Annotated in this window: 47 protein-coding genes and 1 rRNA gene (1 of these 48 only partly in view); 11 read left to right on the top strand and 37 right to left on the bottom strand. The window is 74.5% G+C overall.

The window, feature by feature from the left end; translation table 11 throughout:
• The 3 genes from ACFTWP_RS33405 to ACFTWP_RS33395 form a co-directional block, all read right to left on the bottom strand.
• Positions 1–70, bottom strand: the 5' portion of a protein-coding gene (locus tag ACFTWP_RS33405) for a WXG100 family type VII secretion target (protein WP_380268733.1). It extends 224 nt beyond the left edge of the window; only the first 70 of its 294 coding nucleotides appear in the window; it begins with the start codon at positions 68–70; the stop codon falls past the left edge of the window.
• 78 nt (positions 71–148) lie between these two features.
• Positions 149–457 (bottom strand): WXG100 family type VII secretion target, encoded by a 309-nt coding sequence (locus ACFTWP_RS33400; RefSeq protein WP_380268732.1) that lies wholly within the window; start codon positions 455–457, stop codon positions 149–151.
• A 181-nt stretch (positions 458–638) separates the two neighbouring features.
• Positions 639–2,291, bottom strand: coding sequence for a type VII secretion protein EccB (locus ACFTWP_RS33395; RefSeq protein ID WP_380268731.1), 1,653 nt, complete (start codon positions 2,289–2,291; stop codon positions 639–641).
• A gap of 376 nt (positions 2,292–2,667) precedes the next feature.
• On the opposite strand from ACFTWP_RS33395, the gene eccE reads away from it, so the two are divergent.
• The 3 genes from eccE (at position 2,668) to ACFTWP_RS33380 (ending at position 7,077) form a co-directional block, all read left to right on the top strand.
• Entirely contained in the window at positions 2,668–3,888 is a 1,221-nt protein-coding gene (gene eccE / locus ACFTWP_RS33390; protein ID WP_380268730.1) for a type VII secretion protein EccE, read from the top strand.
• Positions 3,888–4,658, top strand: coding sequence for a hypothetical protein (locus tag ACFTWP_RS33385; RefSeq protein WP_380268729.1), 771 nt, complete (start codon positions 3,888–3,890; stop codon positions 4,656–4,658). Before eccE ends, ACFTWP_RS33385 begins: the two co-directional genes overlap by 1 nt.
• A 163-nt stretch (positions 4,659–4,821) precedes the next feature.
• Complete coding sequence (locus ACFTWP_RS33380) at positions 4,822–7,077, top strand: MinD/ParA family protein (RefSeq protein ID WP_380268728.1); 2,256 nt, start codon at positions 4,822–4,824, stop codon at positions 7,075–7,077.
• Between the two features lie 121 nt (positions 7,078–7,198).
• On the opposite strand, the gene ACFTWP_RS33375 is transcribed toward ACFTWP_RS33380, so the two are convergent.
• The 10 genes from ACFTWP_RS33375 to rimP form a co-directional block, all read right to left on the bottom strand.
• On the bottom strand, positions 7,199–8,155 hold the full coding sequence (locus tag ACFTWP_RS33375; protein ID WP_380268727.1) for a bifunctional riboflavin kinase/FAD synthetase: 957 nt from the start codon (positions 8,153–8,155) through the stop codon (positions 7,199–7,201).
• 65 nt (positions 8,156–8,220) lie between these two features.
• Positions 8,221–11,883 carry a trypsin-like peptidase domain-containing protein gene (locus ACFTWP_RS33370; protein ID WP_380268726.1) on the bottom strand — a complete coding sequence of 1,221 codons (3,663 nt, stop codon included), beginning with the start codon at positions 11,881–11,883 and terminating at the stop codon, positions 8,221–8,223.
• A 318-nt stretch (positions 11,884–12,201) separates the two neighbouring features.
• Positions 12,202–13,107 carry a tRNA pseudouridine(55) synthase TruB gene (truB, locus tag ACFTWP_RS33365; protein ID WP_380268725.1) on the bottom strand — a complete coding sequence of 302 codons (906 nt, stop codon included), beginning with the start codon at positions 13,105–13,107 and terminating at the stop codon, positions 12,202–12,204.
• Between the two features lie 103 nt (positions 13,108–13,210).
• The gene (locus tag ACFTWP_RS33360) at positions 13,211–14,359 is read right to left on the bottom strand and encodes a bifunctional oligoribonuclease/PAP phosphatase NrnA (protein ID WP_380268724.1); all 1,149 of its coding nucleotides are present in this window, start codon (positions 14,357–14,359) and stop codon (positions 13,211–13,213) included.
• A gap of 2 nt (positions 14,360–14,361) precedes the next feature.
• Positions 14,362–14,805, bottom strand: coding sequence for a 30S ribosome-binding factor RbfA (rbfA, locus tag ACFTWP_RS33355; RefSeq protein ID WP_380268723.1), 444 nt, complete (start codon positions 14,803–14,805; stop codon positions 14,362–14,364).
• A 154-nt stretch (positions 14,806–14,959) separates the two neighbouring features.
• Positions 14,960–15,256: a DUF503 domain-containing protein gene (locus ACFTWP_RS33350; RefSeq protein WP_380268722.1), complete on the bottom strand. Its 297-nt coding sequence runs from the start codon at positions 15,254–15,256 to the stop codon at positions 14,960–14,962.
• A gap of 135 nt (positions 15,257–15,391) precedes the next feature.
• Positions 15,392–18,559, bottom strand: coding sequence for a translation initiation factor IF-2 (gene infB / locus ACFTWP_RS33345; RefSeq protein WP_380268721.1), 3,168 nt, complete (start codon positions 18,557–18,559; stop codon positions 15,392–15,394).
• A 255-nt stretch (positions 18,560–18,814) separates the two neighbouring features.
• Entirely contained in the window at positions 18,815–19,114 is a 300-nt protein-coding gene (locus ACFTWP_RS33340; protein WP_380268720.1) for a YlxR family protein, read from the bottom strand.
• Between the two features lie 78 nt (positions 19,115–19,192).
• Positions 19,193–20,218 carry a transcription termination factor NusA gene (gene nusA, locus ACFTWP_RS33335; RefSeq protein ID WP_380268719.1) on the bottom strand — a complete coding sequence of 342 codons (1,026 nt, stop codon included), beginning with the start codon at positions 20,216–20,218 and terminating at the stop codon, positions 19,193–19,195.
• Positions 20,219–20,304: 86 nt separating this feature from the next.
• Entirely contained in the window at positions 20,305–20,922 is a 618-nt protein-coding gene (gene rimP, locus ACFTWP_RS33330) for a ribosome maturation factor RimP (RefSeq protein WP_380268718.1), read from the bottom strand.
• 286 nt (positions 20,923–21,208) lie between these two features.
• Between rimP and ACFTWP_RS33325 the strand changes: the two genes are divergently transcribed.
• Both ACFTWP_RS33325 and ACFTWP_RS33320 read left to right on the top strand, forming a co-directional pair.
• Positions 21,209–22,402 (top strand): DUF4439 domain-containing protein, encoded by a 1,194-nt coding sequence (locus ACFTWP_RS33325; protein ID WP_380268717.1) that lies wholly within the window; start codon positions 21,209–21,211, stop codon positions 22,400–22,402.
• Between the two features lie 96 nt (positions 22,403–22,498).
• Positions 22,499–23,422 carry an aminoglycoside phosphotransferase family protein gene (locus ACFTWP_RS33320; RefSeq protein ID WP_380268715.1) on the top strand — a complete coding sequence of 308 codons (924 nt, stop codon included), beginning with the start codon at positions 22,499–22,501 and terminating at the stop codon, positions 23,420–23,422.
• On the opposite strand, the gene ACFTWP_RS33315 is transcribed toward ACFTWP_RS33320, so the two are convergent.
• The 8 genes from ACFTWP_RS33315 to ACFTWP_RS33280 all read right to left on the bottom strand — a co-directional run bounded on the left by ACFTWP_RS33315 (position 23,395) and on the right by ACFTWP_RS33280 (position 31,801).
• Positions 23,395–23,970: a GNAT family N-acetyltransferase gene (locus tag ACFTWP_RS33315; RefSeq protein WP_380268714.1), complete on the bottom strand. Its 576-nt coding sequence runs from the start codon at positions 23,968–23,970 to the stop codon at positions 23,395–23,397. The genes ACFTWP_RS33320 and ACFTWP_RS33315 overlap by 28 nt on opposite strands.
• 97 nt (positions 23,971–24,067) lie before the next feature.
• A complete protein-coding gene (locus ACFTWP_RS33310; protein ID WP_380268750.1) occupies positions 24,068–24,943 on the bottom strand; it encodes a GNAT family N-acetyltransferase in 876 nt (291 codons plus the stop codon).
• 125 nt (positions 24,944–25,068) lie between these two features.
• A complete protein-coding gene (gene ispG, locus ACFTWP_RS33305; protein ID WP_073926564.1) occupies positions 25,069–26,229 on the bottom strand; it encodes a flavodoxin-dependent (E)-4-hydroxy-3-methylbut-2-enyl-diphosphate synthase in 1,161 nt (386 codons plus the stop codon).
• A gap of 139 nt (positions 26,230–26,368) precedes the next feature.
• Positions 26,369–27,673, bottom strand: a complete 1,305-nt coding sequence (locus ACFTWP_RS33300; RefSeq protein WP_380268713.1) for a M50 family metallopeptidase — start codon at positions 27,671–27,673, stop codon at positions 26,369–26,371.
• A 69-nt stretch (positions 27,674–27,742) separates the two neighbouring features.
• Positions 27,743–28,972 (bottom strand): 1-deoxy-D-xylulose-5-phosphate reductoisomerase, encoded by a 1,230-nt coding sequence (gene dxr, locus ACFTWP_RS33295; RefSeq protein WP_380268712.1) that lies wholly within the window; start codon positions 28,970–28,972, stop codon positions 27,743–27,745.
• Between the two features lie 148 nt (positions 28,973–29,120).
• The gene (locus ACFTWP_RS33290; RefSeq protein WP_380268711.1) at positions 29,121–30,431 is read right to left on the bottom strand and encodes an aldehyde dehydrogenase family protein; all 1,311 of its coding nucleotides are present in this window, start codon (positions 30,429–30,431) and stop codon (positions 29,121–29,123) included.
• Positions 30,428–30,841 (bottom strand): putative quinol monooxygenase, encoded by a 414-nt coding sequence (locus ACFTWP_RS33285; RefSeq protein WP_380268710.1) that lies wholly within the window; start codon positions 30,839–30,841, stop codon positions 30,428–30,430. Before ACFTWP_RS33285 ends, ACFTWP_RS33290 begins: the two co-directional genes overlap by 4 nt.
• A gap of 33 nt (positions 30,842–30,874) precedes the next feature.
• Positions 30,875–31,801: an NADP-dependent oxidoreductase gene (locus tag ACFTWP_RS33280; RefSeq protein ID WP_380268708.1), complete on the bottom strand. Its 927-nt coding sequence runs from the start codon at positions 31,799–31,801 to the stop codon at positions 30,875–30,877.
• Between the two features lie 117 nt (positions 31,802–31,918).
• Here ACFTWP_RS33280 and ACFTWP_RS33275 point away from each other — a divergent pair, with 117 nt between their 5' ends.
• Both ACFTWP_RS33275 and ACFTWP_RS33270 read left to right on the top strand, forming a co-directional pair.
• Positions 31,919–32,428, top strand: a complete 510-nt coding sequence (locus tag ACFTWP_RS33275; RefSeq protein WP_380268707.1) for a MarR family winged helix-turn-helix transcriptional regulator — start codon at positions 31,919–31,921, stop codon at positions 32,426–32,428.
• Positions 32,429–32,469: 41 nt separating this feature from the next.
• Entirely contained in the window at positions 32,470–33,126 is a 657-nt protein-coding gene (locus ACFTWP_RS33270) for an NAD(P)-binding oxidoreductase (RefSeq protein WP_380268706.1), read from the top strand.
• A 91-nt stretch (positions 33,127–33,217) separates the two neighbouring features.
• On the opposite strand, the gene ACFTWP_RS33265 is transcribed toward ACFTWP_RS33270, so the two are convergent.
• The 3 genes from ACFTWP_RS33265 to ACFTWP_RS33255 all read right to left on the bottom strand — a co-directional run bounded on the left by ACFTWP_RS33265 (position 33,218) and on the right by ACFTWP_RS33255 (position 38,748).
• Complete coding sequence (locus ACFTWP_RS33265) at positions 33,218–34,660, bottom strand: aldehyde dehydrogenase family protein (RefSeq protein ID WP_380268705.1); 1,443 nt, start codon at positions 34,658–34,660, stop codon at positions 33,218–33,220.
• 234 nt (positions 34,661–34,894) lie between these two features.
• Positions 34,895–36,460 carry a PucR family transcriptional regulator gene (locus tag ACFTWP_RS33260; protein ID WP_380268704.1) on the bottom strand — a complete coding sequence of 522 codons (1,566 nt, stop codon included), beginning with the start codon at positions 36,458–36,460 and terminating at the stop codon, positions 34,895–34,897.
• 233 nt (positions 36,461–36,693) lie between these two features.
• On the bottom strand, positions 36,694–38,748 hold the full coding sequence (locus tag ACFTWP_RS33255; protein WP_380268703.1) for an ATP-binding protein: 2,055 nt from the start codon (positions 38,746–38,748) through the stop codon (positions 36,694–36,696).
• A gap of 295 nt (positions 38,749–39,043) precedes the next feature.
• On the opposite strand from ACFTWP_RS33255, the gene gabT reads away from it, so the two are divergent.
• Complete coding sequence (gene gabT / locus ACFTWP_RS33250; protein ID WP_380268702.1) at positions 39,044–40,399, top strand: 4-aminobutyrate--2-oxoglutarate transaminase; 1,356 nt, start codon at positions 39,044–39,046, stop codon at positions 40,397–40,399.
• Positions 40,400–40,893: 494 nt separating this feature from the next.
• The gene (locus ACFTWP_RS33245; protein WP_380268701.1) at positions 40,894–41,577 is read left to right on the top strand and encodes a phosphatase PAP2 family protein; all 684 of its coding nucleotides are present in this window, start codon (positions 40,894–40,896) and stop codon (positions 41,575–41,577) included.
• Positions 41,578–41,646: 69 nt separating this feature from the next.
• On the opposite strand, the gene ACFTWP_RS33240 is transcribed toward ACFTWP_RS33245, so the two are convergent.
• On the bottom strand, positions 41,647–42,033 hold the full coding sequence (locus ACFTWP_RS33240; RefSeq protein ID WP_380268700.1) for a DUF2218 domain-containing protein: 387 nt from the start codon (positions 42,031–42,033) through the stop codon (positions 41,647–41,649).
• 148 nt (positions 42,034–42,181) lie between these two features.
• Between ACFTWP_RS33240 and ACFTWP_RS33235 the strand changes: the two genes are divergently transcribed.
• Positions 42,182–42,679, top strand: a complete 498-nt coding sequence (locus tag ACFTWP_RS33235) for a MarR family winged helix-turn-helix transcriptional regulator (RefSeq protein WP_380268699.1) — start codon at positions 42,182–42,184, stop codon at positions 42,677–42,679.
• Here ACFTWP_RS33235 and ACFTWP_RS33230 read toward each other — a convergent pair.
• The gene (locus tag ACFTWP_RS33230; protein WP_380268749.1) at positions 42,573–43,511 is read right to left on the bottom strand and encodes an EamA family transporter; all 939 of its coding nucleotides are present in this window, start codon (positions 43,509–43,511) and stop codon (positions 42,573–42,575) included. The genes ACFTWP_RS33235 and ACFTWP_RS33230 overlap by 107 nt on opposite strands.
• Positions 43,512–43,605: 94 nt before the next feature.
• On the opposite strand from ACFTWP_RS33230, the gene ACFTWP_RS33225 reads away from it, so the two are divergent.
• A complete protein-coding gene (locus tag ACFTWP_RS33225; RefSeq protein ID WP_380268698.1) occupies positions 43,606–44,511 on the top strand; it encodes a LysR family transcriptional regulator in 906 nt (301 codons plus the stop codon).
• 48 nt (positions 44,512–44,559) lie between these two features.
• On the opposite strand, the gene ACFTWP_RS33220 is transcribed toward ACFTWP_RS33225, so the two are convergent.
• The 11 genes from ACFTWP_RS33220 to rrf all read right to left on the bottom strand — a co-directional run.
• On the bottom strand, positions 44,560–45,321 hold the full coding sequence (locus ACFTWP_RS33220) for a ZIP family metal transporter (protein WP_380268697.1): 762 nt from the start codon (positions 45,319–45,321) through the stop codon (positions 44,560–44,562).
• A gap of 190 nt (positions 45,322–45,511) precedes the next feature.
• Complete coding sequence (locus ACFTWP_RS33215; RefSeq protein ID WP_380268696.1) at positions 45,512–45,940, bottom strand: DUF6278 family protein; 429 nt, start codon at positions 45,938–45,940, stop codon at positions 45,512–45,514.
• A gap of 155 nt (positions 45,941–46,095) precedes the next feature.
• Entirely contained in the window at positions 46,096–47,763 is a 1,668-nt protein-coding gene (locus ACFTWP_RS33210; RefSeq protein ID WP_380268695.1) for a restriction endonuclease, read from the bottom strand.
• Positions 47,764–47,876: 113 nt separating this feature from the next.
• On the bottom strand, positions 47,877–49,715 hold the full coding sequence (locus ACFTWP_RS33205) for a hypothetical protein (RefSeq protein WP_380268694.1): 1,839 nt from the start codon (positions 49,713–49,715) through the stop codon (positions 47,877–47,879).
• A gap of 239 nt (positions 49,716–49,954) precedes the next feature.
• Positions 49,955–50,245 (bottom strand): cupin domain-containing protein, encoded by a 291-nt coding sequence (locus ACFTWP_RS33200; protein ID WP_380268693.1) that lies wholly within the window; start codon positions 50,243–50,245, stop codon positions 49,955–49,957.
• A gap of 284 nt (positions 50,246–50,529) precedes the next feature.
• Positions 50,530–51,177 (bottom strand): YigZ family protein, encoded by a 648-nt coding sequence (locus ACFTWP_RS33195; RefSeq protein ID WP_380268692.1) that lies wholly within the window; start codon positions 51,175–51,177, stop codon positions 50,530–50,532.
• A gap of 129 nt (positions 51,178–51,306) precedes the next feature.
• Positions 51,307–52,596 (bottom strand): DUF6986 family protein, encoded by a 1,290-nt coding sequence (locus tag ACFTWP_RS33190; protein ID WP_380268691.1) that lies wholly within the window; start codon positions 52,594–52,596, stop codon positions 51,307–51,309.
• A 104-nt stretch (positions 52,597–52,700) separates the two neighbouring features.
• Positions 52,701–54,212, bottom strand: coding sequence for a DUF2637 domain-containing protein (locus ACFTWP_RS33185; RefSeq protein WP_380268690.1), 1,512 nt, complete (start codon positions 54,210–54,212; stop codon positions 52,701–52,703).
• Between the two features lie 157 nt (positions 54,213–54,369).
• The gene (locus ACFTWP_RS33180) at positions 54,370–55,032 is read right to left on the bottom strand and encodes a LuxR C-terminal-related transcriptional regulator (RefSeq protein WP_380268689.1); all 663 of its coding nucleotides are present in this window, start codon (positions 55,030–55,032) and stop codon (positions 54,370–54,372) included.
• The gene (locus ACFTWP_RS33175; protein WP_380268688.1) at positions 54,984–56,408 is read right to left on the bottom strand and encodes a sensor histidine kinase; all 1,425 of its coding nucleotides are present in this window, start codon (positions 56,406–56,408) and stop codon (positions 54,984–54,986) included. Before ACFTWP_RS33175 ends, ACFTWP_RS33180 begins: the two co-directional genes overlap by 49 nt.
• A 231-nt stretch (positions 56,409–56,639) precedes the next feature.
• Positions 56,640–56,727, bottom strand: a 5S ribosomal RNA gene (gene rrf, locus ACFTWP_RS33170); the annotation flags it as partial.

Raw genomic sequence — 56,727 nt, 5'->3', positions numbered from 1 at the left:
CGGTGGCGCGGACCTCGGATCCGGCGCCCGAGATGGTGGCGAAGTTAACGAGAATGTGGCTCGCGGACATGCTGTCTCCCTGTCGAAGATCGGTTGCGGTCCGTACGAGGACCTGCGAACGAGTGACGCGGTCGCTTCAGCGACCAGGTCAGATCTGGCCTGCGACGCTGCCGAGCGCGGACTGCTGCGCGGCCTCGGTCGTGGCGTAGGCCTTGGTGGTGAGCTCGATCGCGTTCTGGATCGCGCGCAGCGCCTCGTTCAGCCCCTTCGCGTCCTCGTTGAAGCGGTTCTGAAGGTTCTGGTAGGCCGTCGCGGCCTGGCCCTGCCAGCCCGAGGCGATCGACGACACAAGCGCGTCGAGCTTCTTCAGCTCGCCCTGCACCTGCTCGCTGACCTCGCCCATGTGCTTGGCGAAAGCCACCATCTCTTCAGCGGTCGTCCTGAACTGACCAGCCATGATCTACCGTCCCCCATGAGACAGACAATGTTCCCGCAGATGTCCTGACACGGCCCACCCGCCGACACCACCCGTGCGGTGCTCCAAGCACTTTAGTAGGCGTCGGCGCGTCACCCAACACCGGGAGCCCGCCAGTTACCAGACCATGACAGTGGTGCCGGGCCCCCCACCTGATCCGATGTCAGGCGTCCTGCTCCTGAACTGCCGCTTCCTCGCTGAGCACCGGGCCGTTGGGCACCAGGTCGGACCACTCCCGGGGCACCAGCGCGGGCTGGAGCTCGTTGTAGCCGAGCCTGGCCTGCGCGTTGCCCGGCTCCTTCTGCCCCTGCTGGGCGGGCTGTTCGGCGGCCGGCGGGGTGGACTGGCCGGGCTGCGGGGTCGCCGCCTTCTTGCGGCCGCCGTCGCCGTTGGCCTGCACCGCGTAGCGCAGTCCGGTCTCGGTGATCAGGTAGCTGCTGCCGGAGCCGCCCGCCTCGTTGTCCAGCGCCCGGTAGAACAGGCCGTGGCCGGGCGTCACCCGGGCCGAGGCGGTGATGCCGCTGTAGTTGCCGGGGTACGAGGAGCTGACCCAGACGCTGCGCCGGGGCGTCTTGCCGTCCGCCTCCACCCCCTCGAAGGTGCTGCACAGGACGGTCTTGGCGTCCTTGGCCGCCGTCCAGTTGTTCACCGGGGCGCCCGCCCGGGCCGGCCAGTCCTCCGGCAGCTTCAGCTTGTTGTCCGTCAACGTCCCCTGGCCGAAGGTGGACTGCTCGGCCGGGGTCAGCTCGTCGACCCGGGGGTGCGGGTCCTTGTCCTGGCCGTAGAGGCCCTGGAGGTCGGGGTTGCGCAGCATCAGCATGCTCTGGAACTGGGTGATCGGGTACAGCTGGTCCGCGCCGACCGTGTAGTACTTCTCGCCGTACTTGACCAGCCGGCCGATCTTGCGGTCCTCGGCGTTCTGCAGCTCGACCTTGGAGTTCGCCCCCTTGACCGCGGGGTTCATCCCGGGAACCTGCGGGAAGCTGATCGCGATACCGCGCTGAAGCGTGTTCAGCCACTCCTTCTTCACCCGCTGCGGGACGGCGCTCTCCCCGAACACCGCGGTGACCAGCGCGTTCTTCTCCCGGTCGGAGGCCTGGGTGCCGCCGATGGCGTGCTTGCGGCCCTGCGCGTCGACCAGGTAGAGGTCGAGCCTGCTCTGCGTCGTGGGAGCACCCTGCTGGCCATTGACCTGCGCGTCGTCGACCTCCTGGACCAGCACCGCCTGGTCGATGTCGAGGACCTTGTCCTTCGCGGCCAGGTCCTTGGCGTCCGCGCCGCCGGCGACGAACACCGCCTGGTTGACGGTCTCGTGCTTCTCGTCCGACCCGGGCTTGTTGCAGACCGACCACATCATCGCCTGACCGGCCACCGCCTTGCTCGGCAACTTGTCCGGCGCGTACGGGATGCCGATGGTCGCGCCGTGGTTGGGGTAGGCGTCCAGCACCTTGTCCGCGACCACCACCACCTTGGCGTCGGCCGGCACCACCAGCCGGGCCGAGGACATGTTCAGCACCTGGTGCAGCCGCTTGGTCCGGCCGTCCGGGTCCAGCAGGACCACGTACCGGGTGTAGGAGGTCTTGCCCTGGATGATGTTCTTGGTGTTGTCCCAGTTCACCGGTGCGCTGGGCTTGAACGCCCCCCAGAGGCCGAAGCCGCCGACGATGAGCGTCCCGACGATGACGCTGGGCAGCACCGCCTTCAGCGGCCGCGGCGCGTCCTCGTCGCTGCCGCCACCACCGGGCAGCAGGAAGGCTCCCACGGTGCGCTTGCGGGCGAAGGTGTAGGCGTTCAGCTCGTCCCGGCGTGATGCCATTGCTCGTCGTCTCCCCTGTATGACCGACATCTGCTGTGTGACCTGCAGTCATGGCGCGGTGTCCGACGGCCGGACGGCCCGCGAGCCTGCCACCCGCCGGGCGAGGGCCACAGCAAACCCTCTACGATGCGGCAGCAGACGGTGAGTACGGTACGGGTACGGTTCGCGAACCAGCCAACCGGGCCGCGATATCTGATCAGAGAGGGTCATTCGGGGGATGCCAAGCCAGACCGCTCCAGAGCGCCGCAGTACATCGCAGAGGCGGGGCGCGAGTCGCGGAAGCCGGCGGGACCAGCCCGCGCAGGCTGCGCCGAGCGCTCCGACCGCCGCGGTGCCGGTCAGGATCCACCCCCGGCCCGGGCTGCTGGGAGGCCGGTTGAGGCTGCAGCAGATCGTCCTGGTCGAGGTCGCCGTGGCGCTGGTCGCGGTCGGCTGGACGATCGGCAAGGCCGCCGCCGGCGCGTTCGCGGTGCTCTCCGCGGCCCTGGTCGTGGTCGCCCTGATCCCGCTGCGCGGGCGCAGCATCCCCGAGGCGCTGCGCGTGCGTTCCGCGCTCAAGGGCCGCCGCAGGAAGGCCGCGGACAACATCCCGCCGGCCGGCACCGACCCGGCACTGGCCCCGGCGCTGGAGCTCGAACCCGCCCTGCGCACCTGCACCCACGCCACCGAGACCGACTTCGGCGGCCGGCCGGTGCGCCGCGAGACCGGCATGGTCGGCGACGGCACCTTCCTGAGCTCGATCCTGCTCGTCCAGGCGAAGGACCAGCCGCTGCGCCCGGTGCGCACCGCCCTCCCGCTGCCGCTGGACGTCATCTGCTCGGCCCTCCAGGTGGACGACATCGCCCTGGAGTCCGTGCAGTTGGTCCAGCACACCCAGCCCGCACCGGCGCCGCACCTGCCCGACCAGTCGCTGGCGGCCCGCGCCTACCAGCAGCTTCCGGACGGCACCGCCACCCCCGGCCTGCGGCTCACCTGGGTCGCCCTCAAGCTCAACCCGGAGCAGGCCTCCACCGCCGTGCTCGCCCGCGGCGGCGGCGAGGACGGCGCCCGCAAGGCCCTCCAGCGCGTCACCGACCAGCTGGCGGGGCGGCTCAACGGGGCCGGCTTCAGCGCCACCGTGCTGGACGAGCGCGAGCTGATCGCCGCGCTGGCCATCTCCACCTGCGCCAACCCGATCGCGGTGGCGGGACGTCAGGGCACCGGCGGTGGCGGTGCCAACGCCCGCCGCACCCAGGAGAGCGCCAAGTTCTGGCGGATCGACGACCGCTGGCACAGCACGTACTGGATCTCCAGGTGGCCGCAGCTGAGCCGCCCGGGCGGAACCCCGGGACGGATCGCGGCACCCGACCTCGTCAACCTGGTCACCGGCACCCCCGCGCTGGCCAGCACCTTCAGCCTGACGGCCAGCCGGGGCACCGGCGGCTCGGTGGCGATCAGCGGGCACGTGCGGGTCACCGGACGCAGCGAGAGCGAGGTCGCCCAGGTCGGGCGGCTGGTGGAGGCGCGTGCGCAGAGCGCCGGCCTCGGCCTCGCCCGGCTCGACCTGGAGCAGGCGCCCGGCCTGCTCGCCACGCTGCCCCTGGGAGGGACTTCCTGATGGCGTACCAGACCTACCCCACCGCCGCGGCCCCCGCCCCGGGCGCCGAGCAGGCCCGGCCCCGGCCGCGGATCCTGCCCGGGTTCGGCCTGCGCGGGCCCAGGCGCGAGAAGCACGTCCTCAACCCCGAGGACCTCGGCGCGATGGCCTTCCCGGTCGGCGACGACGGCGTCGTGATCGGCGTCGACCCGCAGCAACAGCCGGCCGTCCTCGGCCTGTTCCGGCCCACCGCCTACGACCTGGTGCTGGTCGGCGGGGTCTGGACCGCGCAGATCATCGCGCTGCGGGCGGCCGCCACCGGCGCCCGGATCGCGGTCGAGACCGCCCGTCCGCAGCTGTGGGCCCCGATGGCGCAGGCCGCGGGCGGCGGCCAGCCGTGCGTGACCGTGCACCAGGTGGGCCGGCTCGGGCCGCAGGGCGCCTCGGTGGCCTCGCCGGTCCTGGTGGTCCGCGACCTCGGCGCCCGTCCGCCGCGCAGCCGGCTGTCGGCCGCGCCCTGGCAGACCACCCTGACCCTGCTGCCGTACCTCGGGCCGAACGCCGCGCGGGTGCTGAACGCGGCCGACCTGGTCGGGCTGCAGCGGATCTCCCCCCAGGAGGCGGAGCTGGTCGGCCGGCTGCTCTCGCTGGGAGACCAGGACGTGCTCTCGCTGCCCACCCTCGGGGAGGACCTGACGCTCTGGGCGACCCGGATGCGGCGTCAGTACGTGCGGACCGTGGCCGGTCAGGCCGAGACCCAGGTCCTGGGCGCCCCCCGCCGGATGGACTGAGGCCGGGCCACCGGTGCCGCGTCGGGCCGGAGCCCGCGCGTCACTCCGAAGAGGGCGTTGCCCGGACAAGATGAGACACCGCCTTCAGCGCGGGCCGATTCACGTCCTAATCTTGAGGTGCAACGGCACCGCGACCAGCGGCGGCGAACACGAGGGAGCCCAAGTGAGCAGCGATCGGGACGGCGTCTACGTCGGCGACAACGCGGCGGAGGACGACGACGACTGGTCCGACGCGCCCGACTACACTCCCCCGTCCTGGTACACCCAGAGCGAGCCGGCCGCGCCGGCGGCCACCCAGGCGCCACCTGCGCCTCAGCCGTCGCAGGCGCCTCAGGCTCCTCAGCCGCCCGCCGTCCCGGCCCAGCCGGTGCCCGCCGAGGCGACCGGGCCGACGCCCGCACCGCTGCCGGTCGGCGCGCCCGCTCCGGTGCCGCCGGTCGCCGCCGGCACGCCCGAACCCGTCGTCGCGGCGCCGGAACCGGCTCCGGTACCGGCCCACCCGCAGGCCGCCGAGCAGCAGCCGGCTGCCCCGGCCCCCGTCGTCCCCGCCCCCGCCGTCCCCGCTCCGGCGGAGGCCACCGCGCCGCCGGTGCAGCAGGCCGCCGCTCCCGTAGCGACCCCCGCACCGGCGCCGGTGCAGCAGGCCGCCGCACCCGGGCCCGCTCCCGCTCCCGCTCCCGCTCCCGAGCAGCCGCAGCAGCCGTGGGCCCCCGCTCCGGAGCAGCAGGCATGGGCGCCGGCACCCGAGGCGCAGCAGTACCAGGCCCCGTACGCCCAGCAGCAGGGACAGCAGCAGGGTCAGGGGCAGCAGCCCTACCCGCCGCAGGCCCCGCAGCAGCAGTACCAGCAGCCGCAGCAGCCGTTCCCGCCGCAGGTCCAGCAGCAGGCGCCCCAGCCGCAGTTCCCCGGCCAGGAGCAGCAGCAGGCCCCGTGGGCGCAGCAGCAGGCACCCCAGCAACAGCAGCCTCAGCAGCAACCCCCGCAGCCCCCGCAGCAGGGGCAGCAGCCGGGTCCGCCGGTCGACCCGCGCCAGGGCGGCTGGCCGCAGCCGAACGCCTACCAGCCGCCGGCGCAGCCCCAGCAGGGCGGCCAGCCGGGCTGGCCGCAGCAGGGCGGTGTCCCGCAGGCGCCGGCCGCGTTCCAGCAGGCCGGGCCGCCGCAGCAGACCGCGCACGGCGCTCCGCTCGGCTACACCGCCGCCGTGGAGCTCTCCTCGGACCGGCTGCTGCGCAGCCAGCCGAAGCAGCAGCGCCAGCAGTCGCGCTTCCAGTTCGGCGGGAAGGCCGCGGCGGCGGACCGGGCCCGCAAGCTGGAGATCATCCGGACGCCGGTGATGAGCTGCTACCGGATCGCGGTGATCAGCCTCAAGGGCGGCGTCGGCAAGACCACGACCACCACCTCGCTCGGGGCCACGCTGGCCAGCGAGCGCCAGGACAAGGTGATCGCGATCGACGCCAACCCGGACGCGGGCACGCTCGGCCGCCGGGTGAAGCGGCAGACCGGCGCGACCATCCGCGACCTGGTGACGGCCATCCCGCACCTGCGCAGCTACATGGACATCCGCCAGTTCACCTCGCAGGACCTGCACTCGGGCCTGGAGATCCTGGCGAACGACGTGGACCCGGCCGTCTCGACCACCTTCAACGACTCGGACTACCGCCAGGTCATCGACGTGCTGGGCCGGCAGTACCCGATCATCCTGACCGACTCGGGCACCGGGCTGCTGTACAGCGCGATGCGCGGGGTGCTGGACCTCGCCGACCAGCTGATCATCGTCTCCACCCCCAGCGTGGACGGTGCCAGCAGCGCCTCCACCACCCTGGACTGGCTCTCCGCGCACGGGTACGCGGACCTGGTGCAGCGCTCCATCACGGTGGTGTCCGGGGTCCGCGAGACCAGCAAGATGATCAAGGTCGAGGACATCGTCGCGCACTTCCAGACCCGCTGCCGCGGCGTCGTGGTGGTGCCCTTCGACGAGAGCCTGGCGGCCGGCGCCGAGGTCAACCTCGACATGATGCGCCCCAAGGTCCGGGAGTCCTACTTCGAGCTGGCCACCCTGGTCGGCGAGGACATCATGCGGGCCCAGCACGCCGCCGGTCAGCAGGCCGGCGGCTGGCAGCAGCAGGCCGCCGCCCCCTACCCCGGCCAGCCCTACCCGCAGCAGGGGCAGCCGGGCGAGTGGAGCCAGCAGCAGCAGTACCCCCAGCAGGGCCAGGGCGGCTACCCCCCGCAGCAGCAGCCGGGCCAGCCCGCACCGGGCGCCCCCTGGGCTCCCCAGCCCGGCCAGGCGCCGCCGCCCCCGCCGGGGTACGGCTACCCGCCCCAGCCGGGCGCGCCCCAGCAGCAGCCCCCGCAGGAGTGGGCGCAGCAGCAGCCCCCGCAGGGCGGTTACGGCTACCCGCCGCCACCGCAGCAGTAGCCCCGGGCAGCGCCCGGTCGCCATCGGGAAGGGCCCGCCGACCTCGTCGTTCCGAGGTCGGCGGGCCCTTCCGTCGTTCCGCTAGTCGTTCCGCTCGCCGGCGCACGTCAGCCGACGCCTGTCAGCCGGTGGCGGTGCCCGCCCCGGTGAGCTCGCGGGCCCGCTCGACGTCGTCGGCCATCCGCACCAGCAGCGCGTCGATCGAGTCGAACTTCTCCATGCCGCGCAGGTACACCAGGAAGTCCACCGCGACGTGCATCCCGTACAGGTCCAGGCCGACCCGGTCGATGGCGTACGCCTCGACGGTGCGGGCGGTGCCGTCGAAGGTCGGGTTGGTGCCGACCGAGATGGCGGCCGGCATCGCCTCGCCGCCGGCGGTCAGCCAACCCGCGTAGACGCCGTCGGCGGGGATCGCGCTGTGCGGCACCGTCTCCACGTTGGCGGTCGGGTAGCCGAGCTCGCGACCGCGCTGCGCCCCGCGCACCACCACGCCCTCCACCCGGTGCGGGCGGCCGAGCACCTCGGCGGCGCCGGCCAGGTCGCCGGACGCGACCAGCCGGCGGGTGAGGGTCGAGGAGAACGGCTCGCCGCCGCCGGCCGATCCGCACACCTGCAGGTCGACCACCTCGACGTCGAAGTCCGCCCCCCGGCCGAGCTTGGCGAGCAGGTCGACGTTGCCCGCGGCCTTGTGCCCGAAGCGGAAGTTGGGCCCCTCGATCACGGTCCGCGCGTGCAGCGCGTCCACCAGCACCTGCTGGACGAACGCCTCCGGGGACTCCTGCGAGAGCTCGAAGGTGAACGGGAGCACCAGCACCGCGTCCACGCCCAGCGCCGCGATCAGTTCCGCCCGACGCGGCTGCGGGGCGAGCAGCGCCGGGTGGCTGCCCGGCCGGACGACCTCGCTGGGGTGCGGGTCGAAGGTCACCACGACCGCCTTGGCGCCCAGCTCACGGGCCCGCTCGACGGCCCGGTTGATGATCAGCTGATGCCCGCGGTGCACCCCGTCGAACGAGCCGATGGTGACGACGCTGCGTCCCCAGTCGCCGGGGATCTCCTCCAGGCCACGCCAGCGCTGCACCCTGACCGCTCCTTGTTCCGTACGACGCGTACCTTCTGCACGCTCAAACGCTCACATCCGAACCCCTATAGCGTCCCATGCGCCCGCCCCTGCTTCGGCACCGGAAGGCCGGTTCGCCGCTGCGACGCCCGGACGAGCGGCTGCGGCGCCGCCGGCCGACCCCCCGCGCCCGGCTCCCGCTCCGCCTCCGCGGCGGCGTACTGGGGATCGCGGCCGGCCGCCACCAGAGCCCGCATCCGGGCCAGCCCCGGCCCGTCGGGCGCGGCCGGAACGCAGTCCGGCGGCCACTGCGCCAGCAGCAGGGCGAACACCGCCGACCGGCCCGCGCAGCGCACCAGCACCTCGTCGGCCTCCAGCAGCGCGGCGCAGGCACCCGCCACCACCTGCCGGACCCGCGCCTGGTCGTGTCCCGCGCAGTGCTCGGCCAGCCGCTCCAGCGCGGCCGTCAGCACCGCCGGATCGCTCTCGGCCGCCAGCAGGCCGGCCAGCAGCTCGCCCCGGGCCGGGGCTCCCCCGACGGCCAGCACCTCGACGAACGCCCGCCGGACGGCCGGGCGCGTCGTCAGCACACCCTCCACCAGCGCCCGCAGGTCCGCCGGCGCCCCCGACCGGACGGGCAGCCGCCGCAGCCGCCCGTCCAGGTACTCGACGGCGACCAGCGCGGCCCGCTCCGGACGCTCCCTCAGCAGTGCCCCGGCCAGCTCGGCACCGCGCCGCGCCACCTCCGGCCCGCCCGCCGCGGCCAGCACCCGCAGTGCCTCGGCCGGCGCCGCCCCCGGGGCCGCGAGCCGCCGTGCCAGGGCGGCGAGCACCGCCTCCGGGTGGCTCTCCAGGGCCGGGGCCAGCACCTCGGCCGTGACGAAGGGATCGTCCTCGCCGTACGCGGCCAGGGCCCGCTCCAGGTACCCGTCTCGGGTCTGCGGCGCCCGTACCAGCAGGGCCAGCGCGGCGCCGTGCAGGGCCGGTTCGTCCTCCCGGGCGAGCAGTGCGAGCGCGCTGTGGCCCAGCAGTTCGGCCCCGGGGCCGTGGGCGTGGGGGGCGGTCCGCAGGGCGTGCACGGCCGCCGCGACGTGGCGTTCGGGGCGGGGGTCGTGGCTCCAGCGGTCGACGGCCCGGCAGAGCGCGGAGGGCTCCTCGGCGGCCAGCAGCAGCAGGAGCGCGTCGGCGCGGGGGTGGGCGGCGTCGGCCAGCCGGTCCGTCAGATCGTCCAGGGCGAGCCTGCGGTGGGTGTACAGCAGCTCGTGGGCGAGGTCGGCCACGGTGGCGCCGGGCCGGTGCGGCAGCGCCCCCGGGTCGTCGAACCAGGCGCAGAGCAGCGGGATCACCGCGGCCGGGTCGGCGCGCAGCCGCCGGGCGGTGGCGGCGAGGAAGGACTGCTCGGGGCCGTCGGCGCGGACCAGGCGGCGGAGCAGGTCGAGTTCGGCCTCCGGCGGGAGGCCCAGCCCCAGCCAGAAGTCCGGCCCGAAGCGGCCGTACCCGCGCGCCACCGGCCCGCCGCCACCGGCCGCCCCGGCCCGCGCGGCCTCTGCGGCCCCATCGGCCCCTGCAACCACAGCGCCGTCCGCGTGCCGGTCCGCGAGGGCGTCCGCCAGGGCGTTCAGCAGCGCGCGGTGCGCGACCGGCTCCGGGCCGGCGGTCAGGCCCGCCGCCAGCAGCCGGCCCGCCCACCAGGCCGCCTCCCCGTCGGACGGCCGGCGGTCGAGGGCCTGCCGGAGCCGGTGCAGCCACGGGTCGAGCGCCACCGGCCCACGCTGCTCGCCGAGGGCGCGCAGGGCGGCCGTCACCGGCCCGGCGCGGTGCCGGGCCACCACCCCCAGGACGGGCCCGCCGCCGTCCGGCCGTTGAGGGCCGCCCCCGGCCGGCGCGTCCGGCCCATCCAGCTCGTCCGGCTCGGCTGGCTCGTCCGGCCCGTCCGGCTCGGCGAGCAGCAGCCGCAGGGCCGCGTCCAGGTCCAGGTGCAGCCCCTGCAGCCAGTCGGCGAACTCCTCGTGGGCCGGCCGGTACCCGGAGCCGGCCGGCACGAACAGCCGCTCCGCCAGCACCGCCGCGGCCCAGCCGCCGGCCACCGGGAACAGCTCCTCGAAGGCGTCGCGGCCGAGGGCGCCGTGCCCCGGGCCGAGCATCCGCCGGGCGGCCTCGTGCACCCGGCCGGCCACCGCCGTGGCGAGCCGCCGCAGTCGCCCGCACTCCTCGGCCGCCGGCGGCGGCCCGCCCCGGCGGTGCGCGCCCGCCCGCCGGGGCGCCGCGGCGCCGGCGATCCGCCGGGCCACGGCCAGACAGCGCAGGTCGAGGTAGCCGGCGAAGAGGTCCCCGCGCGAGGCGGGCTCGCCCTCGACGCCCGCCGCCCGGAGCTCCCCGGCCAGTCGCAGGGCCAAGGGGTGGCGCGCGTCGGCGGCGGCCAGCCGGCCGGCGGGCAGGCCGTAGCGGCGGCGGGCCCGGTCGGCGGCCTCGGCCGGCAGCGGGCCGAGCCGGTGCACGCGGGGCGGCTCCGCGGGTTCCCCGGCGGGCGGGTCGGCCGGGGCGGGCCGCAGCTGCTCCCAGGCGTCCGGGCCGCAGGCCGTCAGCAGCCGGGCCCCGCACTCCTCCAACCAGCCGGTGGCGGCCCGCAACCAGGCCGCGTCGAGCGGCGCGGGAGCCTCCTCGGGGGCGTCCAGGATCACCAGCAGCGGCCGGTGCGCGGCCGAGCAGAGCCGGGCCACCGCGGCCGGGTCCGGGGCGGGCCCCGCACCGGGCAGCTCGGCGGCGAGCAACCGGGCGGCGTGCCCCAGCGCCCGCCCGACCGGCTCGGCGAGCGAGCGGTCGGCGGCGCGCAGGTCGGCGCCGCGCAGCCAGAGCGTCGGCAACGGCCGGGCAGCGCCGGCGCGCCGGAGGGCCAGCGCGGCGAGCTCGGTCGTGCGGCCGCTGCCCGGGGCGCCGAGCAGGGCGGTGACGGTGGCCCGCGGTTCCTCCCCGACCAGTCCGTCCGGCCGGTCGACCCGGTCGGCCGCGAGGTCGGCGGCGGCGCCCGGGCCGGCGCCGGCCGCGGCCAGCTGGGCGGCGGCCAGGCGCAGGACGCCGCCCAGGTTGAGCGCCCGCCCGAGGCCCGGCACGCCGGCCGCGTTGCGGGCGAGCAGCCGGGCCAGGTCCGGGTCGGCGGCGTCCGGTACGGCGGCCAGGGCGGTGACGGGGGGCTCCGCGACCGGGTGCGGGCTGCGCAGGGCGGGGCAGAGCACGCCGAGCACGGCGCCGCTGCCGGCGTCCAGGACGGGCGCGCCCGCCGGTGGCGGCCCGGCCGGCTGCGGCAGGTCGAGCAGCAGCACTCCCCCGATCACCTGGAAGCCCTCACCCGGGGCGTACATCGCGGCGGTGGTGCCCAGCACACCGCCGCGCAGCAGGCCGGGTCGCTCGCGCCCGCCGGGCAGCCACGGCACCGCGACCGGCCGACCCGCCTCGGCGGCGGCCAGCGGCAGCGGCGGGAGCGGCAGGCCGCCGACGCGGTCGGTCCTCAGCAGGGCGAGCCCGGCACCGGGCAGCAGCAGCACGCTGTCCGCTCCGAGCACCCGGGTCTGGCCGCCGGGGGTGTGCAGGACCACCCGGTCGAGGCCCGCCACCACCTCGTGCGCGGTCAGGACGGTGCCCTGCGGGTCGGCGACGAAGCCGATGCCCCGCAGGCGGCCCGCCAGGTCGTGGATCCGGACCAGGGACCGCCCCGGATCCGCCGGCGCAGCACCGCCCAGGCCACCCGTCATCGGCGCCGCCCTTCCCGAAGGGCCGTGCGGGCCCTGGGCGGGCCCGCCACGGCCGTCGTGCCCGGCCGCCCGGGAGTCTGCCCGCCCCGGTGCCCGCACGACCCCGCGCGCGCCGTTCACCACCCCGGTTCACCTCGCGCGCTCGCCCGTCCGGGTGAGCCCCGTCCCGGGTGGGGGTGCGGGCCGACCGGAACGGGCGGGGGTGCAGGGCCGGGCCCGCAGACGGCGCGAGCCCGTACGCGACGTGCGCGTACGGGCTCGCGAAGGCGGCCGAAGGTGCCGAGCACCGGCCCGCGGTGCGGCGGGCGGGCCGCAGGCTCAGCCGACGAAGACGGCGACCGGGCGGGCGTGGCCGCCCTTCTCCTCCACCAGCGCCAGGAACCGCTCCTCCGGGCCGAAGACGGCGATCGGGCCGTCCACCCCCAGCCCGGGGGCCTTCAGCTTCATGCCGTTGGCGAGCAGTCTGGCCTGGTCGGCGTCGATGTCCCAGCGGGGGAAGGCCGCCGCGGCGGCCTCGCCGATCGGCAGCACCTCCAGCTTCTCCTCCAGCTGCTCCAGCGTGCGGGCCGACTCCACCGAGTACGGGCCGACCCTGGTGCGGCGCAGGGCGGTCAGGTGGCCGCCGACCCCGAGGTCGGCCCCGAGGTCGCGCGCCAGCGCCCGGATGTACGACCCGGAGGAGCACTCCACGGTGACGTCCAGGTCGACCACCGGCGTCCCGTCCTCGGCCACGGCCTCGCGCAGCTCGTGCACGGTGAAGGAGTGGATGGTGGTCGCCCGGGCGGGGATCTCGAAGTCCTCGCCCTCGCGCACCCGGGTGTAGGACCGCTTGCCGTCGATCTTGATGGCGCTGACCTTGGACGGCACCTGCATGATCTCGCCGGTCAGCTTCGCCACCCCGGCGTCCACGGCCTGCCTGGTCACCCCGGTGGCGGGGGTCGAGGAGGTGACCTCGCCCTCGCGGTCGTCGGTGACGGTGTCCTGGCCGAGCCGCACCGTGGCCTCGTAGGTCTTGGCGGTGAGCATCAGGTGCCCGAGCAGCCTGGTGGCCCGCTCGACGCCGATGACCAGCACTCCGGTGGCCATCGGGTCCAGCGTGCCGGCGTGGCCGACCTTGCGGGTGCCGGCCAGCCACCGCATCTTGGCCACTACCCCGTGCGAGGTGATGCCCTCCGGCTTGTCGACGATGACCAGGCCGTCGGGGCCGGTTCCCTTGCGCTTCATCGGTTCATTTCTCCAGGACGTGCAACAGCGGACGGGCGGTGGAGGACGTGCGGAAGGAGGCGGACGCCACGGGTGCGGAGCCGGACGGGCGGGCCGCCGTCGGTCACCCGGCGGCCGGGCCGCCGGCCGCGTCCAGCGCCGCCCGGAAGCGCGCCACCACGGTCGCGACGTCCTCCCGGGTGGAGAACCCGGCCGCGAAGGTGTGCCCGCCGCCGCCCAGCTCGGCGCAGACGCGGGCGACGTCCACCGCGCCCTTGGAACGGGAGGAGCCGCGCAGGGTGCCGTCCGGGTCCTGCTTGAGGACGAGCGCGACCTCGGCCTCGGCCGGGCGGCGCAGGATGTCGATCAGGCCCTCGATCTCCTCCACGGTGACGCTGAACAGGGCCAGGTCCTCGTACGGGACCCAGCTCCAGACCAGCCCGAGGCCGCCGGCCGCGTCCGGCTCGAAGACCGCCCGCTCCAGCGCGCCGGCGAGGACCTTGAGGTAGCCGAAGGAGGAGGTGTCCCAGAGCTGCCGCGAGATCAGGTCGTGCCGGATGCCGGTGGCCAGCAGCCGACCGGCGAGTTCGTGGGTGGCCGGGGTGGTGGCGGCGTACTTGAACGAGCCGGTGTCGGTGGCCACGCCGGTGTAGAGGCAGGTCGCCAGGTCCTGGTCGAGCGGTACGCCCAGGCGCCGCAGCAGCTCGTCCACCAGCACGGCGGTCGCCGGCGCGGTCGGATCGATCAGCTGGTGGGTACCGAAGCCGGGGTTGGAGGCGTGGTGGTCGACGACCACCAGCACCGGCGCGGCGAAGGCCTTCCCGTGGAGCAGCCCGAGCCGCCCCTCGGAGGCCACGTCGAAGCAGAGCACCAGGTCGGGGACGTCGGGGACGTCGGCGGCCGGGACGATCAGCTCCTGCCCGGGCAGGAAGGCCAGCGACTCGGGGACGATCTGCGGGTCGTCCCCGAAGGAGACCCGCACCTCGTGGCCGAGCGAGCGCAGCGCGAGGCCGGCCGCGAGGGCCGAGCCGAGCGCGTCACCGTCGGGGCAGATGTGGCAGATCAGGTCGATGGAGCGGGCGCGCCCGATCTCGGCCACGACCTGCTGCCAGACCAGCTCGAAGCCCGGGACCTCGGCGCGCGGGCCCGGAAGCACCGCGAGGGCACCCTCCACCGAGTTGGTGGAGGACGCCCCCGAAGTCCCGCCGGCCGCCGCCGCGCCGTCTGCCGCTGCACTCACCACGGAGTCGGCCACCGCCGGCTCGCCGGCCATGACTACTCGTCCTCGTCGTCACGCTCGGAGGCCGGGACCTTGTACGGGTCCGCCTCTCCGGCGTACGACTTCCCGGTCGCCGTGGTGCGCACCTCGGCGTCGATCTGCCGGGCCCGGTCGAGCAGGTCGTCGATGTTGCGGGCGTTGTCCGGCAGGGCGTCCGCGACGAAGGTCAGGGACGGGGTGTGGCGCACACCGGTCTCCTTGCCGACGGTGCTGCGGAGAATGCCCTTGGCGCTCTCCAGCCCGGCGGCCGCGGCCTGGCGCTCGGTCTCGTCGCCGTAGACCGTGTAGAAGATGGTGGCCTCCCGCAGGTCACCGGTGACCCGGGTGTCGGTGATGGTCACGAAGCCCAGTCGCGGGTCCTTGACCCGCCGCTGCAGGGTCTCGGCGACCACCACCTGGATGCGGTCGGCGAGCTTGCGCGCCCTTGCCTTGTCGGTCACGTTGCCTCCTCGTGCAGTGGGCCCGGTACTCGGGGGTCGAAAGCTCACCCTCAGGGGCCCATGCCCCAACGTACCGGCCCGCGCCCAGCCTTGTGGGCGCTCTCGGTCCTGATCTGTGTGAGAGTGGCGACTCCCGCCGCTCCCACTGCGGATCTCAGTCGTCGTCGTCCCCGTGGTAGCGCCTCCTCACGGAGAGCAGCTCCACCTCGGGGCGGCCGGCGACCAACCGCTCACAGCTGTCCAGGATCTCGGTGACGAACCCGGCCTCGCCGGACACCACCGCGACGCCGATCTCGGCCCTGCGGTGCAGATCCTGGTTCCCTACTTCCGCCGCGCACACGCTGTACTTGCGCTGCAGCTCGGCCACGATGGGCCGCACGATCGAGCGCTTCTCCTTCAGCGAGTGGACGTCGCCGAGCAGGAGGTCGAACGTGAGTGTTCCTACGAACATGTGTGACAGGTCAAGCCGACCTGGAGGCCTCGGGGGGAGCCCGGTGACCGGGCTGATGTACGAGGACCCTACACAGTGGACCGGGGCCGGTCGACGGGAAATTCCCCGCCGACCGGCCCCGGACCGACCACTCGCCTACGCGCGCGGCTTCTCGCGCATCTCGTAGGTCTCGATGACGTCCTCGACCTTGATGTCGTTGAACGACCCGAGGGTCACACCGGCCTCGAAGCCCTCGCGGACCTCGGTCGCGTCGTCCTTGAAACGACGCAGGCCCTCGATGGTGAGGTTCTCCGTGATGACCTTGCCGTCGCGGATGAGGCGTGCCTTGGCGTTGCGGCGCAGCAGGCCCTCGCGGACGATGACACCCGCGATGTTGCCGAACTTGGAGGAGCGGAACACCTCGCGGATCTCCGCGGAACCGAGGCGCACCTCCTCGTACTCCGGCTTGAGCATGCCCTTGAGGGCCGACTCGATCTCCTCGATCGCCTGGTAGATGACCGAGTAGTACCGGACGTCCACGCCTTCCTTGTCGGCCGCGGTACGGGCACGGCCTTCGGCGCGCACGTTGAAGCCGATGATGATGGCGTCGGAGCCCATCGCCAGGTTGACGTCGGACTCGGTGATCGCACCCACACCGCGGTGCAGGATGCGGAGCTCGACCTCCTCGCCCACGTCGAGCTTGACGAGGGCGTCCTCCAGGGCCTCCACGGAACCGGAGACGTCACCCTTGATGATGAGGTTGAGCTGCTCGATCTCGCCGGCCGCGATGGCCTTGTCGAGGTCCTCCAGCGACACCCGGACCCGGCGCTGCGCGAACGCGGCGTTGCGGTCACGGGCCGAGCGCTTCTCGGCGATCTGACGCGCGGTGCGGTCCTCGTCGACGACGATGAAGCTGTCGCCGGCGCGGGGCACCGAGGTGAGACCGAGGAGCAGCACCGGACGGGACGGGCCGGCCTCGGCGAGGCTGTTGCCGTTCTCGTCCAGCATGGCGCGGACGCGACCGTAGGCGTCGCCGACCACGATCGAGTCGCCGACGCGCAGCGTGCCGCGCTGGACCAGGACGGTCGCCATGGCGCCGCGGCCCTTGTCGAGGTGCGCCTCGATGGCGATGCCCTGCGCGTCCTGCTCCGGGTTGGCCCGCAGGTCGAGCGAGGCGTCGGCGGTCAGGACGACCGCCTCCAGCAGCTGGTCGATGTTCAGACCCTGGCGCGCGGAGATGTCGACGAACATGGTGTCGCCGCCGTACTCCTCCGCCACCAGACCGAACTCGGTCAGCTGACCGCGGACCTTGGTCGGGTCGGCGCCCTCGACGTCGATCTTGTTGACGGCGACCACGATCGGCACGCCCGCGGCCTTGGCGTGGTTCAACGCCTCGACCGTCTGCGGCATGACACCGTCGTTGGCCGCGACCACCAGGATCGCGATGTCGGTGGACTTGGCACCACGGGCACGCATGGCGGAGAACGCCTCGTGACCCGGGGTGTCGAGGAAGGTGATCGGACGCTCTTCGCCGTTCACCGTCGCCGACACCTGGTAGGCACCGATGTGCTGGGTGATGCCACCGGCCTCGCCGGCCACCACGTTGGTCTTGCGGATGGCGTCCAGCAGGCGGGTCTTACCGTGGTCGACGTGACCCATGACGGTGACGACCGGCGGGCGCGCCTCCAGCATGTCCTCGTCGCCCTCGTTCGCACCGAAGTCGATGTCGAACGACTCCAGCAGCTCACGGTCCTCGTCGTCACGGCTGACGATCTCCAGGACGAAGCCCATCTCGTCCGCCAGCAGCTGCAGCGTGGCGTCGGAGACCGACTGGGTCGCGGTGACCATCTCACCGAGGTTGAACATCACCGAGACGAGCGCGGCCGGGTTGGCGTTGATCTTCTCCGCGAAGTCCATCAGCGAGGCGCCGCTCGACAGGCGAACGGTCTGGCCGTTGCCGCGGGGCAGCATCACACCGCCGACGGACGGGGCCTGCATGGCCTCGTACTCCTGGCGACGCGCGCGCTTCGACTTGCGGGCACGGGCCGGGCGACCGCCCGGGCCACGACCGAAGGCACCCTGCGTGCCACCACGGGCACCCGGGCCGCCGGGACGGCCGCCGAAGCCACCGGGACGCGGGCCGAAGCCACCGCCGCCACCGGGAGCGCCACCGGGACGCGGGCCGCCGAAGCCGCCACCGGCCGGGCGCGAACCCGGACCGGCCGGACGGCCGGCGAAGCCGGGACGAGCGCCACCGGCGCCGGCACCCGGACCACCCGGACGGCCACCGGGGCCACCGGGACCACGGCCACCGGGGCCCGGACGCGGGCCCGGACCGGCCGGACGCTGCGGCATCATGCCCGGGTTCGGACGCGGCATGCCGGACGGGCTGGGCCCACCCGGACGCGGACCGGCCGGACGCGGCATGCCGTCGGGGCGCGCGGCGCCACCGGGACGCGGAGCGCCACGGTCGGCACCCGGAGCACCGGCGGGACGCGGACGGTCGCCACCGGGACGCGGAGCGCCACGGTCGGCACCGGGAGCGCCCGCGGGACGCGGACGGTCGCCACCGGGACGCGGAGCGCCACGGTCGGCACCGGGAGCACCGGCGGGACGCGGACGGTCGCCACCGGGACGCGGAGCGCCACGGTCGGCACCCGGAGCACCGGCACCCGGACGAGCGGCACCCGGCGCGGCCGGACGACGGTCACCCGGACGGGCCATGCCGGTGGCACTGCCCGAGGTGAACGGGTTGTTGCCGGGGCGCGGACCGGCCGGGCGCGGGCCCGGACGGGCGCCGGCACCGGCGGCCTGCGCGGCCGGACGTGCGGCCTGGGCCGGACGCTCCGGGGCGGCGGGCGCCGCGTCACCGGCGGGAGCCGGCGAGGAGAACTCGGCCGCGGGAGCGGCCGGGGCCGCCGGGGTGACCGGACGCGCGGCCGGGCGCGGGCCCGGGGCGGCGGCCGGCTTCACCGGGGCGGGGGCGGCCGGGGCGGCGGGAGCCGCGGCGGCCGGGGTGGGACGGGGACCCGGGGTCGCGGCAGGGCGCGGTCCCGGCGTGGGGGCACCCGGGCGGGGTGCGGCCGAACCGGCGGCGGAGCCGCCGGCGGGCTGGGGCGCCGCGGGCTTGCGCGGGCCAGGCTTGGCAGCGGAACCACCCGTGGGGGCCACACCAAGCGCGTCAGTCAACTTGCGTACGACCGGCGCCTCGATAGTCGAGGACGCCGAACGGACGAACTCGCCGAGCTCGGTGAGCTTGGCCATGACGGCCTTGCTCTCCAAGCCAAGCTCCTTGGCGAGTTCGTAAACCCGGACCTTAGCCACTTCACTCCTGTCTATGAGTCCGGGGTGATCGTCCGCCGGACTGTCGCTACTTCATGGGCGTACCCATCGCGTACTCATCGCGTACTCATCGAGTGCTCATCGCAATCTCGACCTACTTCCACATCGCGAGGTACCTGACTGGATCGCACGGCGCGCGGATACACGCGCGCACTGTGCTTGTTGCGGTGGTTCTCCGCCGTGGTGACGGCGGCCGTAGCGGGCGGAGTCCCCCTCCAGGCGGGCCTGAGGGAAGCCTCAGGGCGCCGGGGTGCCGCCAACCCGCTCCTCGATGTACTCGCGGAGCCGCTCCGTGTCGAGCGTGCCCTGGAGCCGGAAGGCCCTGGGGAACGCGCGACGGCGGACCGCGAGGTCGAGGCAGGTCGGGTCGGGATGCAGGTGCGCACCCCGGCCCGGCAGTGCGCCACGGGGATCGGGGACGCAGACGCCCTCGACCGCCGTGACACGCAACAGCTGGTGCTTGGCCGCTCGCTTGCGGCAGCCCACGCAGGTGCGCTCCGGGCGTGCTCGGACATGCGTCCGGCCAGACGAAGGCAAGTCTACCCCTCCGAAGGGACATGGTGCCGCCCCGCCGATCCGGGCGGGACGGCACGGTGACTCGGACCGGTGCGGGACCTACTCTCCCGCGCGCTCCCGGCCGTCCTGCCCGGACCCGCCCTCGGGCTGCCCCTCGGTGTCCGGCCGGATGTCGATCCGCCAGCCGGTGAGGCGGGCGGCCAGGCGGGCGTTCTGCCCCTCCTTGCCGATCGCCAGCGACAGCTGGTAGTCCGGCACGATCACCCGTGCGGAGCGCTGGTTGTAGTCGACGATCTCGACCTTCGTCACCCGGGCGGGGGACAGCGCGGCGGCGACCATCTCCGCCGGGTCCTCCGACCAGTCGACGATGTCGATCTTCTCGCCGTGCAGCTCGGCCATCACGTTGCGCACCCGGCTGCCGACCGGACCGATGCAGGCGCCCTTGGCGTTCAGGCCCTGACGGCGGGACCAGACGGCGATCTTGGTGCGGTGGCCGGCCTCACGGGCGATCGCGGCGATCTCGACGCTGCCGTCGGCGATCTCCGGGACCTCCAGCGCGAACAGCTTGCGCACCAGGTTGGGGTGGGTGCGCGAGAGCGTCACCGACGCGCCGCGGACACCGCGGCGCACGGCGACCACGTAGCACTTCAGCCGGGTGCCGTGCTTGTAGTCCTCGCCCGGCACCTGCTCCTGCGGAGGCAGGATGGCCTCCAGCTTGCCGATGTCGACCAGGATGTTCTTGGGGTCGTTGCCCTGCTGGACGACACCGGTGACGATGTCGCCCTCCTTGCCCGCGTACTCGCCGAAGGTCTGGTCGTCGGCGGCGTCGCGCAGCCGCTGCAGGATGACCTGCTTCGCGGTGCTGGCGGCGATCCGGCCGAAACCGCTCGGGGTGTCGTCGAACTCCTTGGGCTCGACGCCCTCGTCCAGCTCGCTCGCGTCCTCCAGCGCCCACACCGTCACGTGGCCGCTCTTGCGGTCCAGCTCGACGCGCGCGCGGCGGCGGGAGCCCTCGGTGCGGTGGTACGCGATGAGGAGGGCCGACTCGATCGACTCGACCAGCAGGTCGAAGGGGATGTTCTTCTCGGTAACCAGCCCACGCAGGGCGCTCATGTCGATGTCCACGGCTACGCCTCCTCGTCTTTCTTCACGTTCATGGTGCGGATGGTGCGGAGGTCGTCACTCCGCGTCCCGGTCGTCGGGGGCGTCGCCTAGGCGCGGTCCTCGTCGGAGTCCCCGGACCCCTCGGTGCCGTCGTCGTCGGCGATGTCGTCGTCAGCGATGTCGTCGTCGGCGGCGTCATCCAGGTGGGGGTCCTCGAAGTCCGGGGCCTCGTCGAGGAGCTTCTCGTCCTTGCGGTTGAACTCCACCTGGACGCGCGCCTTGGCCACCTCGGAGTACTCCAGACGGCGCTCCTTGGCCCGGCCGCGGCCCTTCACCGGCTGGACCTCGACCAGCGCGCCGTCCTCGTCCGGCGAGAGCACCCGGGCGACGATCTCGGTGCCGTCCGCGAGCTGCGCCTTGACCAGCCGGCCCTCGGCCCGGCGCCAGTGGCGGGGCTCGGTGAGGGTGCGCTCGGCACCCGGGGAACCGACCTCCAGCACGTACGCGCCGCTGCCCATCACGTCGGACTCGTCCAGCGCCTCGCCGACCACGCGGCTGAACTCGGCGATGGCGTCCAGGTCCACGCCGCCGTCGGCGTCCACGTCGACCTGCACCTGGCGGCGGCTGCCGGCCTGGGTGACCTTGACCTCTTCCAGGTCCAGCCCGGCGTCGGCGGCCAGCGGCTCCAGCAACGCACGCAGCCGGTCGATCTGGGTGGTGCTCATCCGGGTGACTCCTCGGCCGCGTCTGCTGTTGTCAGAAGGTCATACTGCATCGCCTCCGGGGTGGAACCCCCACAGGGCGGATCGCAGCAACTCGGCCCAAAGCCTATCCGGTCAACCCCCGAACCACCGATTCCGCACACCCCGGCGCCGGGGCCGCCGGGCCCCACTGCGAGCAAGGTCACACCGCGGGCCCGGTCCCCGAAGGATGTCCGCGGACGTGGGGATTCTGTAATCATTCACGCCATCGGGAGTCGAGGCGCTCCCCCACCACCCGGGAGAGACACCGATGCAGCCCCCCGTCCGACGGACCACCCTGACCCTCGGGCTGCTCACCGCCGCCGCACTGCTCGCCGCCTGCACCGGATCCCCGCACGAGGACCGGCGCGACCAGCAGCAGACGGACCCCGACCTGCCGGTGCGGACCCGGGCCGTGGCGGCCACCGACGCCCTCCTCGCCGCCTACGACACCGTCCTCGCCGGCGCCGGCGCCGGCCGGGCCGGGGAGCTCCAGCCGCTGCGGGCCGACCTGCTGCGCCACCGGGCCGCCTTCGCCGAGGGGCTGGGGGCCACCGCACCGCCCGCCACCGCACCGCCCGCCAGCACGGTGCCCGCCACCGGCAGCCCGGCCGCCACCGCCTCCGGCCCGGCCGCCACCGCGACCCCCGTCACCACCGTGGCCGAACTCGGCGCCGCCGAACGGCGGACGGCGCAGGCCCGGCTCGCCGACCTGCCCGCCGCCTCGCCCGACCTCGCCCGACTGCTCGCCTCGGTCTCCGCCTCCGACGCGCTGCACGCCGCCGCGCTCGGCGACACCACCCCGGTGACCGGCCCCGCCGGGGGCACCGCCGCCGCGCCGACCGGCGCCGGCACCTCCCCGACCCCCACCGCAACGGGCACCGCCTCCGCCGGCGCGACCGGAGGCACCGCGGCCGCCTCCCCGACCGCGGCCGCCTCCCCGACCGCGGGCGCCACCACCGCGGGCGCCACCAGCACCGCGACGCCGCTGCCCGACGCGGCGGCCACCGCCCTGCAGAGCGCCCTGGCCGCCGAGCACGCCGCCGTCTACGGCTACGGCGTGGTCGGCGCCCGACTCCCCGACGACCAGCAGCGGACGGACGCCCGCGCCGCCTTCGCCGCCCACGAGGCCCGGCGGGACGCCTGGCGCCGGCAGCTGGCCGGCGCGGGCGCCAGCCCCGGCGCGGCCGCCCCCGGCTACCAGCTGCCCTTCGCCGTGGGCGACGCGGCCGGCGCCGCCAGGCTGGCCGCCCACATCGAGGCCCGACTGGCCGACGTGTACGGAGAACTGGTCGCCGCCCTGCCCGCCGACGGGCGCACCGGCGCCGCCGACGCCCTGCGCGGCACCGCCCTGCAGGCCCACCGCTGGGGCGCCGCCGCCACCGCCTTCCCCGGCCTGCCCGAGCCCGCCGCCTCCGCCACCGGCACGCCCGGCACCGCACCGGCCTCGACCCCGGCCGGCTGACACCACCCGGTCGCTTCGCTGACCTGCGGGTTCCCGTTCATGGCCGACAATGGACGGGTAGTAACCAGCGGGGGAGCGTCCAACCGGAAGGCCAGCATGTCGGCAGCACCAGCGCGGATCACCGTCCCGCAGCACCTGGTCCGGAGCGTCGGCGCCCGCCAGGGCGACGACGGCCGCGCCTGGCTGGAGGGCCTGCCCGAGCGGGTCACCGGCTACCTCCGGCACTGGGACCTGACGCTGGAGCGGATCCTGGACCCGGGCGGCCGGCTCAGCCTGATCGGGTACGTCCACCGCGACGACCTGAGCCCGGCCGTGCTCAAGGCCGGACTGATCACCCCCGAGACCGCCCAGGAGCACGCCGCCCTCACCCACTGGGCCGGCCGCGGCGCCGTCCTGCTGCTGGCCGCCGAACCCGCCGAGGGCATGCTGCTGCTGGAGCGCCTGCACGGCGAGATCCCGCTGCGCTCGCTGGCCGAGGCCAAGGCCATGCTGGAGGCCGCCGGCCTGCTCCAGCGCCTCTGGGTGCCACCGGCCGAGGGCCATCCGTTCACCACCGTGGCCGACCGCGTGGCCGTGCTCTCCGACGGCATCCGCCGCCATCGCGACCTGCCCGGCGCGGCGGACACCCGGCCGCTCGCCGACGAGGCCCTGGGCATCGCCGACGACCTGCTGGGATCGGGCGACGAGCGGTTCCTGCTGCACGGCGACTTCCACCACGGCAACGTGCTGGCCGCCGACCGCTCGCCCTGGCTGGCCATCGACCCCCGACCGCTGGTCGGCGAACGCGCCTACGACCTGGCCCGGCTCGCCCAGGACCGGATGGACACCCTGGTCGGCTCCCCCGGCCCGCGCGGCGCCGCCCGCCGCCGGCTGCACCAGCTCGCCGAGGCGGTCGAGGTCGACCACGACCGGCTGCGCGGCTGGACCCTGTTCCGCAGCGTCGCCACCGGACTGCACAGCCTGGACGCCGGCGACACGGCGACCGCCCAGCTCTACCTGGAGTTCGCCGACTGGCTCTGAGCCGCCCGGCCCGGCAGCAACGGCAGCGTCGCGCCCATCACGACGTACGGGCGGTCGGTGTTCGGGAAGCGCACCGCACGCGCGAGGTCCCGGTAGCCCAGCGAGCGGTACAGCCGGCGGGCCGGGGTCTCCTCGTCGATCGCCGACAGGATGCTGCGGTGCAGGCCGGACTGCTCGCACAGGCGCCTGATCAGCCCGCTCCCCACCCCCCGGCCCTGGAACTGCGGCAGCACGTGCAGTTCGGTGACGGCGAAGACGTCGTCCAGCCAGTCGCCGTACCCGCGCGCCTCCAGGTGCGGCTGGATCACCGTGCTCCACCAGTGCTCCCGGTGGTTGGGCATGCCGTAGCCGAAGCCGACCAGCCGGCCGCCGCTCATCGCCCCCAGCGCGATCACCCCGGGCTGCAGGGCGTGCCGCCCGACGATCTGCAGGCGGACCGCGACCTCCTCGGACGTCAGCCCGAAGGCCCGCGCCTGCACCTCCAGCGCGTACGGCGCCCAGGCCGCCAGGTCGATGGCCTCGATCGTCACCTCGGTCAGCTGCTCCATGCCCCGGGACGTTACTACCTGCCGCGCCCTCGGCGGGCCCCGACGGACCTCGAAGCAGGGCGCTTCGGGGCGGAACGCCCCGCAGCCCCCCGCCGGCTCAGAACAGCACGCTCATGAAGGCGCCGACCTCGCGGAAGCCGACCCGGCGGTACGCGGCACGGGCCCGCAGGTTGTAGTCGTTCACGTACAGCGAGACCACCGGTGCGACCTCCCGCAGGGCGAGGTCGAGGACGGCCGCCATCCCGGTGACGGACAGCCCCCGGCCGCGGTGCTCGGGGGCGACCCAGACGCCCTGGATCTGGCAGGCGCCCTTGGTGACGGCGCCGATCTCGGCCTTGAAGACCACCTGGCCGTCCTCGTCGAAGCGCGCGAAGGAGCGACCGGTGCTCACCAGTTCGGCGACCCGGGCCTGGTAGAGCAGGCCGCCGTCACCGGCCAGCGGGGAGATGCCGACCTCCTCGGTGAACATCGCCACGCAGGCGGGCATCACGGCCTCGACCTCGTTCTTGCGCACCCGGCGCACCAGCGGATCGGGCGTCACCCCGGCGGCCGGCGCGGTGGCGGCCATCAACGGCTGGTGCGCCCGGACCTCGCGGGCGGGGCCCCAGCTGCGCTCCAGCAGCGCCCACAGGGCGGCGGTGGAATCGGCCGGGCCGACGATGGAGGAGCAGCGGCGCCCCTGCCGGCGGGCCCGCTCCGCGAAGGCGCGGACGGCCTCCGGGCCGGCGTTGACCAGCACCAGGTTGGCCCCGGCGTAGCAGAGGGACTCCAGGCCGCCGTTCTCGTCGTACCAGCCCCACATCTCGCCGCCCAGGCGCCAGGGGTCGAGCCCGACGGACTCCACCCTGGTCGCGACGAAGGCGTTGGCGACCGGGTCCCGGTGGAGCACCGCCAGGGTGTCCGCCAGGTCCGGGGCGTCGAGGACGCGGGTGGTCGCCAGGGCGCGTGCGGCCTGGAACGCACTGGGGAGCATCACACCTCGATCGAGCATCGAGACAGCACCTCACTGAGAGACTCTTGCCGCACCCTACTCCGTGGCCCCACCCGGATACGGCCACGGGGTCGTCCGTCGACGGACGACCCCGCAGCGGACTTCGGTCAGTCGGCGGCGACCACGGTCGGCGCGCCCGCCTCGACACCCTCGGCCTGCATCAGCTCGGCGAGCTTCAGGGCCTCCTCGATCAGGGTCTCGACGATCTTCGACTCGGGGACCGTCTTGATGACCTCGCCCTTCACGAAGATCTGGCCCTTGCCGTTGCCGGAGGCGACGCCGAGGTCGGCCTCGCGGGCCTCGCCCGGGCCGTTGACGACGCAGCCCATGACGGCGACGCGCAGCGGCACCTCCATGCCCTCCAGGCCGGCGGTGACCTCCTCGGCGAGCTTGTAGACGTCCACCTGGGCGCGGCCGCAGGACGGGCAGGAGACGATCTCCAGGCCGCGCTGGCGCAGGTTCAGCGACTCCAGGATCTGGTTGCCCACCTTGACCTCCTCGGCCGGCGGGGCCGACAGGGAGACCCGGATGGTGTCGCCGATGCCCTCGGACAGCAGCGCGCCGAAGGCGACCGCGGACTTGATGGTGCCCTGGAAGGCCGGACCGGCCTCGGTGACGCCCAGGTGCAGCGGGTAGTCGCAGGCCGCCGCGAGCTGGCGGTACGCGTTGATCATCACGACCGGGTCGTTGTGCTTGACCGAGATCTTGATGTCGCGGAAGTCGTGCTCCTCGAACAGCGAGCACTCCCAGAGCGCGGACTCGACCAGCGCCTCCGGGGTGGCCCGGCCGTACTTCTCCAGCAGCCGCTTGTCGAGCGAGCCGGCGTTGACGCCGATCCGGATCGGGACGCCGGCGTCCTTGGCGGCCTTGGCGATCTCGCCGACCTTGTCGTCGAACTGCTTGATGTTGCCCGGGTTCACCCGGACCGCCGCACAGCCGGCCTCGATCGCCGCGAAGACGTACTTCGGCTGGAAGTGGATGTCGGCGATCACCGGGATGCCCGACTTCTTGGCGATGATCGGCAGCGCGTCCGCGTCGTCCTGGGTCGGCACGGCCACCCGGACGATCTGGCAGCCGGAGGCCGTCAGCTGGGCGATCTGCTGGAGGGTCGCGTTGATGTCGGCGGTGACGGTGGTCGTCATCGACTGCACGGAGATCGGGGCGTCGCCACCCACCGGAACGTTGCCGACCATGATCTGCCGCGAGACGCGGCGGGTGGCCAGCGGCTTGAGCGGCAGGGACGGAATACCGAGCGAGATCGCGGTCATGTGCGCAGGGTTCCCCGGGGTTGAGGTGGGTGGTCCGGCCGCTTGCGGCTGCCGGGCCGGGTGCGCAGACGTACGCGCACCCGGCGTCCAACGGTACGGCACCTGCGGCGGGCGGAGCACATCCGCCCGCCGGCGCCGGCTAGGTGATCTTGACAGGGTTGACGAGGTCGGCTACCAGCACGAGCAGGGTGAAGCCGATGAAGATGCTGGCCACCACGTAGGCCGCCGGCATCAGCTTGGCCACGTCGAACGGGCCCGGGTCGGCCCGCCGCAGCAGCCGGGCGATCCGGCGCCGGACGGACTCCCAGAGCGCGCCCGCGATGTGGCCGCCGTCCAGCGGGAGCAGCGGCAGCATGTTGAAGAGGAACAGCGACAGGTTGATCCCCGCGAGCAGGTTCACCATGACGGCGACCCGCTGGGTGGCCGGGATCTCCAGCGCGAAGACGTCGCCGCCGATCCGGGCGGCGCCGACCATGCCGATCGGGGAGTCGGCGTCCCGCGGGGTGCCGTCCACGATGGAGTGCCACAGGCCGGGGATCTTGCCCGGCAGCGCGACCAGCGACTTCACGCCGGTCTCCGCGTTGGTGTACATCCGGTCGAGGCTGTCGGTGAAGCCGAGCTTGACCACGCCGTTGACCGGGACGAAGCCGAGGAAGCCCGCCTCCACGGTCTGGCCCTTGAGCGGAATGCCGTTGCCGTCGTACTTCTGCACCTGGTTGACGCCGATGGTCGGGGTGAGGGTGACCCGCTGCCCGTCGCGCTCGACCACCACCGGCACCGTGCGGCCGGCGGACCTGCGGATGTCCGCCTGGAGCCGGTCGTAGTCGCGGATCCGGTCGCCGTCGAAGAACAGGACGGTGTCGCCGCTGCGCAGCCCGGCCGCCGCAGCCGGCGAGGCCGCCGCACCGGCCGGGCAGGTGTCGGTGGGCTGGCCGGCCGGCACCACGCACTGCTGCACCAGCTTGACCGTCGGCAGGGTGTCCTGGACGCCGAAGCCCATCATCACGGTCAGGAACAGTCCGAAGGCCAGGATCAGGTTCATGAACGGGCCCGCGAACATCACGATGACGCGCTTCCACGGCTTGCGGGTGTAGAACAGCCGCTGCTCGTCGCCGTCCTGCAGCTCCTCGTAGGAGGCCTCCCTGGCGTCCTCGATCATGGAGCGCCAGGGCGAACTGCTGCGCTGGGTGATCCGGCCGTCCTTGCCGGGCGGGAACATCCCGATCATGCGGATGTACCCGCCGAGCGGGACGGCCTTGATCCCGTACTCCGTCTCGCCCTTCTTGCGGGACCAGACGGTCGGGCCGAAGCCGACCATGTACTGCGGCACCCGGATGCCGAAGACCTTCGCCCAGGAGAGGTGCCCGAGCTCGTGCCAGGCGATCGAGAACAGCAGCCCGACCACGAAGACCGCCAGGCCGATTCCCCACATCACTGCCGCCACCGCTGGTCCTCCGTCATGCCGCTCAGTCCACCCATCGGGTCCGTACCGTCCCTGTCGTCCCTACGGCGCTCAGCCGGCCGCCAGCTCGCGGGCCCGGGCGCGGGCCCAGTCCTCGGCGTGCAGGACGTCCTCGACCCGGAGAGAAGTTCCCGGGGCCGGCGTTCCGTGCTCGGCCACGACCTTGGCAACAGTGTCCACGATCCCCGTGAACGCGAGACGGCCCTTCAGGAAGGCCTCCACGCACTCCTCGTTGGCGGCGTTGAACACCGCGGGGGCGGTGCCGCCGAGCGTCCCGACCTCGCGGGCCAGCTCCACGGCGGGGAAGGCCTCGTCGTCCAGCGGGAAGAACTCCCAGGTGGCCGCCTTGGTCCAGTCGCAGCCGGGGGCGGCGTCCGGGACGCGGTCCGGCCAGCCGAGGCCGAGCGCGATCGGCATCCGCATGTCCGGCGGGCTCGCCTGGGCGAGCGTCGAGCCGTCCGAGAACTCCACCATCGAGTGGACGACGGACTGCGGATGGACCACGACCTCGATCCGGTCGAACGGCACGTCGTACAGCAGGTGCGCCTCGATCACCTCCAGGCCCTTGTTGACCAGGGTCGCCGAGTTGATCGTGATGACCGGGCCCATCGCCCAGGTCGGGTGCGCCAGCGCGTCGTCCGGCGTGACGGCGGCGAGCTGCGCGCGGCTGCGACCGCGGAACGGGCCGCCGCTCGCGGTCACCACCAGCTTGCGGACCTCCGCGCGGGTGCCGCCGGCCAGCGCCTGGAAGATCGCGGTGTGCTCGGAGTCCACCGGGACGATCTGGCCCGGCTTCGCCAGCGCCTTCACCAGCGGGCCGCCGACGATCAGCGACTCCTTGTTGGCCAGCACCAGCACCCGCCCGGCGCGCAGCGCCGCCAGCGTCGGGCGCAGGCCGATGGAGCCGGTGATGCCGTTCAGGACGGAGTGGCACTCCAGCCCGGCCAGCTCGGTGGCCGCGTCCGGGCCGGTCAGGATCGCGGGCAGCGGCCGGCCGGCCGCCTTCGCCGCCAGCGCCTCGCGCAGCGCGGGCTCGGCCGCCGGATCGGCGATCGCGACCGTGTGCACGCCCAGTTCCAGGGCCTGCTCGGCGAGCAGCGCGACCCGGCCGCCGGCCGCCGAGAGGGCCACCACCCGGAAGCGCCCGGGGTTGCGCAGCACCACGTCGATCGCCTGGGTGCCGATCGAACCGGTGGAGCCGAGGATCACCAGCTCCCGGGGGGCGGAAGGGTCCTTCACCGTGGGGGTGAAGCGCAGCGTCGGGTGGGCGAGCGAGTTCATGCGCCCATTGTGTCCTGCCCGCCGCGCCGGGTGGCGCGGCGGGCAGGATCGGGTGCAGATCTTCACGGTGCCGGGGCCCGCTCGTCACTCGTCCGGCGCGTCACCCGTCCGGCGCGGCACCCCTCCGCCGGGGATCGGTGCGGCGGGATCAGTGCAGCGGCTTGTCCAGCACGGCCTTGGTGTGACTGAAGGTGTCCACCGAGTACTCGCCGTGGTAGCGGCCCATGCCGCTCTCGCCGACCCCGCCGAAGGGCAGCTCGGGCACCGCCAGGTGGGAGACCGGCAGACCGAACACCAGCGCGCCCGAGGAGGTCTCGGCGGCCAGCCGCTCCTTCGTCGCGTCCGACTCGGTGAAGGCGTACAGGGCCAGCGGCTTGTCCCGCTCGTTGACGAAGGCGATCGCCGCGTCCAGGTCGGGCACCCCGAGCACCGGCAGGACGGGCCCGAAGATCTCCTGCCGCATCACCGGGGCCTGCGGGGAGACGTCGGCGAGCACCGTCGGGGCCAGGTAGCGGGTGGCGCGGTCGTGTCCGCCGCCGACGACCGTCCGCCCGTCGCCGAGCAGCGCGGCCAGCCGGTCGAAGTGCCGGGTGTTGACGATCCGCCCGTACTCGGGATCCGCGGCGGCGTCCTCGCCGTGGGCCTCGCGCACGGCCTCGGCCAGCTCGGCCTCCAACCGGGGGCCGGTGTCCCCGACGGCGAGCACGTAATCGGGGGCGACGCAGGTCTGCCCGGCGTTGAGGAACTTGCCGCGGACGATCCGCCGGGCGGTGACGGCCAGGTCCGTGCCGGTGTCGACGATCACCGGGCTCTTGCCGCCGAGTTCCAGCGTGACCGGGGTGAGGTTCCGGGCCGCGGCGGCCATCACGATCCGCCCGACCGCGCCGTTGCCGGTGTAGAAGATGTGGTCGAAGCGCTGCTCCAACAGGGCGGTGGTCTCCGGGACCGCGCCCTCGACCACGGCCACGGCCTCCGGATCGAGGTAGCGCGGCAGCAACCGGGCGATCGCCGCGGAGGTGGCCGGTGCCAGCTCGCTCGGCTTGACCAGCACGGTGTTGCCGGCCGCCAGCGCACCCACCAGCGGGGCGAGCGCCAGCTGCAGCGGGTAGTTCCACGGCGCGATCACCAGCACCACGCCGAGCGGCTCGCGCACGGCCCTGGCCTCGGCCGGCAGGAAGGCCTCGGGAACGGCGGCGGGCCGCGGGCGCAGCCACTCGGCCAGGTGGCGCACGGTGTGGTCGAGCTCGTTGAGGGTGAACCCGATCTCGGTGCGGTAGGCCTCGGCGGGCCCCTTGCCGAGGTCCGCGCGCAGGGCCTGCTGCAGCGCGCCGCTCTCCTCGGTGAGCAGCGTGCGCAGGGCCTCCAGCTGGCCGAGGCGCCAGTCGAGCGGTCGGGTGCGGCCGGTGGCGAAGGTGGCGCGAAGCCGGGCCACCACGTCGGCGGCGGGAGTGTCGGTCATGGTGCGGTGCTCCGTGGGGTGTCGGTGCGGTCGGCGGTGCCCTGCTCGGCGGTGCCCTGCTCGGTGCGGGCGCTGCCGGTGCCAGTGGCCCCGGACGCGGCGGTCCCGTTCCCGGCGGCCGTCAGGACCGGTGCGTGCAGCTCGACCTGGCGGTCGATCAGCAGTGGTGCGATCGTGCCCTGGACGAGCTCGCGGTAGCGGTCACTGTCGCGGTGCGCCCGGGCCGCGTCCTCGTCCGCGTACTCCGCGAGGAGCACGAACGCGGCCGGATCACGCAGCGAGCGGAGCGCCCGGAAGGCGATCACGCCCGGTTCGGCGAGCGCGGACTCGGTGAGGGCGGCCAGCAGGCCGGCCACCCGCTGCTCCTGGCCCCGGACGGCGAGCCAGTCGGCGATGGCGACGATGGACATGGGGGTGTCTCCCGGGTTCCGTACGGGCGCGGATCAGGCCACGGTGACGACGACCTTGCCGCGGGTGTGCCCCCCGGCGTTCAGGCGCTGCGCGTCGGCGGCCCGCTCCAGCGGGAAGCTCGCCGCGACCTCGACCCGCAGCAGCCCGCGGTCGGCGAGGTCGGCCAGCGCGGTCAGGTCGGCGGCGTCCGGGCGGACGAAGACGTAGCGGCCGCCCAGGGCCAGCACGGCGCCGTCGGCGATCGAGGCGAGCCGGCCGCCCTCGGCCAGCAGCCCGGGCGAGAGCTGCAGGGCCTCGCCGCCGATCAGGTCGAGGACGGCGTCCACGCCCTCGGGCGCCAGCGCGCGGACCCGGTCGGCCAGGCCCTCGCCGTACGTGACGGGCTCGGCCCCGAGCTCGCGCAGGTAGTCGTGGTTGTGCTCGCCGGCCGTGCCGATCACGCGGGCGCCGAGGGCGGTGGCGATCTGGACGGCGAGCGAGCCGACGCCGCCGGCCGCGGCGTGCACCAGCACCGTCTCGCCGGGCTTGACCTCCAGCGCCCGGGTCAGCGCCTGGTAGGCGGTGAGGCCGGCCAGCGGGAGGCCGGCGGCCTGCTCGAAGTCGAGCGCGGCGGGCTTGCGGGCGAGGGTGCGGACGGGCGCGGCGACGTACTCGGCGAAGGTGCCGCGGCCGACCGTGTCCTCCCGGACGTAGCCGACGACCTCGTCGCCCGGGGCGAACTCGGTGACGCCGACCCCCACCTGCTCCACCACGCCGGCCACGTCCCAACCGGGGATCACCGGGAAGACGGCGTCCATCACGCCGTCCAGGTAGCCGGCCTGGATCTTCCAGTCGACCGGGTTCACCGAGGCGGCCCGCACCTTCACCAGGACGGCGTCCGGGCCGAGCTTCGGCTCCGGGACGTCGCCGTACTCCAGGACGTCGGGGCTGCCGTAGGTGCGGTAGGTGATGGCCTTCATGGTGGTGCTCCTGAACAGAAAGATTTGATGGGCTCGATGGTTGAGGTCATCAAGCAATAAATCGAAGGTAGATCTCGATGATTGAAGATGTCAAGTAATCGGGCCTAGACTGGTCCCATGACCCGGACCACACCCACACCAGCGCCCGCAGACCCGTCCGCGCCCGGCACGGACCGGCTCATGGACCACCTCGCCCACGCCGCCGCCTGCTACTACCGCAGCTTCGCCGTCGTCGCCGCCGGCCAGGGCCTCACCCTCATCCAGGGCAAGATGCTCAGCCTGCTCGGGCGGCCCCTGCCCATGCGGGCCCTCGCCGAACTGCTCGGCTGCGACGCCTCCAACGTCACCGGCATCGTCGACCGGCTCGAAGCACGCGGTCTGGTCCGCCGCGCGGCCGACCCGGCGGACCGCCGGGTCAAGACCGTGCTGCTCACCCCCGAGGGTGAGGAGGCCGTCCGAAGGATCCGCGCCGACATCGTCGCCGGCCTGCCCGGCCTGACCCGGCTCGACGCGGACGACCGCCGCGCCCTGCAGGCGCTGCTCGACCGGGCCTTCCCGCACACCCCCGACCCCTCCGACGCCCGCACCGACGGCACCCGCACCGACGGCCCCCACCCCTCCGGCTGAGTCCGCGCGCCGCCCGCGCCCGCACCGGCTACCGTCGCAGCATGCGTACCGTCATCGCGGGTGGCCACGGAAAGATCGCACTGCTCCTGGAGCGGCTGCTCGCCGAACGCGGCGACCAGCCGGCCGGGATCATCCGCCGCCCGGAGCACGCGTCCGACCTCCAGGAGGCCGGCGCCGAACCGCTGCTGCTCGACCTGGAGGCGACCACCCCCACCGAGCTCGCCGCCCTGCTCGACGGCGCCGACGCGGTGGTCTTCGCCGCCGGCGCCGGCCCCGGCAGCGGCGCCGAGCGCAAGAACACGGTGGACCGCGACGCCGCGGTGCTGCTCGCCGACGCCGCCGAACTCGCCGGCGTCCGGCGCTACCTGATGGTCTCCTCGATGGGCGCCGACGCCGCCGCCACGTACCCCGCCGACCCGGTGTTCGAGACCTACCTGCGGGCCAAGGGCGCGGCCGACGACGCCATCCGCGCCCAGGACGCCCTGGACTGGACGATCCTGCGGCCCGGCCGGCTCACCGACGGACCCGGCACCGGCCGCGTCCGCCTCGCCGCCTCCACCGGCCGCGGCGACGTCGACCGCGCCGACGTGGCAGCCGTCCTCGCCGCCCTGCTCGCCGCCCCCACCACCGCCGGCCTCACCCTCGAACTGGTGGCCGGCGACACCCCGGTGACGCAGGCCGTGGCCACCCTCGGCTGAGCCCTCAACACACGTGTCCGGAACGGCCGCGGCCCCGCCACCGAGTCGGTGACGGGGCCGCGGCACGCGGATCCGGGCGGATCCCGGCGGATCAGAGGTCCAGGCCGGTGAGGACCAGCACCTTCTCCTGCGTGTAGTCGTCCATCGCGTACCGGACGCCCTCGCGGCCGACACCGGAGTCCTTGACCCCGCCGTACGGCATCTGGTCGGCCCGGTAGGAGGGAGCGTCGCCGATGATCACGCCGCCCACCTCCAGCTCCCGGTGCGCCCGGAACGCGGTCTGCACGTCGTGCGTGAACACGCCCGCCTGCAGGCCGAAGAGCGAGTCGTTGACGGCCGCGAAGGCCTCGTCGGTGCCGTCCACCTTCTGCAGCGACAGCACCGGGCCGAACACCTCGGCGGTCGCCAGGATCGCGTCCGAGGGCAGTTCGGCGAGCACGGTCGGGGCGTACGAGGCACCCTCACGGGTACCGCCGGTGAGCAGCTTCGCGCCCTTGGCGACGGCGTCGTCCACCCAGGACTCCACCCGCGTGGCGGCGTTCTCGTCCACCAGCGGACCCACCTCGGTGGCCTCGTCCGTCGGGTCACCGGTGACCTGCGCCTGCACCTTGGCCACGACCTTCTCGACCAGCGCGTCGTACACCGTCGCGTCGGCGATGACCCGCTGCACCGAGATGCAGGACTGGCCGCCCTGGTAGTTGGCGAAGGTCGCGATGCGCGAGGCCGCCCACTCCAGGTCGGCGTCGGAGGACCAGTCGGCCAGTACGACGGCGGCCGCGTTGCCGCCGAGCTCCAGGGTGACGTGCTTGCGCGGCACCGAGTCCATGATCTGGTAGCCGACCTTGTCCGAACCGGTGAACGAGATCACCGGCAGGCGCTTGTCCTGGACCAGCGCGGGCATCCGCTCGTTCGGCACCGGAAGGACGCTCCAGGCACCGGCCGGCAGGTCCGTCTCGGCCAGGATCTCGCCCAGCACCAAGGCGGACAGCGGGGTCGCCGGAGCCGGCTTCAGGATGATCGGGGCGCCCACCGCGATGGCCGGGGCCACCTTGTGCGCGACCAGGTTCAGCGGGAAGTTGAACGGGGCGATGCCCAGCACCACGCCGCGCGGGAAACGGCGCACCACCGCGAAGCGGCCGGTGCCGCCCGGGTCGGTGTCCAGCCGCATGGTCTCGCCGTTCGTACGGCGGGCCTCCTCGGCCGCCCAGCGGAACACCGAGACGGCCCGGCCGACCTCGCCGCGGGCCCACTTGATCGGCTTGCCGTTCTCGGCGGTGATCAGCTGCGCGATCTCCTCGGAGCGCTCGGCCAGCCGCTTGGCCACGTGGTCCAGGGCGGCGGTGCGCACGTGCGCGGGGGTCGCGGCGAACACCGGGAGCGCGGCCACGGCGGCGGCCAGCGCCTCCTCCACCTGCGCCTCGGACGGCACCGCGACCTTGCCTACCAGGCGCCCGTCCCACGGGTTGCGCACCTCGAAGTCGCCGTCGCCGCTCGCCCGGCGGCCGGCCAGCCAGAACTCATGGGTGGTGGTCACAGTGGTACCGGCCCTCTCCTCGTCGTCTGCGCCCCACCGACGTGGAGCCTGAACCCCACGGTAGGCGGCGGCGCGACGGATCCGGATTGGCCGAGTCGTAGCGCTCAGCCGCGCCCGTACTCCATCCCGGACAGAACCGGCGCGACGCCCGGCGCCGTCGGTGGACGCGCGGGCTCCGGGGTGCCGGGTGCCGGGCGCCCACGGACGCGTGGGGCCGAGGAGACGCCTACTCCTCTACTCCTCGCCCGAGCGCAGCGCCAACCACAGCTCCATCCGGACGTCCGTGTCGTCCAGCGAGCGGCCCAGCAGCTCCTCCACCCGGCGCATCCGGTACCGCAGGGTGTGCCGGTGCACCCCCAGATCGGCGGCGGCCGCGTCCCACTGACCGTGCCGCGACAGCCAGGCCCGCAGCGACCGGACCAGGTCGCCGCGCGCCGTGCGGTCGTGCTCGCGCAACGGCCGCAACAGCCCCTCGGCGAAGGCCGTCACCGCCTCCTCCCCCAACAACGGGAGCAGCGAGCCGGCGCCCACCTCCTCGTGGTCCACCGATCGCCGTCCACCGCGCAGCGCCACCGCCAGCGCACGCTCGGCCTGCGCGAAGGCCACCCCCGCCTCCTCCACCGCGGCGGGCGCCGAGACGCCCAACGACACGCCCTCGTGCTCCTCCACCACCCCGAGACACGCCCGGTGCACCGCGCCGTTGTCCAGCGCCAGCACCATCAGGCGCGCCCCCGACTCGCCCTCCTCGCGGGCCACCAGCAGCCGCTCCCCGACCCGGCCGCCGGCCTGCTCGGCCCGCTCGGCCAGCTCGCCGAGCGCCTCGGAGGCGTCCGCCCCCTGGGCGGCCCCGGCCACCAGCACCCTGATCGTTCCCTCGGGCAGGCCGCCGAACAGGCCCAGCGCGACCTGCCGGGCCGTCGCCACCTCACCGGCCAGCACCATCCGCAGCAGCGCGGCGCCCATCCGCTCCTCGGCCTGGCGCAACTCGCGGGAGCGCTCCAGGGTCAGCGTCAGCAGGGCCACCGCCGCGTTGAGCACGTACCGCTCGGTCGGCGTGATCCGGTCCTCGGTACCCACCGCGAGGAACCCGCGCGCCCGCCGGTCGGCTCCCAGCGACTGGACCACCACGTAGTCCTCGTCCGCCGTGTCGATCCCGGGCGAGCGGCCCTGCAGCGCGGCACTGGACGGCGCCGGACGCCGGCGCAGCCGGTCCACCTCGGCGGCGAGCCGACCGGCCCGGCGGGCCGCCCAGTCCGGCGCGACCACCGAGAGCGCGCCCGAACCGTCGTACAGCGCGGCCCAGCCGCCCAGCCGTGCGGCCAGCCGGCGGACCACCGCGGTCGTGCCGTCCTTGCCGAGGGCGGCCCGGGTCAGCTCCTCCTGGGCCTCGAAGCTCGTCGTCACCGCCTCGTACTGCTCGGCGGCGATCGCGGCCGAGACGACCTTGCTGATCGCGATGAACGGCGTCGGCTCGGGCACCCGCAGCAGCGGCAGCCCCCGCTGCGCAGCGGCCTCCACCAGCGGCTTGGGCACCTCGGTGTGCGACAGGCCGACGCCGAGGCCGAGACCCACCACCCCCGCGTCCGCCAACCGGTGCACGTACGCCTGCAGCTGCGCGGCCGACCGGCCCAGCTTGATACCGGTGGTGAGCAGCAGCTCACCACCCTCCAGGAACGGGGTGGGATCGTCCAGCTCGCTGGTGTGCACCCAGCGGACCGGGCGCTCCAGGTGATCCGCCCCGGCGATGACCGTCAGGTGGAGCGAGGTGTTGCGGACGACGGAGGCGAGTGTGGGAGGCATGGCACCTTCGGTGGGACGACCAGGCTGCGCCGTTGCGGCCGGGCGAGGAGGGAGTCGCTACCCCTCATTATGGACGCCCCGGACAACCCGCACTGCCGAATCCACCTCGACGGCGATAGGCGACCGGCCGGGCCCGGCCAGGACGGAGGCCCGGGCGGAGGATCGGGCCGGTGCTACCGGGACACCGGTACGGACCGGTGCCGGTACGGGCCGGCCCGGGCCGGTGCGCCGAGTCAGCCCCGAAGGTCGACCAGTAGTGGCGGCACCTGCGCGCCGCCCACCGTGGTCAGGGAGATCACCGCGTGCCCGGCCGGCAGCGCGTGGGCGAGGTCCGAGGGCGACCAGCGCTGCCGCTCGACCTCGCGGGTCGTGACGCTCTCGGTCTGCGCCGTCGTCCCCGACAGGGCCTTGCGACCCAGCCGGCCCGCCCGCCGCAGCAGGCCGCCCGACGTGTCGGGGGCATGCGTGACCGCCGTCTCCCGCACCAGATGGGTGCCCCAGGCCTCGGAGAACAGCCGGCCGTCCCACGGCGCGATCCCGGGGAACGCCATCCGGCAGCCGACCGCGCCGAACAGCGGCGCCCGCAACGCCTCCGGCAGGTCCACCAGCGTCCGCAGCAGCAACAGCGCGCCGGCGTTGGTCCCGCGCATCCGCTGCACACCCCGGACGATGTTCGCGTCCAGGGCCGCCGACGCGTCGTCCACCACCAGCCCGGCGAACAGCGAACGGTCCTCCCGCGCCACCGCCGCCTGCACGAACTGCCCCACCACCAGGCGGTACAGCATCCTGGCGGCCTCCGGGTGGCTCAGCTCCGGCAGCTTCACCCGCACCCGCAGCGGATGGTCCAGCACCCGCATCGCGAACGCCGGCCGTCCCGAACCGTCGGTGGCGAAGCACCCGTCGAAGGCCGGCCGGTCCAACAGCCCCAGCCGGTCCGCGAGCAGCGTCCCCGGATCGTCCGCGCGACCGCGCTGACGATCCCGGTACTGCAGCTCCCGCTCGTACCGCGCCAGCAGCCCGCCCGCCCGCAGCCCCTCCGTCAGCGCCTCCACGGCCGCCGGCTCACCGCCGAGCAGCTCCCGCAGCTCCCGCACACCCGGATAGCGCCGGAACGCCGCGTGGAACGGGCCGACCACCTGCTGCAGCGCCGTCCGCGCACTCTCCGCCCGTAGCGCCAGCTCGTCGGGCAGCAGCGCGTCGGCGAGCCGGGCGGCGGCCTCGTCGGGATCCCGGGCGGCCCCGTACAGGTCGAGTCCGTAGACCGAGCCCGGGTCGGCCGGCGCGATCACCACGTCGTACCAGGCGTCCGGCCCGAGGTCCGCGTCGGCGGCGCCGATCACCACCGCGCAGGCCGTCCCCGCCAGCGCCTGCAGGCACAGGGCCTCCGCCACCGGGCGGGCCAGTCCCGAGGTCTTGCCGGTGCCCGCCGGACCGACCGCCAGCAACGAGGTGCCGAGCACCGCCGGATCCAGGGCGAAGCCCGCCCCGCGGTGCGCCGGCGGGTTCTTCGGCACATCCTGCGCGGCCCCCAACCGCACCTGACCCACCAGCAGGTCGTGGCGCCCCGAACGCGACGGCAGGTCCCGCGCCTCCGACGGATGCGCACACGCCGCACCGCCCCGGGACGCCACCTGCTCGACGAAGGCCGGGAGGATCTCCGGATCCTGCTGCACGACCTCCCACGCCCGCCGGATCCGCACGTAGTCGACGTCCCCGACGACCTCCCGGTCCAACCGCTGCGCGGCGGCCGCGGCCCCGGCCAGCCGGAGCGGGGCCCACGGATCGGTCGCAGGACGAGACTGCTTGCCTTCCGGCGATGCCTCCGGTGCCTGGCCGTCATGCGTCACAAAGCGCGAAAGAATCGGGCTGACGTTCTGCCGCCACCCTTGACGGGTCAGGAAGCGCCGTCGAACTTCGAGCCAGCGGCCCGTCTTTCCGAAGATCGCCACCACGCACAGGGCCGTGGCCGGGTTGATCAGGGATTGCGCGGTGTCGAACTGATCAGGCGAGAATCCCTTGAACCAACCAAGGAATCCGGCGACGTGCATGACGACGTACGTGCCGTAGAGGTAGGCGAACCAGGCAGCCACCGCGTTCAGCCCCGCCCGCAGCAGCAGCGGCCCCGCCGGCACCTTCGCCTGCTCGGCCCGCTCGGGGTCCGTCGGCCGGTAGCCGAGGCGGTAGACGCCGGGGTCCGCCTCCGGGCGGGGTCCGGCGACCCAGGTCGCCAGGTCGAAGGCCGGGGCGGCGGGCGGTCGCGGCAGGCCTCGGCCCGCCTGCTGGGGCATGGGCGTCGTGACCGTGCCCCGCCGTACGTGCCCCGGTGTCCCGTCCAGTCCCATTTACGGTCCCGCTCCCTCGCCCGCCCCACAGGCCGTTCATGCCCATGCAGCCATACCCATGCAGCCGTACCGGCGACACGCCCGCGCTCAATGTAGTGGAGCGGCGTCCGCCGGTGGCCGCGGACGGCTCGCTGGCCGTGCAGGACAAGTCGGACGGCCCAGTGGTACCGAGTGGCGCATGCCTGCGTGCGCGCGCCGGCCGTAGCCTGCGAAGACCGAGCCGAGAAGTCTGGAGAACACCATGAGCGCCGCAACGCCGCTCCCGCAGGAGCGCCGCCTGGTCACCGCGATCCCCGGTCCGAAGTCGCAGGAGCTGCAGGCACGCAAGCTCGGCGCGGTGGCGGCCGGGGTCGGCACCACCCTGCCGGTGTACGTGTCCCGCGCCAACGGCGGCGTGCTGGAGGACGTGGACGGCAACTCGCTGATCGACTTCGGTTCCGGCATCGCCGTGACCAGCGTCGGCAACAGCGCCGAGGCCGTCGTGGCCAAGGCCACCGAGCAGCTGGCCGCCTTCACCCACACCTGTTTCATGGTGACCCCGTACGAGGGCTACGTGGAGGTGGCCGAGCGCCTCAACGAGCTGACTCCGGGCGACCACGAGAAGCGCACCGCCCTGTTCAACTCGGGTGCCGAGGCGGTGGAGAACGCGGTGAAGATCGCCCGCGTCTACACCAAGCGCACCGCCGTCGTGGTGTTCGACCACGGCTACCACGGCCGGACCAACCTCACCATGGGTCTGACCGCGAAGAACATGCCCTACAAGCAGGGCTTCGGGCCGTTCGCCCCGGAGATCTACCGGGTGCCGGTCGCCTACCCCTACCGCTGGCTGACCGGGTCGGAGAACTGCGCCGCCGAGGCCGCCGCGCAGGCCATCGACATGATCAACAAGCAGATCGGCGCCGAGAACGTCGCGGCGATCATCATCGAGCCGATCCAGGGCGAGGGCGGCTTCATCGAGCCGGCCAAGGGCTTCCTGCCCGCGATCGTCGAGTACGCGAAGGCGAACGGGATCGTCTTCGTCGCCGACGAGATCCAGACCGGCTTCTGCCGCACCGGCCAGTGGTTCGCCTGCGACGACGAGGGCATCGTCCCGGACCTGATCACCACCGCCAAGGGCATCGCCGGCGGTCTGCCGCTGGCCGCCGTGACCGGGCGCGCCGAGATCATGGACGCCACCCACGGCGGCGGCCTGGGCGGCACCTACGGCGGCAACCCGGTGGCCTGCGCCGGTGCGCTGGGCGCGATCGAGACCATGGAGTCGCTGGACCTCAACGGCAAGGCGCGGCGGATCGGCGAGATCATGCTGACCCGCCTGCGCGACCTGCAGGAGAAGTTCGCCGGCTCGGACCGCGTGAACATCGGCGAGGTCCGCGGTCGCGGCGCGATGATCGCGATCGAGCTGGTGAAGCCCGGCGGCAAGGAGCCCGCCGCGGAGATCACCGCCGCGATCGCGAAGGCCTGCCACACCGAGGGCCTGGTCGTGCTGACCGCCGGCACCTACGGCAACGTGCTGCGCTTCCTGCCGCCGCTGGTGATGCCGGAGCACCTGCTCAACGAGGGTCTGGACATCATCGAGGGCGCCTTCTCGCGCGTCTGATCCCGGGTCCGGGCTTCGGCCCGACCCCGCGACCCCGCGTCGTGCAGCGGCCCGGTCCCCCGTGGACCGGGCCGCTGCCCGTTCCGCCTGCGGTCCGTCGACCGTCCGCGGGCGCCCACCAGCGGGATCGCCGGGAGCCTGCGGCGGCCGACGGGGTTTTCCGGAGGGTTGTACCGCACCCGGTGAAGATGCTGTGGGGAATCCCTGGAGCCGCTCGGTCCGGCAAATCGGTTGACGTAGTGTCATCACGGATGGACAGCGAGCCCCAGCCCCTGGCTGACCCGCCTGCGACGCCTCCCACCGCGGAGGCCCCGAGGGCGACGCACCAGGACGACCAGGCCGCCCCCGACGGGGCGGTGCACACCGAAGACCGATCGACCGACCGTCCGACCCACACCCCCCGGGGCGCACGGTACGGCGATCACCGCGGCCGCCCCGGGGCTCTCCCCCCCGCTCCGGGGCGGCTTCCTCGTGCCCGGCCGGCCCGACGTACGGTGCTCGCGGCCGCTCTCGCCGTGCAGGCGGCCGCACTGCTGGCGGTCTCCTGGCAGGTGGCCGTGGACGGCCCGCTGCTCGGCCTGGACCGCTGGGTCCGGCACGGCGTCCTGGCGTCCCGGCACCGGCTGTCCAACTCCCTGCTCGACCACCTCGGCGCCCTGCTGTCCGACCTGGGCGGCTCGGTTCCGGCCGTGCCGATACTGCTCGGTGGCGGCGCGCTGGCGGCCTGGCGGGCCCGGCGGGCAGGGATGCGGCGGTGGTGGTTCCCGCTGCCGGCCGCGGTGGCGACCGCGGGGCTGATCCCGCTGCTGGTCGTGCCGGCCAAGGCCTGGTTCCACCGTCCCGGCCCGCTCGGCCTGCCGCTCACGCCGGAGCAGTGGGGCTGGTACCCGTCGGGTCACACGGCGACCGCGGGCATCGCGTACGGGGTCGCGGCGCTGCTGCTGGGCCGCACGGTCGGGGCCCGGTCACGCCGACGGCTGCACGCCGGCGCCGGACTGCTGGCGGCCGGGGTGGGCCTGGGACTGGTCTGGAGCGACTACCACTGGGCGCTGGACGTGGTGGCAAGCTGGTGCCTGGCCGGACTGCTGCTCCCGGCGCTGGCGCTGCCGGTGGCCCACCTGATGCCGGCGACCCGGCCGGTGACCCCGAAGCTCCCCGCCCCGCCCGAGCACCGCTAGCACCCGGGCCCGCGGGACCTGCCCGCCGGACCCGCTCGCCGGACCGCGGGACGTCAGGCCCGTCCGACGTCAGCCCCGCGCGCCGTCGGTGTCACCCGCGGTCGCGGACGGCTCAACGGACGGCTCGGCGGCCGGCTCGGCGTTGCGGTGGACGAGGCCGGGCTCGCCGTTGTCCCGGTGCCACTCGACGACGAGTTCGTCGCGGCTGCCGAAGCGCACGAGGTGGCGGCCGACCACGTCCTCCAGTCCGGCCAGCTGGTCGGCCTCGCCCTCGACCGCGAGGAGCAGGGCGTCGGGTGCGGCCTCCAGGGTGGCGGTTCCCGCGCCGAAGGTCAGTTCACCCCGGCCGGTCTCCTCGGACCAGCGGGCCTCGATCTTGCGGCCGAGGTGGGCGGCGAGCTGCTTGGCGTAGCGGGCCGAGCGGTCGGTGGGGACGCGGGCTTCGGAACGGGACACGTTCACTCCAGGGGTCGTCGAGTGGCACTTAGGGCACCCTCACTTGAATTCAGAGTATTCCACATAGTGAGCCAGGCTCAACACCTTTCCCGCACCGCCCTGACCGGCCGATACCCTGGGGCGAACCACTGCCGAGGAGAGCCCGCCGATGACCAGCACGCCGTCCGAGACCGCAGCAGAGCTCGCCGACGAGATGACCAGGGCCATCAAGCGGATCCGGCGGCAGACCATGAACCGCCTGGAGCCCTTCGGCATCACCCCCGGCCAGGGCCGCGCCCTGCGGACCCTCGCGCACGCGCCCGGCTGCGAGAGCCCGGGCGAGACGATGCGGCTCAGCGACCTCGCCGACCGGCTGCACATCGCCCCCCGCTCGGCGACCACCGTGGTGGACGCCCTGGAGGAGGCCGGCCTGGTCGAACGCACCCCGGATCCGGCCGACCGGCGCGCCGTCCGGATCGTGCTGACGGCGGCCGGCTGGTCGGCGGTGGAGCGGATCGGGCAGGTCCGCCACGAGGTGGCCCAGGAGTACTTCGGCCCGGTCAGCCCGTCGGACCAGGACGCGCTGCTGCGGGCGCTGCGGGTCGCGGACGCCGCCTACGGAGCCGTCGCCCGAGGGCGCTCGACGCCCCGGGACGCATCGCGGTGAGTCCGATGCCGGCGATCACCAGCAGGGCGGCGCAGCCCGCCGCGGGGCTGACGGACTCGCCGAGCAGCAGCCAGGCCGAGGACATCCCGAAGACCGGGACGAGCAGCGAGTACGGCGCCACCGCGGTGGCGTCGTACCTCCGCAGCAGGAAGCTCCAGGCCACGAACCCGAACAGGGTGGAGACCAGCCCGACGTAGGCGATGGCGAGGATGCCGGCTGCGGTGATCTCGCGCAGCGCCCGCAGGTCCGCGGCCGGCCCCTCGACCAGCAGGGAGAGCCCGAGCAGCGGCAGCGGCGGGACGGCGCTGACCCAGACCATCCAGCGCAGCGCGTCCGGCGGCGCGGCCCGGCGGGTCAGCACGTTGGACAGCCCCCAGGCCACCGCCGCGGCGATCACCAGGACGAAGGCGCCGACCGGGCCGCCGGCGCCGCGGTCGGCGGCGGCCACCCCGGTGCCGACCAGGGCGACGGCCAGGCCGGCGAGCCGCTGCCCGGCCGGGCGCTCGCGCAGCATGACGGCGGCGAAGAGCGCGGTGAAGACCGCCTGGCTCTGCAGCACCAGCGAGGAGAGTCCGGCCGGCATCCCGGCGTGCATGCCGAGGAACAGCAGCCCGAACTTGACCACGCCGAGCACCAGGCCGACCGCCAGGACCCAGCGCACGGCGACCTTGGGCCGGCCGACGAGGAAGACCGCCGGCACGGCGACCACGGCGAACCGCAGGGCGCAGAAGAGCAGCGGCGGGAAGTTCTCCAGTCCGACGTGGATGAGGACGAAGTTGAGCCCCCAGACGGCCGCGACCAGGACGGCCAGGGCGATGTGACGCGGGCTCATGGTGGTGCTCGATGCGGGCATGTCCCGAGCATGGCCGCCGGCGACCGTGTAGCACCAGCGATGAAATCTGAAGGGCACGGTTTAGCATCTGTGCATGATGGATCTCGGACGACTGCGTGCTCTGCACGCGGTGGCGGTGCACGGCTCGGTCGGGGGCGCCGCCGCCGCGCTCGGTTTCACCCCCTCGGCGGTCTCCCAGCAGATCGCCAAGCTGGAGCGGGAGACCCGGACGGTCCTGCTGGAGCGTCAGGGGCGCGGAGTGGTGCTCACCGACGCCGCGCGCGAACTGGCCGCCACCGCGCAGCGGGTGCTGGCGCTGGTCGAGCAGGCCGAGGTGCGGCTGGAGGAGCAGCGCGGCCGGGCGGTGGGCCGGCTGCTGGTCGCGGCCTTCGCCACCGGTGCGCGCGGCCTGCTCCCGGGTGCGCTGGCGGACCTGCGCGTGCGCTGCCCCGACCTGGACGTCCGGCTGCTGGAGACCGACCCGTACCTGGCCGCCGAGCTGGTCGCCCGCGGCGAGGTGGACCTCGCGCTCGTCCAGGACTGGCCGACCGTCCCGCTGCCGGTGCAGGAGGGGCTGTCCAGGCTGGATCTCGGTGCGGATCCGGTCGACCTGCTGCTGCGGGCGGAGCATCCGCTGGCGGAGCTGGCCGTGGTGCCGGTCGGCCGGCTCTGCGGGCAGCGCTGGGTGAGCGTGCCGCCGGGCAACATCTGCCACGACTGGCTGGTGCGCACCATGCGCGAGGCCGGTGAGGAGCCCGACGTGGTCTACCAGGTCGGCGAGTTCGAGACCCAGATCGCGCTGATCGCGGCCGGTCTCGGGGTGGGTCTGGTGCCGCGGCTGGGGCGCGGCGCGCTGCCGCCCGGGGTGGTCGCCCGCCCGGTGGTCCCGGAGCCGAGCCGCCGGGTGTTCGCGCTCTGGCGCACCCAGGCCTCGCGCCGCCCGGCCATCACCGAGGCGCTCACGGCGATGCGGGAGCACTGGGACGCCCGCTCCCGCTGACCCGCCGACCGACCCCGACCGACCCCGACCGACCCGTCGTACCGGCCCTCAGGCGGCGAGCCCGATCACCAGCCACATGAACCCGACCCCCACCAGGGTGCAGCACAGGGTGGTGCGCGAGGGGTGCGGACTGTGCGCCTCGGGGAGGATGTCCGAGGTCGCCAGATAGAGCAGGAAGCCCGCGAAGAACCCCAGGTAGAGGCCGAGCAGCTGCTCGGGGATGGTGAACAGCAGGGTGATGGCGGCGCCGGTGACCGGCGCCAGCGCGTCGGCGCCGAGCAGCGTCAGCGCCCGGCGCCGGTTGTTCCCGTACAGCCGGGTGATCGTGTAGGTGTTGAAGCCGTCGGCGAAGTCGTGGGCGACGACCGCGATGGCCACCACGGTGCCGACGGTGCTGCCCGCCTGGAAGGCGGCGCCGATGGCGAAGCCGTCCATCAGGCTGTGCCCGACCAGCGCGCTCGCCGCGGTCAGCCCGACGCCCTGGGAGTGCGGGCCCGGCCCGGCGTGCCGATGGCCGTGGGTGTGCTCGGCGTACTCGCCCTCGTGGCCGCGGTGGATCGCGACCGCGCGTTCGATGATGTGGATGACCAGGAATCCCGCGGCGAACATCAGCAGTGCCTGCGGCACCCCGTGGATCTCGTCCGGGGCGGCCCGCATCGCCTCGGGCAGCAGGTCGAAGGCGACCACCCCGAGCATCAGTCCGGCGGCGAAGCCCAGCACGAGGTGGCGGCGGTCACCGGTCCGTTGGGCGACGAAGCCGCCGACCAGCGTCATCAGGAAGGCGCCGGCGGCGACCAGGATCGCGGTCATCGAGCTGCCTCTCCCTCCCCCGGGCCCCGTCGGGCTCCGTCTCGCGGGCCGCTACCCGCACCCGCCCCAAGCCTGCGGTCGGTGCGCCCGTCCCGCCCGCCGGGCGGCGCGTCGGGGTGAGCCGGCGACCGGTGCCGGGGCTCCCCGGACGTGTCCGAAGCCCCCGAGGTGGCGGGCTACGGCGCAGCGGCTACCCGTCCGTCGCCTCCAGGTAGGCCGCCGCGAGCGGCGGGGAGCCCTGCACGGCCCAGGAGCGGCCGAAGGCCGTGACGTCGAGCTCCCGGCCGTCGGGCAGCACGATCACGGGGGTGCCGGCCGAGGTCAGGTGCCAGCGGGTCCCGGGGACGGTGCGGAACATCACGGTGCCGAGGTAGAGGCCGGCGTCGGTGCTGAGCCACTCGGCGGTGTCGGGGGTGTCGCGCCAGGTGGGGAGCAGCTGGTCCAGCGCGGTCAGCGAGGGCACGTCGTCCGCCAGGCGCAGCCCGGCGTTGTCCGCCAGCTCCCGCAGCAGCTCGCACTCGGAGAGCAGCTCGGCCATCGAGGCCTGGTCCTCCTCGGGCGAGGGGCGGGCGGCCTCGCCGTGCCGCTCCCGCCACCTGTCGATGAATCCGATTCGCATCGGTCCAGCCTCCCGCTCCGCTGCCCTTTCGCGCCCGCGACCCGCCCGTGCACCGCTCGGTTTATCGGATCGGTGCACGGGCGGATCGGGTCGCTGGCGGATCGGTGCGCGGACCGGTCACCGGACCTCGCGGACCCGCCCGCTCGGACTGCCGCTCAGACGCCCGCGCCGAGCGGCAGGCCGAGATGGGTGCGGGCCAGCTCCCGGACGCCTTCGCCGTCGACCAGGTGGATGTGCTGGTGGCTCTCGGCCCCGGTGAGGTCCAGGGCCGCCTCGCTGAAGCGACCGGTGGTCAGCCGCAGCCCGCGGTCGGCGGCCTCCTCCCGGACGGCCTCCGCCAGGGTGCGGATCTCCTCCTCGGCCACCGGGGCCGGCGCCCTGGAGGCCCAGACGACCCAGCGGCCGGGCAGCGCGCTGCCCGGTTCGCCCTCGCCGGTGGCGACCAGGCCGGCCGGCCCGCGCAGCCGCACGCTCCAGCCGTCCAGGCCGCCCCGGGTGAGCAGCTCCCGGACGAGCTGGGCGAACTCGTTGGCGGACAGGTCCGCGGCGGACGGGACGGTCGGCCCCGCAGCCGCGGCGGGCTCGACGCCCGCCCGGGCGTAGGGGTCGGGGGTGACGGCGGCGCCCAGCTGGCGCAGCCGGACCAGCGCCTCGTCGCGTTCGGCGTCCGCGTAGACGCCGTCCCCGTCCTGCTCCTCCTCGTAGGGGGCGCCGGCGGGGAGCAGCCGGGTACGGGCCAGGGCGTCGCGGTCGGCGTCCACGCTGACCAGGCAGACCGCCTCCGGCGCGTCGGGGTCGCGGAGCCAGCCGTTGAGCACCACGCCGGCCAGTATCTCCTCGGTGTCCACCGCGTCCGCGGCCTGCAGGGCGCGCAGCGCGAGGCGGGCGACCAGGCGCAGGTAGTCGGTGGCCCGGTCGGCGGACGGGCGCGGCACGGGGGCGATGTCCCCCTCGGGCGTCAGCCGGTAGCCGCTGAGCGAGGGGACGAGGTCCAGCGGCGGCAGGTCGAGGTCGAGCACCGCGGTGCGGGTGAGCGGGCGGAACACGGCGCGGCACGGCGCGGGGAGGTCCTGCGTCGCGGTCTCGGAGGCGGCCAGCGCGCGTTCGATCAGCGACTCGACGGCGGCCGGCTCGGCCAGCCGGTAGGCGCGGCGGCACTCCTCCAGGCTCTCGTTGTACTCGCGGACGGCCCGGGCCCTGGCCTGCTCCGCCTCCTCGTGGGCCCGTCGGGACTCGGCCTCGCCGGAGTTCACCGCCTCGGCCTGCCGGGTGCGCCACTCGCGCAGTGCGCGCTGGTGGGTCAGCCGGGCCTGGGCGAGCTCGCGCTGGTAGCCGGAGTCGAGCAGCCGGCGGGAGGGGCCCTCGTCGGGTTCGGCGTCGGTGCGGGGCGGGGCGTAGTCGTCCCAGCGCGGCTCGGAGCCCGGCCCCTCGGCCTCCGAGGGGCCGGCCGGGTAGGGGCGGGGCTCGTAGCTGCGCAGCTGGCTGCCGAAGTCCATCGCGGAGACCGGGAGCGCGGCCCGGCGCAACAGGTCGGCGAGCCGCTCGTGCTCGGCCCGGACGGTGAGGGTGCGGTGGTGGGTCAGGGCGGCGGCCCGGCCGTGGGCCGCGACGGCCTCGTCCGCGTCGCCGTCCGCAGAACCCGCCTCCGACCCGCCGGGCCCCTGCGGACCCGGCCCTTCCGTGCCCGGCTCGGCGCCGAGGTCGCGGAAGACCGTGGCCAGGAAACCGCTCCGCAGGGCGGTGGCGGTACCGTCCTCGCCGCCCCGCGCCGCCCCCGCGGCGGGCCCGTCCGGTGAGTGACGGCCGTCTGGTGAGTGCTGCATCGGCGGTCGTTCCCCCATGCTCGTCCGGTACTCCCCGGGGCGGACCGCGGCCCCGAGGCCGGCCCCTGCCGGACATTGTCCACCGTCCGGACGCCGCCGGTCAGCCAAGCCTCTCAGTTGGTACGGGTGTTGGTCAGGTGCAGTCCGATGTAGCCCACGTAGATCCGGCCACTGCCGGAGCAGTCGTCGAGGTAGTGCAGGCGGGGGGCCGTACGTCCGCCGCCGATCCGCAGGTGGGCGCCCATGAAGGCGCGCCGGGACGCGTCCACGCACTCGGGGACGGGCAGCATCCGCTCGCGCTTCCACTTGGTGTGGCTGAACACCGTCTGGGACTCGCCGCGTACCGCCTTGCGCGGCGGGAAGTGGTGACAGCCGTCCGGAGTGTGCTCGCACCACTGCTTGAAGTCGCCGCCGGCCTCGCCCCGGACGGCGGCGACCGCGTACTCCTGAAGGGCCGTCAGGCCCTCCCAGGTCAGCCGGGCCCAGCCCGCGCAGGTGCCGAGTCCGTCGAGGGCGAGCGCCGACTTCTGGTCCCCGGTGAAGGTCAGCAGGGGGAACTCGGGCAGCCGGTCGAGGAGTTCGGCGAAGCTCGCGGGGGCCTCCCCGCCGCCGGCCTCCCGGGGCGTCCTGCCCGGCCCGGTGGCGGGCCGCTGGCCCTGGCCCGGCGCGCCGCCCGGACAGAGCCGGCCGGCCAGCACCCTGACCTGCGCGCCCACGTGCCTCAGCGTCGCGTACTGCTCCTCGGACTCCGCCCTCAGGTGGTGCTCGCGCCGCCGGGAGTGCCGCAGGCTGTGCCGCACCAGCTCCAGCTCGTCGGCCCTCGCCTGCTGGTCCTGGTCGTCCAACCGCTGCTCGTGGGCGAGTTGGTCGGGCGCGTGGTCGGCTGCGCCGCCGCCGGGTGCCGCGCCTTCGTGACCGGAGCCGCTCCGGACCGGGCCGCGGGCCGCCGGCTGCTCGGGGGCGCCGGCCTCCGCACGACGGGCCGGCACCGGCACCCGCAGGACGGGGACGGCGGCCAGCGGCGCGGGGAGCGGGAGTTCGGCGGCGAGTCGGCGCGGCTCGCGGGCCAGCAGCCCGGCGGCCCGGCGCAGGTCCTCCTCTATCCGGTGGCGCGGCATGACGGGGTGCCGGGCGCCGTCGTAGCGGGAGGCGGGGTCGACCTCCGGCAGGTAGGTGCGGACGGCCCCGCCGTACACCGCGTGGTACTCCAGGGCGACGTTGAACTCCGTGCGGGCGGCGGGATCGAGGACGTAGAGCGTGGCGAGACCCGGCAGCTGATGGCAGAGCGGGCGGACGGTGCCGGTCACCCAGTCGTCCAGCTCCAGGTTGGCCGGAACGCTGGCGACCACGGTCGGCAGCCGGCGCTCCGGGTCGCACAGCTCGTCGATCAGGTCGGCCACCCCGGCCGCGGTGATCACCCGGGGGCCGTTGTGCACGGCGGCCGGGCCGTCGCTGGCGTCGAGCAGGGGCAGCAGCGTACGGGCGAGCTCGGGCACCGGGACCTTGCTGGGCGTGCGCACCCCGGGCGCGCAGGCCTGGTACTCGGCCTCCAGCCGGACCCAGGTCGGGCCGTCGGGGTCGGTCGCGAGGGTGAGGGTGAGCTGGTGCGTGCCGTGCGGCGCGGGGGTGCGCAGGCGACGGCGGGTGTAGCGGCCCGGGCCGGCGGGGCTGTCGGGCGCGGCGCGCAGCGGGCCGTCGTCCCGGTCCAGCAGGACCCGGTCGCCCAGGCGCAGGCGCTCGGCGGGGGCGTCCGGGCCGCCGCGGGCGGGCTCGGTGGGCGGCGGTTCCTCGCAGCCCTCCTGTTTCAGCCAGGCGCCCAGGCGTTGGTCGGCCAGGGCGACGGCGTCGGCGTGCGCGAGCGCGGTGGTGACGGTCATCCGGTAGGGCGTCGCGGGGCTCCGGGGGCCGGGCAGATCGGGCTGGGCCGGCGACGGGGAGCGGTCTGATGTCATGCGCGGTACCTCCCGTGGTGCGGTGGTGGGGTGTGTCGTCCTCCATGGGGATCCCCCCGTCCGATGGGCGGGGGAGGGGTCGGTCGTCCGGTTCGGCCGGATCCTTGTAGGTGAAAACGTGGTGACCCGGAGCGGAAGTTCCAGCGCCGGTCGACGTCAATTCGTTCGAGTGAAACTTCTCAAGCCCCCGTACCGGCCGGCACGGGGGCTGAGCAGGCCCGCAGGCGGGCGTGCGCCGGTCAGTGGCTCCATTCGGGGGCGGCCACGGCGACCGCCGTCGGGCAGCCGTCCGGGATGTCGTAGGTGGCGACCAGCACCACCGGTTGCTCGCCGTGGTTGCGCCCGACGTGGACGTGCACCGGGCCGGGCAGCTCGACCAGGCGGTCGCCGGCCTCGCTGACCTCGGTCCGACCGTCGTGCAGGGTCCGGGTGAGCGTGCCGGACAGGACCACCACGTCGACCCGGCCCGGGTGGTAGTGCCAGCCGGTGCTGGCCCCGGGTGCGAGGGTGATGGTCTGGACGACGGGCATCGCTGTTCGGCTCCAGTCACGGGGGGGGTGCGCGGGCGCGGTCAGGGCCTCAGGCTAGGCAGCCACCCCTGTGGTCGAAACCGCCCGGCCGTTCTCTGTCCGAAAGCTCGTCCGACGGTCGCCCTCTGTCCGAAAAGGGTCACTCCGGGACCACCTCCGCCCGGTCCCGCACTCCCCCGTGACCGCACCCCCGAGACCGGGCCCACCCGACCGGCCCTCGCACGGGCCCCGCACCGGGGCCCCGCACCGGACGCAGCGGCCCGGCCCGCCTGACCGGGCTCGGCTCAGACCGGCACCTCGACGAAGGTCCGCCCCGCGGCGACCGCGACCGCCGACCCGGCCGTGACCTCGGCCAGCCAGGCGTGAAAGGCCGTCACCTCCGCCTCCGGCACGCCCACCTCGATCCGCACCCCGGCCGCCTGGTACGCCAGGTCGCTCACCGCGTGCCCCGCCGCCCGCAGGTCGTTCTCCACCCGGCCGGCCCTGGTGTGGTCGACGGTCACCGCGAGCAGCGCGACGGGCCGGCGCTCGACCAGCCCGATCTCGTCGACCGCCTCGGACACCGCGCCGCCGTACGCCCGAACCAGGCCGCCGGCGCCGAGCTTGATCCCGCCGAAGTACCGGGTGACCACCGCGACCGTGTCCGTCAGCCCCCGCCGGCGCAGCACCTCCAGCATCGGCACCCCGGCCGTCCCGCCCGGTTCGCCGTCGTCGCTGGAGCGCTCGCGGCGCTGCTCGTCGCCGACCACGAAGGCGGTGCAGTTGTGGCGGGCGTCCCAGTACTGCTTGCGGACGCCCGCGATGAAGGCCTGCGCCTCGTCCTCGTCGGTGACCCGGGCCAGGTGGCAGATGAACCGGGACTTCCTGACCTCGGTCTCGTGGCTGCCGCCGTGCCGGATGGTCAGGTACGGCCTGGGGGTCGGATCCGGCATGGCGCGGCGGGTCTCCAAAGCGAAGGGGCTGGCGGGGCCGCCCTGCTCGGACGGTCCCGCCAGCCTAACCGCGCGGCCCGGGCCGGGCGCCTGCCCGGCCCGGGCCGTTGTTCGGTGCCCGGCCCCTGGTCAGCGCCCGGCGAGGGCGTCCAGCCGGCCGCGGTCCAGGCCGGTCAGCCGGGTGACCTCGGCCGGGTCCACCGCGCCGCAGTCCAGCCCGCGCAGCAGGTAGCCGCTGAGCGCCCTGGCGGTCGCCGGCTCGTCCATCACGTCGCCGCCGGCCTTGGCCACGTAGGCGGCGAGCCGGGCCGCGGCGGCCGCCAGGCCCTCGCGGTAGAAGCTGTACACGGCCACGTACCGGGTCGGCAGGTGCGCCGGGTGCATGTCCCAGCCCTGGTAGTAGGCGCGGGCCAGCGAGCGGCGGACCAGGTCGTGGTGGAGCTTCCAGGCGGCGTGGACCTGCTCGGTCGGGCCGGTCGGGATGACGTTGGTGGAGCCGTCCGAGAGCCGCACGCCCGTCCCGGCGGCGGCCACCTGCATCACCGCCTTGGCGTGGTCGGCCACCGGGTGGTCCATGCTCTGGTAGGCGGCACTGACCCCGCAGGAGGCGCTGTAGTCGAAGGTCCCGTAGTGCAGCCCGGTGGCCCGGCCCTCGGAGGCCTCGATCATGCGGGCCACGGTCGCCCGGCCGTCGGCGCCCAGGATCGCCTGGGTGGTCTCGATCTGGATCTCGAAGCCGATCCGGCCCGCCGGCAGCCCGGCCCGCCGCTCGAAGTCCTCCAGCAGCCGCACCAGCGCGGTGACCTGCTCCGGGTACGTCACCTTGGGCAGGGTCAGCACGAGCCCGTCGGGCAGCCCGCCGCCCGCGATCAGGGTGGAGAGGAAGACCTCCAGGGTGCGGATGCCGCGGTCGCGGACGGCGGCCTCCATGCACTTGATCCGGATGCCGACGTACGGCGGCGCGCTCCCGTCGGCGACGGCCGCGGCCAGCAGCTGCGCGGTGCGGACGGCGGCGGCGTCCTCCTCCTCGTCGGGGCGGGGGCCGTAGCCGTCCTCGAAGTCGATCCGGAGGTCCTCGACGGGCTCGCGCTCCAGCTTGGCGCGGACCCGGGCGTGCACGTCGGCCAGCAGCTCGTCGTCGGCCACGCCGAGCGCCCGGGCCAGCTCGGCCGGGGTGCCGGCGTGGGTGTCGAAGGCCTCCAGGGCCTGCTGGCCCCAGCTGCGCACGGTGTCGGCGGCGAAGACGTCGGCCGGCACGTAGACCGTGTGGACCGGCTGGCGGGTGCCGCTGTCGCCGGGGTAGCGGCGGGCCAGCTCGGCGTCGACCGGCGCCAGCAGCGCGTCCACGGCGGCCCGGGCGGCGCCGGAGAACGAGGCTCCACCCTCCGGCTTGCTACCGTCCACCTCGACCTGCGACATCCGTACTCCTCCACGCCGAACCAGCACTTCAACAGTTTGTTGATGTGAAGGTAGCTCCGGCGGAGTCGGGCAGTCAATGGCCGCCCGACCGGCGGACGGCGCGGTCAGTCGCGACCCGCCGACGCGTAGCGGGCGTGCAGGTCCGGCCAGATCTTGTCCAGCTGCGACGGGCTCACCGAACCGTCCGGGCGGTTGCCCACCACGTGGTACTCCAGGGTGAGGTACTCCGCCAGGCGCCGCTGGTCCGGCTGCTGACCGTAGGTGTCGATGTAGGAGACCAGCGCCTCGAAGCACTGCTCCGGGTCCAGCCGGTCCGGCTGCGGGATGGGCTCGCTGCCGGCGTTCTCCCGGACGGCGTGCTCCCGCAAGGACTGCTCGCGCACGCCCTGCTCGCGGACGGCCTGCTCGCGGACGGAAGGCTCCTGGTTGCCCCGCGGCCCCTGGCCCGCGCCGTCCTCCGGGAAGTCGAACTCCGGAGCCGGCCGCCGCTCGGCGCCGCGCTGCACCACCGGGACCTCCGGGGCCTGCTGCGCCGAGGGCCGCGGCGGCTTGAACCACGGGGACGCCTGGCCCGGCACCCGGCCCGTGGCGTCCATGCCGCCCTGCGGCGCGTGGGAGCGGACGGCACGCTCGGTCCAGACGTTCAGCTCGTCCCTGGCCGGGGCCGGGGCCTGCTCCTCCGCCTGGGCCGGCTCCTGCGCGTCCCGCAACCGGACGGCGGCGAGCTTGGCCAGCGTGGGCACCGCGAGCTCCGCCGATACCGCGGAGGCGGGGGCCGCCGGCACCTCGGCCGTCGTGGGAGCCGGCGCCTGCACCGCCGCCGGCTGCTGGGGCGCGGGCGCCGGGGCCTGCGCCACGGCGGCCACCGGAGCCGGTATCGCGGTCTGCGGCCCGGCCGTGACCGCCCGGCCGTCCCTGGCCGCCACGGCCTGCTCGGCCTCGGCCTCCAGCCGGTCCAGCACCTCCAGGTCCAGCGGCACCCCGTACTTGGCGAGCTTCAGCGGGAGCAGCGCCTGGATCGGGGCCGAGCGGCGCCAGCCGCGTCCGTACCGGAAGCGCAGCTGGGCACGGTAGACCAGCCGGTTCTGCTCCAGCCGCACGACCTCGTCGTAGGACCGCAGCTCCCAGAGCTTCATCCGGCGCCAGAGCCGGAAGGTCGGGATCGGTGAGAGCATCCAGCGCATCAGCCGCACCGACTCCATGTGACGGTCGGCCGTGATGGCCGCGATCCGTCCGACCGCGTGCCGGGAGGCCTCGACCACCACCACGAAGAGCACCGGGATCACGGCGTGCATGCCCATCCCGAGCGGGTCGCCCCAGGACGCCGCCGCGTTGAAGGCGATCGTCGCGACCGTCAGCAGCCAGGCGGTCTGCCGCAGCAGGGGGAAGGGGATCCGCAGCCAGGTCAGGACGAGGTCCAGGGCCAGCAGGACGACGATTCCGGCGTCCACACCGACCGGGAACGCGTACGCGAAGGCGCCGAACCCCTTCTCCATCGCCAGGTCGCGGACCGCACTGTAGGACCCGGCGAAGCCGATGCCCGAGATCAGGCAGGCGCCGGCCGCGACCAGCCCGAGCAGGGCCCGGTGGGCACGGGTGAGGGATGGGCGTGCCATGCGTCTATCAACCCCTGGATGTCGGCTGCTGCCGTACGTGACCGTCGGCCCGCCGGACTCCCCCCTGTCGGGTGGCCCGCCTGTGCCGGCCACCGACCGTCTCGGCCCACCGGATACTACTCGTACACCTGTTTCAGCGTGCTTCCAGGCCGGGGTGTCACCCTGTCTGCTCGGCCGTCCCGTTGAGGTGCGCCAGCACGGCGAGCACCCGGCGGTTGGCGTCGTCGGCCGGCGCCAGACCGAGTTTGGTGAAGATGTTGGCGATGTGTTTGGCCACCGCGCCGTCGCTGACCGTGAGCCGGGCGGCGATCGCCGAGTTGGAACACCCCTCCGCCATCAGCTCCAGCACCTCCCGCTCGCGCGGCGACAGCCGCTGCAGGGGGCCCGAACGCGCGTTGCTCTGCAGCAGCTTGGCGATCACGTCCGGGTCCATCGCCGTCCCGCCCGCCGCCACCCGCCGCACCGCGTCGATGAACTGGTCGGCGTTGAACACCCGGTCCTTGAGCAGGTACCCGATCCCGCCCGAGCCGTCCGCCAGCAACTCCCGCGCGTACAGCTGCTGGACGTGCTGCGACAGCACCAGGACGGGCAGGCCCGGGATCTGGCGGCGCGCGCTCAGCGCGGCCTGCAGCCCCTCGTCGGTGAGCGTGGGCGGCAGCCGGACGTCCACCACCGCGACGTCCGGACGATGGGTCAGCAGCGCCTCCAGCAGATCCGGGCCGGTCTCCACCGCCGCCGCGATGGTGAACCCGTGCGCTTCCAGCAGCCGGATCAGGCCTTCGCGAAGGAGGTAGAGGTCCTCGGCGAGGACAACTCGCACGGCAGCTCCAGGGTGATCGTGGTCGGGCCGCCCGACGTGCTGTCGATGGCGAGGACACCGTCGAAGGTACCCAACCGGCGCTCGATCCCGCGCAACCCGCTCCCCCTGCTCGGGTCGGCCACCCCGTGGCCGTCGTCCGTCACGGTCACCCGCAGGCTGCCGGCCCGGTACAGGATGTCCACCCAGACGTGGTCGGCGCCCGAGTGCTTGGCCGCGTTCGCCAGCAACTCGCAGATGCTGAAGTACACCGCCGCCTCCACCGGCGCCGCCGGCCGGTCCTGCAGGCTGACGCACACCTCGACGGGCAACGCGCTGTCCATCGCCAACGCCCTGACCGCGTCCCCGAGTCCGCGCTCGGCCAGGACCGGCGGGTGGATCCCGCGGACCAGGTCCCGCAGCTCCTGCAGCGCCTTCGCCGAGGAGTGCCGGGCCTCCGCGAGCAGCTCGCGGGCGGCCTTAGGGTCGGTGTCCAGCAGGTGCTCGATGGTCCCGAGGGTCATCCCGATCGCCACCAGCCGGGCCTGGGCACCGTCGTGCAGATCCCGCTCGATGCGGCGCAGTTCGGCCGCCTGGCTGCCGACCGCGTCGGCGCGGGTCTCGGTGAGCTGCTGCACCCGCTCGTTGAGCCGGGCCCTGCTCTGACCACGGTCGTGCGCCGGGTCGAGCATCCGCCGCGCCCAGTCCGCGTGCACCCGGACGGCGCGCGGCGCGAGTCCGAGCCCCAGCGCCACCGCCCCCGCGCACAGGGCGAACTGGAGCAGCACCTCACGGCCGTCACCCATCCCGCCGTAGCCGTAGCCGTCGAGGAACTGCATCAGCAGCCCGAAGGCGGCCCCGCCCCCGACACCCACCAGCAGGAGGCAGGGCACCGCGAGCATCCCCGTCGCGCCCGCACCGCCGGCCAGCCATAGCAGGTCCCGCCAGCTGGCCGGATCGCCCAGTGCCACCCGGGCCGTCATCTCCACGCGGGCCGTGGAGTACCGCGACCGGTACGAGCGGCCGGTCCACCAGTGCCCCCGCTCGTCCTGCTGGGGCGCCGCCACCGGACGGTACGACGTCGGGATCCGCACCCCGAACCACGCCTCCACCAGTTCCCTGGACCGTCGGGCGTACCGTCGGGCCAACCAGTAGCAGGCCACGGGGAAGGCCGCCATCGCACCGGCGATCAACAGCAGGGTCTCCAGCCCGTGCTGGCTGCGCGACTTGGTCACGGCCAGCGGTACGAGCAGCAGGAAGAACAGCACCGTCGGCGCCACCGCGGCCTGGAACACCAGCTGGAGGCAGCGCAGTTGGGCTGCGAATCCGGTACGTGCGAAGCGCCGGAGCTCCTCGACGCGTCCGGACACCCCGTCGACCGCCGTGGTCGAACCGCTCATGGCCATCTCTTCTCCCCGAAACCTCGAAACCCTGCGGCACCAGTCTGTCCCCCGGAGGCCCGCAGCGGCACTGGCCCAGGAACTCCACCTGGGGTGGACCTAGCACCCCTCCCCCTGCGAGGACGCTCAGCGGGCACGTCGCCCGGACGAGGCCAGTGGTTCCTCGCGTTTCCGGTCGGGAAACGCAGAAAAGCCCCGCCGGTTACCCGGCAGGGCTTCTCCACAATGATTGTTCGGCGGCGTCCTACTCTCCCACAGGGTCCCCCCTGCAGTACCATCGGCGCAATGAGGCTTAGCTTCCGGGTTCGGAATGTAACCG

This window comes from Kitasatospora sp. NPDC057015, assembly GCF_042673745.1.
Lineage (GTDB): Bacteria > Actinomycetota > Actinomycetes > Streptomycetales > Streptomycetaceae > Kitasatospora.
Note: the sequence above shows the minus strand (reverse complement) of the source record. Positions and strands in the feature narration are given on the sequence as shown.

Bases quoted from the DNA above. Each gene is read 5' to 3' on its own strand.
- ACFTWP_RS33400 (WP_380268732.1), bottom strand. From the start codon at position 457: ATGGCTGGTCAGTTCAGGACGACCGCTGAAGAGATGGTGGCTTTCGCC.
- ACFTWP_RS33395 (WP_380268731.1), bottom strand. From the start codon at position 2,291: ATGGCATCACGCCGGGACGAGCTGAACGCCTACACCTTCGCCCGCAAG.
- ACFTWP_RS33385 (WP_380268729.1), top strand. From the start codon at position 3,888: ATGGCGTACCAGACCTACCCCACCGCCGCGGCCCCCGCCCCGGGCGCC.
- ACFTWP_RS33370 (WP_380268726.1), bottom strand. From the start codon at position 11,883: ATGACGGGTGGCCTGGGCGGTGCTGCGCCGGCGGATCCGGGGCGGTCC.
- truB (WP_380268725.1), bottom strand. From the start codon at position 13,107: ATGAAGCGCAAGGGAACCGGCCCCGACGGCCTGGTCATCGTCGACAAG.
- ACFTWP_RS33360 (WP_380268724.1), bottom strand. From the start codon at position 14,359: ATGGCCGGCGAGCCGGCGGTGGCCGACTCCGTGGTGAGTGCAGCGGCA.
- ACFTWP_RS33350 (WP_380268722.1), bottom strand. From the start codon at position 15,256: ATGTTCGTAGGAACACTCACGTTCGACCTCCTGCTCGGCGACGTCCAC.
- rimP (WP_380268718.1), bottom strand. From the start codon at position 20,922: ATGAGCACCACCCAGATCGACCGGCTGCGTGCGTTGCTGGAGCCGCTG.
- ACFTWP_RS33325 (WP_380268717.1), top strand. From the start codon at position 21,209: ATGCAGCCCCCCGTCCGACGGACCACCCTGACCCTCGGGCTGCTCACC.
- ACFTWP_RS33320 (WP_380268715.1), top strand. From the start codon at position 22,499: ATGTCGGCAGCACCAGCGCGGATCACCGTCCCGCAGCACCTGGTCCGG.
- ACFTWP_RS33315 (WP_380268714.1), bottom strand. From the start codon at position 23,970: ATGGAGCAGCTGACCGAGGTGACGATCGAGGCCATCGACCTGGCGGCC.
- ACFTWP_RS33310 (WP_380268750.1), bottom strand. From the start codon at position 24,943: ATGCTCCCCAGTGCGTTCCAGGCCGCACGCGCCCTGGCGACCACCCGC.
- ispG (WP_073926564.1), bottom strand. From the start codon at position 26,229: ATGACCGCGATCTCGCTCGGTATTCCGTCCCTGCCGCTCAAGCCGCTG.
- dxr (WP_380268712.1), bottom strand. From the start codon at position 28,972: ATGAACTCGCTCGCCCACCCGACGCTGCGCTTCACCCCCACGGTGAAG.
- ACFTWP_RS33290 (WP_380268711.1), bottom strand. From the start codon at position 30,431: ATGACCGACACTCCCGCCGCCGACGTGGTGGCCCGGCTTCGCGCCACC.
- ACFTWP_RS33285 (WP_380268710.1), bottom strand. From the start codon at position 30,841: ATGTCCATCGTCGCCATCGCCGACTGGCTCGCCGTCCGGGGCCAGGAG.
- ACFTWP_RS33280 (WP_380268708.1), bottom strand. From the start codon at position 31,801: ATGAAGGCCATCACCTACCGCACCTACGGCAGCCCCGACGTCCTGGAG.
- ACFTWP_RS33275 (WP_380268707.1), top strand. From the start codon at position 31,919: ATGACCCGGACCACACCCACACCAGCGCCCGCAGACCCGTCCGCGCCC.
- ACFTWP_RS33270 (WP_380268706.1), top strand. From the start codon at position 32,470: ATGCGTACCGTCATCGCGGGTGGCCACGGAAAGATCGCACTGCTCCTG.
- ACFTWP_RS33260 (WP_380268704.1), bottom strand. From the start codon at position 36,460: ATGCCTCCCACACTCGCCTCCGTCGTCCGCAACACCTCGCTCCACCTG.
- ACFTWP_RS33255 (WP_380268703.1), bottom strand. From the start codon at position 38,748: ATGCCCCAGCAGGCGGGCCGAGGCCTGCCGCGACCGCCCGCCGCCCCG.
- gabT (WP_380268702.1), top strand. From the start codon at position 39,044: ATGAGCGCCGCAACGCCGCTCCCGCAGGAGCGCCGCCTGGTCACCGCG.
- ACFTWP_RS33235 (WP_380268699.1), top strand. From the start codon at position 42,182: ATGACCAGCACGCCGTCCGAGACCGCAGCAGAGCTCGCCGACGAGATG.
- ACFTWP_RS33230 (WP_380268749.1), bottom strand. From the start codon at position 43,511: ATGAGCCCGCGTCACATCGCCCTGGCCGTCCTGGTCGCGGCCGTCTGG.
- ACFTWP_RS33225 (WP_380268698.1), top strand. From the start codon at position 43,606: ATGATGGATCTCGGACGACTGCGTGCTCTGCACGCGGTGGCGGTGCAC.
- ACFTWP_RS33220 (WP_380268697.1), bottom strand. From the start codon at position 45,321: ATGACCGCGATCCTGGTCGCCGCCGGCGCCTTCCTGATGACGCTGGTC.
- ACFTWP_RS33215 (WP_380268696.1), bottom strand. From the start codon at position 45,940: ATGCGAATCGGATTCATCGACAGGTGGCGGGAGCGGCACGGCGAGGCC.
- ACFTWP_RS33210 (WP_380268695.1), bottom strand. From the start codon at position 47,763: ATGCAGCACTCACCAGACGGCCGTCACTCACCGGACGGGCCCGCCGCG.
- ACFTWP_RS33205 (WP_380268694.1), bottom strand. From the start codon at position 49,715: ATGACATCAGACCGCTCCCCGTCGCCGGCCCAGCCCGATCTGCCCGGC.
- ACFTWP_RS33200 (WP_380268693.1), bottom strand. From the start codon at position 50,245: ATGCCCGTCGTCCAGACCATCACCCTCGCACCCGGGGCCAGCACCGGC.
- ACFTWP_RS33195 (WP_380268692.1), bottom strand. From the start codon at position 51,177: ATGCCGGATCCGACCCCCAGGCCGTACCTGACCATCCGGCACGGCGGC.
- ACFTWP_RS33190 (WP_380268691.1), bottom strand. From the start codon at position 52,596: ATGTCGCAGGTCGAGGTGGACGGTAGCAAGCCGGAGGGTGGAGCCTCG.
- ACFTWP_RS33185 (WP_380268690.1), bottom strand. From the start codon at position 54,212: ATGGCACGCCCATCCCTCACCCGTGCCCACCGGGCCCTGCTCGGGCTG.
- ACFTWP_RS33175 (WP_380268688.1), bottom strand. From the start codon at position 56,408: ATGAGCGGTTCGACCACGGCGGTCGACGGGGTGTCCGGACGCGTCGAG.